Below are 41,529 nucleotides of genomic sequence, written 5' to 3' on the forward strand. Positions count from 1 at the left end.
CGTAAACTCAGCGATAAACGCTTTTATCGTCCAGTTTTTCGCAGGCACTTGACTAATCAGGAGGTTGTCACTAAACTGCTCGGCTATTCTCAAGAGCTAAAAGAACACTACGAACTTTATCAACTATTCCTGTTTCATTTTCAAGAAAAGCAAGCTGACCAGCTCTTTGGGCTGATTGAGGAGACGATTTCAAGCGTTAATCCTGTCTTTCAGACGGTTTTTAAGACTTTCTTGAAGAATAGAGACAAGATTGTCAATGCTTTGGAATTGCCCTACTCTAACGCCAAGATTGAAGCAACCAACAACATCATCAAGGTTATTAAGCGCAACGCCTTTGGTTTCAGAAACTTTGAAAAGACAAAACTCGCATTTTCATTGCCATAAACATAAAACGAGAGAAGACAAGAACTGTCCTCTCTCGGTGTTAAATTGGTCAACCCACTACAGTTGACAAAGAGCCGGTTTATTGATGTGTTTTAGTCAATTAGTGCTTTAGCGACCGCAATCTCGGCACTAAAATCACGGTTAAGGCAGTAGCGATGGCGACTTCGACCAATGAGTTGGTTGCCAGTACAGCCGCTAAGAAGCTCTGCACATTGCCTCCGAAGCGGTCAGGGAAGAGGAAGAAGATACCACCCAGCACAAAGAGGGTGTTGGTCATGCTGCCAACAGCGCCAGCCATGCCCAAGCCGATAGTGTTGTGAAGGGCTTTGTAAATCAGATAGGGAGTGACACCGATAAGAACCCGTGGAACAATCGCAATCAGAAGAGAGTAAAAGTTTCCATCATCAACAAACGGTGAGAAAATGTAACTGGCGGGCGTAACCAAGATGGTGTTGCGCACCACGCTCATGATGCCCATAAAGGTTCCGAGCCCTGCGCCGACTTTGGGACCATAGTAGATGCTGGCGATAATGACAGGGATATGGGTCAGTGTCGGTTTTAGAGGGAGGGCGGGAATGGCTGCAAAGATGGACTGGCTGACAATTTCGATGACCAGCATGACAGCCATAAAAATAGCAATAGCAGCGATTTGTTTAGTTTCTTGACGTCTGTTCATGTAAAATCTCCTCAATCGTGTGAATAATATCTGATAGGTCAGCTAGGGCACCGCGCCCCACATCACCGCAAGCTAAAAGGGCAGAGCGAGGTGGAATTTCCCTGTATCCTTGTTGGGTCAGGACGGCCATGTTCTGTTGCGTGATGGGGTTGTCGTACATTTTTGTGTTCATGGCTGGCGCAAAGAGCTTTGGTGTTTCGGCTGGCAAGGCAAGCGCAGTGGCTGTCACCATATTGCTCGCCAGACCGTGTGCCAAATGCGCGATGGTATTAGCAGAAGCGGGAGCGAGGATAAATAAGTCAGCTTCCTTGGCTAAGTCGATATGGTTGATTCGGTCTGCTAATTTTTCAGTCATCACATCTACATGCACAGGTTGTTTAGAGAGAACTTGTAAGGTCAAGGGCGTGATAAATTGAGTGGCAGCCTCTGTCATTAAGACGTGGATCTCGTAGCCTAGCTTGGTTAATTGGCTGGTTAAATCCGCTGCCTTATAGGCAGAAATGGAGGCTGATATGGCTAATAAGAGTCGTTTAGGCATGAGTGGTCACCTTTTCTAAAATCAGCTGAGCGATTTGTTCTTTTGTCTCTGCTTCAAACACCTCGTCAGCTGTCAGCAAATAGCCGCGATGCTTGTCTTGGTTAATCTCCATTAAATCATTAGCCAGAATAAAATCAGCACGATTTTTCATCAGACTAGATTTCGCTACCGCGAAAAGCTCGTCACGACTAACATCAACCAAGAGCTTGAACCCCACTAACTTAATGTTCGGATTCCAATCTTTAATGTGACCGATAATCTTAGGCGTTTTTTTCAGAAGAAGAACTTGATAATCACTATGAGATGAGATTTTCGTCTCATTATTTTTTTTGGTCAATAGCTGGCGCAGATCTGACGTTTTTTCGACCTCTTCCAAGTCAGTCATATAGACAGGGGTGTAATCAGAGACGGCCATGCTATGAATGCAGACATCATGTGATTGAACCAGAGGCTTGAGCACGGTGATTAGGCTTGCCACGTCAGAGATGATTGTCACAGATAATTTGGGGTGAGCATCAGGCTTAACGGCTTGTTTGGTTGTCACAAGTGTTACCTCATGACCAGCTGCTAAGCAGGTTTCTGCCATGATTTTTCCAAGCCAACCACTGGCATGATTGGTAATCCCTCTCACCTGATCAATCGGCTCTGTCGTGCCGCCGGATGTGATTAAACATTTCATATCTGTATTATAGCATAAGTCTTTTACTAGGCAAAATGTTTTGTAAAAAGCTTGCAAAAATCGGCTTTATACGATAAAATAAACTGGTTAAGCATAAAATTAACTGGTTTTTAATCGGTGTATCATCAAGGAGGCTATATGGCTAAGCATAAATGGCTAAAACTAACTGGGCTTGTCCTAGCAAGCCATCTTGTTTTATCGGCCTGCCAAACCAAGCAGGAAGCTAAAACAACATCTTCAACAACCTAGACCAGCTCTTCAACAAAACAAAAAGAGAGCAAAAAAGATAAACAAGACAAATCATCCGATAAGAAAAACACCAAAAAAGAAAAAGATATCCCGGGTGTAACAGTGCCGACCAGTGCCGGCTTTATCCTGACAGATCAATCAAAAATTCTTTCGCATACGAGAGACGGTATTGTCGTTGACCATAATGGGCATTCTCATTTTATCTTTTATGCTGATTTGCAAGGCACTAAATTTGCCCACCTGATTCCAGCAGGTACGGTTGTGACAGCAGCCCCAACTCAGCAAAAACCGCTAGGAGATAAGCAGCAGACTACAGCAGATCATCATTATGAGTTTAATCCAGCTGATATCGTCGCAGAAGATGCTCTGGGCTACACTGTTCGCCATGGAGACCATTACCACTATGTTTTGAAATCCAGCTTGTCAAATCAACAGCAGGCTGCAGCGACGACTCATGTTCAGACTACCCCGCTAGCACCGTCTACTGGAGGAAGAGCTGACCAGGCAAATCCATCCCAACAAGGTGGTATTGCAGGGATTGACTTTCCAACCAGTGATGGGTTCTTGTTTGATGGAACTGGCGTTCACGGCTGGACAGAGGCAGGGTTGTTGGTTAATCATGATAGACACCTGCATGTTTTATTGACATCAGATTTGGCTAGATCAAAATGGGCCTACCTTTTGAGGAACTCATCGACAGCCCCATCAATGCCATCTGTATTAGATAAGCCAACTCAACCAAGTTCCCCTATACCATCTGAGCAGCCAACAGTACCGAGTGGGTCTCCTCAAGAACCGAATGAGCATCATCAGGATGAGGTTGCGGTAAAACGTGCCTATTTGGCTCAAGCAACAGGGCTAAGTGAAAATCAGATTGTTCTGCTAAATACGCCAGATGGTCCAGGCTTCATGTATCCTCACGATGACCATATTCACTTCGTTTTACTGCGTGATTTAGACATCACTAAGCCTTATGATGACGGGCACAACGACCATGATCAGCCGGCAGATTCGGAAAAATCGGTTAAACAAGATAAGCCAACTGAGCAAGAAAAACCAGCTGTCGCTCCTAAACCAAGTCGTCCAGAGAAACCGGCTGTTCCACCAAAACCAAGCCGTCCAAAATCATCGCCTGCTCCAACGCCTATTCCTGAAGAGCAAGAAACACCTGTGTCAACAACCGAAGCACCAACTAAAGAAGGTGTGGCTGGTATTGATTATCCAACTAGCGACGGTTTCCTCTTTGATGGCACTGGTATAGAAGGCTGGACTGATGCGGGCTTGATGGTTGACCATAAGGGGCATACTCATATTTTACCAAAAGACGCTATTGCTCGTTCAAAATGGGTACACTTATTGCCTAAGGAAACCCCTAAAGTGCAAGCGGAGTCTCCTGTTTTGTCTGAGAAGCAAGCAAAGCAAAGAGCAGAGTTAGCCCAACAACTGGGTCTACCTGTGGAGAGTATTCGTCCTGTGACCGCTGATGGCAAAGTTGTTGGTTTTGAATACCCTCATGAAGACCATACTCATATTGTCCATGTGACAGAAGAAGCGCCAACTAAAGCCCCTCTGACTGACGAGGAAAAGCGGGAATTAACGGCTTATATCCGTAAGGCTTATGGATTGCTCCAAGGGACGCCTGTTCATTTCCATGATTCCTTTGTTGTCTTTGCCATTCCTCATCCTCATCAAGACTACGATGCGAAGCGTGATTACTATACTGACGTGCTAGACCCACTTTATGATGCAGGTCACGTTCACCCCTACTCTGTACCACTGGATTTGTTAACCATTCCAGCTAAAACGGATAATTTGGAACTTGATTTTGAAAATGAGTTACAAGCTGCGGCTGAACGTTTGGGCGTACCAGTCATCCAAGTGAACATCAAGGATAAAAAATATTTTGTTCTACCAGGGAAAGATCACTACCACTACCTCAATATCTTAACGCCAATGGCTGGTTATGAGGCTTACATGGCCAATAAATTACCTGAAATTAAGGCAAGCTTTTCAGCAGGCGAGTTTTCAGCAGCACCGGTGACGGACGAGATTGCCCGTGTGCTGGAAGATGCCAAGTCCAAGTTTGGTGAAACAAGTGCAGACTATCGACGTATTGCACGAGCCTTGGATGACTCAAGGTTGACCTAGCAGTGCCAACAACATCTACACAAGCTTATATGGCAGCCTTACAGGATTTTGATAGCCGTTATATCAAGGGAGACAAACCAAAAGAAGCAGCACCAGTGGTTGAAGATGAGCTGACCGCACGTTATGAACAGCTGGTTGAGCAGTACAAGACATTAGGTTCAAGAACCTTACGTAGTTTTGGCTTACGTCAAGAGGAAGAAGTTGAAAAACTAAAAGCCCTAGTTGTCGCAAAAGACAAGGCAGGTTTAGAGCGTGTCGCAAATCACTTGTCAGCTATTGCACGCGTTGATAAGGCGCCTAGTGACCAAGGTCCGCGACTAGCTTATATGGACTTTCTCTTGAGACATATGGACGATGAAAAGGTTTCGCCACAATTGCGTCAACGCCTTCAGGAGAAAGTAAAAGAACTCTATGGTGTTCCGCGCGTGTTTGAATCTCATCTGGGAGAAACCTCTGCCTTGAAAGAAGAATTGAAAGCGGCTCTGTCGACAGAGAAAGCCCCAGTTCACACAGCTGATGCGGATGTTCCGAGTGGCTCAGTGTTCAACCGTAAAGACATGGCGTCATATGTCAATAATCTGCGTGATTTTCTCATTCGAACAAAAGTTATGACGGACGAGGAATTGTCAGAAGACTTTACTGAGGCCTTGCCGTTATTCCTTGAACAGCCTGCTAAACATCTTGAAGACGGCACTAACAAACCGGCTGATTCAACGGAAGCCTCACCATCATCGCCAACCCCAGACTTTCCAGCTGAGCCATCTGAGGAGAAACCATCTGACGTCGTTGATAATGATGTCGATGACGAGGAAGACGAAGAGGACATCTTTGATGGTGCTTCTGCTGAGGAGTTAGAAAAACTGTTAGCAGAACTAACTCGCCTGAAAGCAGAACGTGACGCCTTTGAAGAAAGTAATCCATCTAATTCAGATGAAATACCTGCTACAAAAACTACGCCAACCTCCCCATCAACTACTCAGCCTGAAGAACATAAAGCTGAGGAGACATCAACCCCAGACTCTCCAGCTGAGGCGTCTGAGGAAACCACAGCTGACGCCGTTGACAACGATGTCGATGATGAAGACGACAGCGAATGGGACGAGGACGAATTAGATGAATTTCTAGCTGGTTGGGAAGCCCTAAAGAAACAGCGTGAATCGATTCATTTTGAACCTTAGCCTAATAACAAAAAGATAAATGCAAGGTCATCATCGCTTAGAGACAAACATCAGGTTGGTGTTTGTCTTTTTCGCCATTAAAAGCACCTTGTAACGTAAAATTGCTATCATCGGAATAAGAGGTAGTTTTTGTCTATTTCTATCTCTCTGTTCAATCTTTAACGAATTCTTTGAAAATAGCAGACTCTGTTCAATCTTTAACGAATTCTTTGAAAATAGCAGAGCCCAAAAATATGGTATAATGGAAATGATGCAAGGAGGTGGGCAGATGATTGAGACGCAAGAAAAGACTGAGCAAGCTATTTTGGTTGGCGTAGAGTTACAGACCAGTGAGCATTTTGCCATGTCTATGGAAGAGCTGGCCAGCCTAGCCAAAACAGCAGGTGCGGAGGTGGTGGCGAGCTACACCCAGAAACTGGAGCGCTACAACAGCAAGACATTTGTCGGCTCTGGTAAGTTAGAAGAACTAAAAGCAGTCATCGAGTCCGAGGAGATTGACAGTGTTATTGTTAATAACCGCCTAACCCCTCGTCAGAATACGAATCTGGAGATGGAACTGGGGGTTAAGGTCATCGATCGTATGCAGCTGATTTTAGATATTTTTGCCATGCGGGCACGGAGCCACGAGGGCAAGTTGCAGGTGCATCTAGCCCAGCTCAAGTACATGCTGCCACACTTGGTTGGTCAAGGGATCATGCTTAGCCGTCAAGCAGGTGGCATCGGTAGTCGTGGTCCTGGGGAGAGCCAGCTGGAACTCAATCGTCGTTCCATTCGTCATCAGATTTCAGATATTGAGCGTCAGCTCAAGCAAGTTACCAAGAACCGTTCCACGGTACGGGACAAGCGTATCGCTTCTCAGGCTCTCAAAATTGGGCTTATTGGCTATACCAATGCTGGCAAGTCTACCATCATGAACGTTCTAACGGACAAGAGCCAGTATGAAGCCGATGAGCTTTTTGCAACGCTGGATGCGACGACCAAGAAAATTTACCTCCAAGACCGCTTTGAGGCGACCTTGACCGATACGGTTGGTTTTATCCAAGATCTGCCGACGGAGTTGGTTGCGGCGTTCAAGTCGACTTTGGAGGAGAGCCGACAGGTGGACTTGCTATTGCATGTCATTGATGCCAGCGACCCCAATCACGCCGAGCAGGAGCAGGTGGTTTTGGACATCTTGGCTGATCTGGATATGGCAGATATCCCTCGGCTAGCAGTTTATAACAAGATTGACAAGGTCACTGAGTTTACCCCCAGTCTTTTTCCTTACGTGACCGTGTCATCTCAGTCGGAGACCGCAGCCAGTGACCTGCGCCAGCTGATGATCGAGGCGATCACTGACCAGATTTTTGAGCCTTTTGCAGTGCAGGTTAAGCCAGAAGACAGCTACAAACTCTATGAACTGAGTAAGGTTGCCCTACTAGACAGCTACGACTGGGACAGTGACCAGCCCGTGACGGGCTACATCAGTCCTCAAAACAGATGGCGATTGGAGGCTTTTTATGACCAATGAGATTGACCTAGCCTTGACCTACGGTGGCTACACCAGTTTGGACAGGGTCTACCTGACCCGCCAGTTGCAGGGGCTGAGCAGAGTTGAGCAACTCAAAATCATCACCCCACCGCCTAGTGTGGTCAACGCTTATTTTGCCGAGCATTATCAGAAAACCTCGCCCAAAGCTGCCTGCGATTACCTGTTGGAGCTGAGTACGGCGCTCGACCTCTTTGAATCTTACCCCAGCTTTGCGGCAGAGGATAAGCCCTTTGTCCGTCTCAACCTGTCTGGACGTGCCTTTGGTTTTGCCTTTGTTAATGCCCAAGGGTTAGCGACTGTTTTTGCAGAGGACGAGGGGGAGGTGGTAGACCTGACCCTACTAGAGCTGGCAGAGCTCTTTCCCCATTTGGTGGTTTACCGAGAGGGTGATAGGGTCTATCTCGATACCTTGTTATGGGAGGAAGAAGGGGCAGAGCCCTTCACCTGCGACGGCGCATTCCTGACGACGGGTCACCGACTAACAGATGGTACCATCAAGCTGTCCAGTTACAACAGGCAAGAATTGCTGGACGTCGCCAGCCAGTTGTCAGGAAAACAGGTCTTTGGCTATACCCAAAGGCAATCCCTTATCTATGTGTTAGAAAGTTAAGTATGGAAATTCAATTTTTAGGGACGGGTGCCGGTCAGCCGTCCAAGGGACGCAATGTGTCCAGTCTTGTCCTCAAACTTCTTGATGAAATCAATGAGGTCTGGATGTTTGACTGTGGGGAAGGCACCCAGCAGCAGATTTTAGAGACGACCATTCGTCCTCGTAAAATAAAAAAGATCTTTATCACCCATCTGCATGGGGATCACGTCTTGGGCTTGCCAGGTTTCCTATCCAGCCGTGCCTTTCAGGCCAGCGAGGAGCAGACGGATATTGACCTCTATGGGCCTGTGGGGATTAAGCAGCTGGTCCTGACTAGTCTGCGCGTGACAGGTACTCGTCTGCCTTATCGGATTCATTTTCATGAGTTTGACGAGAACACCTTGGGCTTGATTTTGGAGACAGACAAGTTTACTGTCCATGCGGAAGCTCTTGACCATACAGTGTTCTGTGTCGGTTATCGCGTGACCCAGAAGGACTTAGAAGGGACCTTGGATGCGGAAGGTCTCTTGGCGGCTGGTGTGCCCTTTGGACCGCTCTTTGGTCAGGTCAAAAATGGTCAGGATATCCTTCTGTCTGATGGCAGGCAAATCATCGCTAAAAACTATATTTCTGAGCCTAGAAAGGGCAAGGTAGTGACCATCTTAGGGGATACACGCTTGACGGACGCTAGCATTCATCTAGGGTTGGGAGCGGATGTCCTCGTCCATGAGTCCACCTACGGCAAGGGAGACGAGGCTATCGCCAAAAAACATGGACACTCGACCAATATGCAGGCGGCCAGTGTTGCCAAGCAAGCCTTTGCCAAACGGCTCTTGCTCAACCATGTATCCGCTCGCTTTTTGGCTCGCGATGTTCGGCAGTTGGAAAAAGACGCTCAGTCGCTCTTTCCAGATACCCATGTGGTGCGTGATTTAGAGGAGGTAGAGGTTTTATGACAGGACGTGTGATTGTCATGACAGGGGCTAGCGGTGGCTTGGCTCAGGCGTTGGTGGCTCAGCTGCCAGCTGCTGACCAACTGGTTCTCCTGGGACGTAGTCGGGAGCGGCTCATGACCCTCTATGGGGAACGCCCCAAAACCCTCTGTCTGGGACTAGATGTTCGTGACAGCTCGGCTATTGTCCAAACCATCGACAGCATTTATGCTCAGTTTGGGCGCGTGGACATCCTCATCAACAACGCTGGTTTCGGTGAGTTTCAGGCTTTTGACGCTTACGAGGTGGCGCAGATCAAGGAGATGTTTGAGGTCAATACCTTGGCGACTATTCATTTTTCGCGGCTGATTGCTGGGAAAATGGCAGAGCAGTGTTCAGGGCATGTCGTCAATATTGCCAGCATGGCTGGGCTAATTGCGACAGCTAAGACCAGTATTTATTCGGCCACCAAGTTTGCGGTCATCGGCTACTCGAACGCCCTGCGACTAGAAGTGGCAGATAAGGGCGTTTATGTGACCACAGTCAACCCAGGACCGATTGCCACCAAGTTTTTTGAGACCGCAGACCCATCGGGCGACTACCTCAAGAGCGTTGACCGCTTCACGCTGTCTGCGGATGCAGTGGCTAGTCGTATCGTAGCCATACTGGGTAAAAACAAGCGCGAACTCAACCTGCCTTGGCTTTTAGCTCTGGCTCATAAATGGTATACCCTCTTCCCCACCCTGTTTGACTGGTTAACACGAAAAGTGTTTAACTATAAATAAGCCATTTTCACCTATACCAGTGGAACTGATTGGATAAGACATGACAATTCGCGAAAATCATTAAAAACCTGCCTTGGCAGTTTTTTATAATAGTTACTGATGCTGTCGTGTTCGTTTTTATCTGGTAAACAGTAGTTTTTATGTCATTAGCGTGACAATGCATACGAGCCTTTCCCTAGGTCAGGCAGTTTGTTTTTCGCTTGTTTTTTGATAAAATAAAGGAATAACGATCCAGAAAGTGACTGATATGATTTCTTCTAAATACACTTGGCAACTTGATGAACGATTGCCTGATGAGGGCTTTTTGAAGCTGGCAAAAAAAGAAGGTTTGGACAAGCTGGCAGCGACCATCTTGTTTAACCGTGGGGTGCAGACTTGGGAAGAACTAGTGGCTTTTTTGCAGGCAGATTTGAGCCAGTTACATGATTCTTATCTCCTAAACGATATGGATAAGGCGGTCCAGCGTATCCGCTCTGCCATTGAACAAAATGAAAGAATCCTCGTTTACGGGGACTACGATGCGGACGGGATGACGGCGGCGTCTATCGTCAAGGAGACCCTGGAGATGTTGGGGGCCGAGGTGGTGACCTACCTGCCCAACCGCTTCACGGACGGCTACGGGCCCAACCTGTCGGTCTACAAGTACTTTATCGAGCAGCAGGGCGTGTCTCTGATTGTGACGGTGGACAATGGGGTGGCGGGCCATGAGGCCATTGCCTATGCGCAAGGGGATGGTGTTGATGTGGTGGTGACGGATCACCACAGTTTACCAGCAGAGCTGCCAGAGGCTTACGCCCTTGTCCATCCTGAGCACCCTGGCGCTGATTATCCCTTTAAGTATTTAGCAGGTTGTGGGGTGGCCTTTAAATTAGCGACAGCCCTGCTTGAGACGGTTCCTGTAGAGATGCTCGATTTGGTAGCTATTGGAACCATTGCTGATATGGTTAGCTTGACGGATGAAAACCGCATCATGGTCAGGGCTGGTTTGCAGGTGCTCAAGGAAACTGAGCGACTGGGCTTACAGGAGTTGCTCAGGTTGGCTGATGTTGATTGGGCAAGTCTGACTGAGGAGACCGTTGGTTTTACCATTGCTCCCCAGCTCAACGCCTTGGGGCGGCTGGACGACCCCAACCCTGCCATTGAACTCTTGACAGGCTTTGATGATGAGGAAGTCCAGCAGCTTGCCCTTATGGTTAAGGCCAAAAATGAGGAACGAAAAAACCTAGTCGCTCGGATTTATGATGAGGCTAGACAGATGGTTGATCCAACGAGCCCTGTTCAGGTGCTGGCCAAAGAGGGCTGGCACCCTGGCGTTTTGGGCATTGTGGCTGGGCGCTTGCTGGAAACGCTGGGGCAGCCTGTCATCGTCCTCGGCATCACGGACGGTCAATCCAAGGGGTCGGCACGCAGTCCAGAAGCCTTTGACCTCTTTACGGCCCTCAGTCCTCATCCAGAGCTTTTTGTGGCTTTTGGGGGCCATAGCGGAGCGGCTGGCATGACCCTCCTAGTGGAGCAGTTACCAGCACTCAAGGCGGTCTTGTCTGAGGCTCTGGCAGAGCAGGTCATTGACCTTAATCAGAAACCACCCCTACCTGTGGCTGGTCAGCTCACCCTGTCTGAGCTATCGCTTGACACCATCAAAAGCCTAAGTAAACTAGCGCCTTTTGGTATGGATAACCGCAAGCCTGTCTTTCTCCTCAAGGATGTTAAGGTGACCCAGGCTAGAACCATGGGACAGGGGGGTGCCCATCTCAAGCTCAAGGTGCAGGAGGGTGAGACGGCCTACGATGTCGTTGCTTTTAACCAAGGGCAGCTGGCTCAGGAGTTTCAACAAGCTAGGGGCTTGGATCTCTTGGTTACCCTATCCGTCAACCGTTGGAACGGAGCCACTACTCTCCAGCTCATGCTGGAAGATGCTCGTGTTGACGGGGTTCAGCTTTTTGACCTGCGGGCTAAAACAGCTCTCCTGCCAACTGGTGTGCCTCTGTTGACGGCTGAGACAAGTAGCCCAGTCGTGGTGGTGGCTGATTTGCCAAACACCTTGGCAGACTTACAAGGGCTCTTTGAAGGGAAAACCTTTGAAGCCATTTATTTCAAAAACACCATCAACACCCCTTATTACCTGTCTGGTTATGGGACACGAGACCAGTATGCCAAGCTCTACAAGACCATCTACCAGTATCCAGAGTTTGATGTCCGCTACAAGCTCAAGGAGCTCAGCCATTTCCTCAAAATTGACCAGATTCTTTTGGTCAAGATGATTCAAATCTTCGAGGAACTTGGCTTTGTCAGCATCTCTGACGGTGTGATGACGGTCAATAAGGAGGCTGACAAACGACCGATTGCCGACAGCCAAATCTATCAGGAGTTGGTGGCAAACGTCAAGTATCAGGAGTTGATGGCACTAGGGACACCTGAGGAGATTTACCAAACCTTGACGAGGAAAGAGGACTAAATGGAAAAGATCGCTGTTTTATCAGACATTCATGGTAATAGCACAGCCTTGGCTGCTGTCCTGGCAGACGCCAAAGCTCAAGGGGCGACGGAGTACTGGCTTTTGGGTGATATCTTTTTGCCAGGACCAGCAGGAGATGAACTGTTAGAGTTCTTACAAGATGTGCCTGTGACGGTGTCCATTCGTGGCAACTGGGACGATGTGGTTCTAGCCTTGAAGGAGAGGAAAGCCACTGGGATTGTTGATGCTAAACAAGCAGAACATCTGGCGCTGTACAGACAAGGCCAGTACCTGCTTGAAACCCTATCGCCAGCAGGGCTCGATTACCTCAGCCAACAAAGGGCAACGGCGCATGTGACCAAGTCAGGTCTAAACATTCAACTCTCGCATAATTTTCCAGATAAGAATCATGGTGGAGGACTGTATTGGCAATCGCCTCAGGAAGAGTTTGATAGGCTTTGTGCAGATCATGCAGTGGCTGTTGCCATCTACGGGCATGTGCATGTCCAGACCATGCGCTATGCGACCAGCGGTCAGCTCATCCTAAATCCAGGCTCCATAGGACAGCCTTTCTGGACTTGGGAAGCCTTGCGACAAGACCAGCGTTCCCAGTATGCACTCCTGACCTTTGATGGACAAGGTTTGGCTGGTGTGGATTTCCGTAAGGTGGCCTATGATGTCAAAAGAGAGTATGCCATCGCCAAGGAGCGAGGTCTGCCCTACTTAGAACTTTACCAAGAACTGCTCGAGACAGGTGTCCTGCACACCCATGACAATGAGCTCCTAGCTCAGTACAACGACCGCTACGGTTATGAAGAGGAGGTTCGTGCTTATTTTAGCCGACAAGATGATTGACGAGGAACGTATTATCCAAGCGACAGCAGAGCATGTGAGAAGACTGATGGAGACAGAAGGTAGCGGCCATGATTGGTGGCACATTGATCGTGTTAGAAGAACGGCAGTGACCATCGCGCATGAAGAAGGCGCTGACCTCTTTATCTGTCAGATGGCAGCGCTCCTTCATGATGTCGCAGATCATAAGTTTAATGCCAGTCTGGCGACTGGCTTGGCAAAAGTTTCGGACTGGCTGGAGCGTCAGCAGGTTGATGAGCGTGACCAGCGGCATCTTTTAGCCATCATTGAGACACCAGTCAGAGACAAGGAAAACAAGTCCCTAGCCTAGAAGGGCGGGTAGTGCAGGATGCAGACCGCCTTGATGCGGGGCTATCGGTATCGCTAGAACGATGGCGTATTCTGGACATACGGGTCGGCTGATTTATCAGCCAGACGGCGATAAGGAGACGGCTATCCAGCATTTTGCTGATAAATTACTACACTTAAAGGCTCTGATGACCACGGCTTACGGTCGGAAAATGGCAGAGCAACGCAACACCTTTATGCTGACCTATCTGGAGCAGTTTCACGCTGAGTGGTCAGGTTTGCGTTAGAAAGGAAGGAGGAAAACACCTATGCGCCTATGGCACCAAGCCATCATTTCAAAACTTCCTCGCCAGCAACTCTTGGGACAGCACCGCGAGTGTGCGGCCTTGCGAGGGCGAGGCTGGGGTAAACCTCATGCCACGGTCAACTATGTTTTTGACCACAATCCCTATAAGCTCTACCAGTACCATGTGCTTATCATGGATGAGATGGTCGCTCGTGGCTACCAGCCTGACAGGGCTTGGTATGACCCTGCCTATCGCGGAAAAACCGCTACGCCCCACGCTCAAGTAGACCCCACCGAGCAGACCAGCCCTATCTATAACGAACACGATGAGGCCTATCTCTTTGACTGTCTGGATAACCTGCGTGAAAAGGGCATTGAATTGGAGTAAGTTAGTTTATTTCCCAAAAAGTGAAAAGAATGTGTTATAATTGTTTGTAAAACCATTTTTTAGAAAGTCAGAAGATGAAATTAGAGAACTATATCGCTAGCATTGAAAACTACCCTAAAGAGGGGATTACTTTCCGAGACATTAGCCCTTTGATGGCTGATGGCAATGCCTACAGTTACGCTATTCGCGAGATTGTTCAGTATGCGGTGAGCAAAAATATTGACATGATTGTTGGCCCTGAAGCGCGTGGCTTTATCGTGGGCTGCCCTGTAGCTTTTGAGTTGGGCATCGGTTTTGCGCCTGTCCGCAAGCCTGGTAAATTACCGCGTGAGGTCATCTCAGCTGATTATGAGAAAGAGTATGGTCTTGACACACTGACCATGCATGCTGATGCCATCAAGCCAGGTCAGCGCGTGTTGATCGTTGATGACCTTTTGGCGACAGGTGGTACGGTGAAAGCGACCATTGAAATGATTGAAAAACTAGGTGGTGTGGTTGCTGGCTGTGCCTTTCTGATTGAGCTAGACGGACTTGGTGGTCGTGAAGCCATCGGCAATTACGACACGAAAATTTTGATGAATTTTCCGGGATAAGCTCGGTTACGGGTATAGCTAAAAACTATAGCCCGTTCTAAAAAATAGATATTTGAAAGATTGAGCTCCCCACCGTATACTAGAAGTAGTATCTTCTAAAGAAAGTGAGGGGCTTATGCCAATTACACTCGATAAAAAGTTACCAGCAGTTGATATTCTTCGGGCGGAGAATATCTTTGTCATGGACGACAACCGTGCTGTTAGTCAGGATATTCGTCCTTTGAAAGTCTTGATTGTAAACCTGATGCCAACCAAAGAGGCTACAGAAACGCAATTATTAAGGCTTCTATCTAACACACCTTTACAGCTAGAGATTGACTTTCTCTATATGGCTAGTCATGAGTCGAAAAACACTGGTTTTGACCACTTGTCAACCTTTTATAAAACCTTTACAGATATTAAAAATAAGTTTTATGATGGCATGATTATCACTGGGGCTCCTGTGGAGACCTTGCCGTTTGAGGAGGTTGACTATTGGGAAGAATTATGCCAAATTTTTGAATGGCAAAAGTCGCATGTTTATTCAACCCTGCATCTGTGTTGGGGGGCTCAGGCAGCGCTCTATTACCGTTATGGTGTTGAAAAATCGCAAATGGCTGAGAAGTTGACGGGCGTTTTCTCGCAGGTAGTGTCTGATAAGCGTTGCCCGCTTCTGCGTGGATTTGATGACGAGTTTTTTGCGCCCCACTCACGCTACACCGAAGTTGATGAGGTGCAGGTTCTCAAACAGACCCCTCTACAGATTCTTGCTAAAGGGGTTGATGTCGGCTTATCTATCCTAGCGAGTTCGGACCTGAGAGAGGTTTATAGCTTTGGGCACTTGGAGTATGATCGTGAGACCCTAGATAAGGAATACCGCCGAGATATCTTATCTGGTAAAAGCTCTGCTATGCCTAAAAACTACTACCAGAATGATGATGCTAGCCAGCCGCCAATCATGCGTTGGAACCTGCCTGCGGCGACTTTTTTCAGTAATTGGATTAACTATGGGGTCTATCAGGAGACGCCTTATCATTTGGAGCAGTTGCAAGAAGAGTTCTTGGAGTCTGCGCAACTTTAGGAGGGCGAGATGACAGCTGTCACTTATTATCAGTCAGGGCATGTGGTGCTACCCAGTCAGTTGCTGTTTAACTACCACCACTTGTTTAACAACAGTGAAGACTTTCTTGTTTGGCAATTTTGCTACTTGCAAAACACGACCAATTTACAAGATTTATTACCTAGCCAGATTGCTCAGGCCATTGGTAAGACAGTTGCAGATGTTAATCGGTCCTTTGAGCGTTTGACTGAGGCAGGTCTTTTAGTCATTAAAATCATTGATATTGCTGGGGAGATTGAGACTATTTTTGACACCAGCCCAGCTTTTGAAAAATTAGATACCCTATTACATCAAGGAAAGCCACAGGGTTCTGAATCCGTGGACACCTTGCCTTTGTTTGATGGGTCAGAGTTGAAGTTACTTGTGGACGACTTTCAACGAGAACTGGGGCGTTTGCTCAGTCCTTTTGAACTGGAAGAGTTGGACAAGTTGCTTAAGGAAGTTCAAACCGATCCAGCTTTGATTAGAGAAGCACTAAAAGAAGCGGTGTTTAATGGTAAGACCAATTGGAATTATATCCAAGCCATTTTACGTAATTGGCGCAAAGAAGGTATCTTGACCGTTAGGCAAATTGAGGAGCGCCGCCGTGAGCGTGATCGTCACAAGGTGGAAGAAGTGGCGATTGATGAGGATTTCCGTTTGGCATCTAACCTCTGGGTGGATTAGTTCGTCACAGACTGATTGGCATGTTATGCTTTAATAGTCTTGATTAGAGAACAGTTTAGAAAGATAGCTATGACGATATTACTTTCAAAACGTTTGCAGCAAGTTGCTAGCTTTGTGCCGCAAGGTGCAAGGCTTTTAGATGTTGGCAGCGACCATGCTTACCTGCCTGTCGCCTTGATTGTTGCAGGGCAGATTGAGACAGCAGTCGCAGGTGAAGTGGTTGCAGGTCCATATCAGTCTGCTGTAGATACGGTTGGCTCAGCTGGACTGGAGGATAGGATAATCGTCCGTCTAGCGGATGGTTTGGCTGCTATGAAACCCAGCGATAGGATTGACACCATCACGATTTGTGGGATGGGAGGGCGCTTGATTGCGGAGATTTTAGACAAGGGCAGGGCTGAGCTGTCGACTGTCCGCCGCTTGGTGCTCCAGCCCAATAATCGTGAAGATGATCTCCGCCGTTGGTTGACAGCGCATGGCTATGCTATCGTCGCAGAAGACATCTTAGAAGAAAATGGCAAACGCTATGAAATCATCGTAGCAGAGGCAGGTCAGCAAGAGTTGTCTGAGTTGGATATTCGGTTTGGTCCTTTTTTACGGCAGGACCAATCTCCTATTTTCCTGCAGAAGTGGCAGCAAGAGTGTGCCAAACTGGAAGAAGCTCTTGCAGGTATTCCCATCCAACATGAGGAGACCCGCTCTGCTATTTCCCAAAAAATCCAAGCGATCAAGGAGGTACTGCATGAAAGCTAGTGAGGTGATTGCTCGCTACCAAATCTTTTGTCCGCCTAGTCTGTCTATGGAGGGCGATGTTTCAGGTCTTCAGATAGGAACTCTGGACAAGGATATCCAGCGGGTCATGGTGGCTTTGGATATTCGAGAGGCGACGGTGCTTGAAGCGATTGAAAAGAAGATTGACTTGATTATCGTCAAGCATGCGCCGATTTTTAAGCCCTTAAAACACTTAGTGGCAGATGATTTGCAGACTCAAATTTATTTGAAGTTAATCAAGCATGACATAGCGGTTTATGTCAGCCACACCGATATTGATGTCGTAGATGGTGGGCTCAATGACTGGTTTTGTGAGATGCTGGGCATTCAAGTGACAGATGTTCTGCATGAGACAGCTGACGGTCAGGGGATTGGTCGTGTAGGTGTTATTGAACCTGTGACCTTAGAGGAGTTGGCGCTCAAGGTCAGATCCGTCTTTTCATTAGATAGTGTTCGGCTAGTGACCTATGCACACGATAAGCAGCGTTACATCGAGCGAGTAGCGATTTGTGGCGGTAGTGGCGGCAGCTTTTACAAGGAGGCTCTTGCCAAGGAGGCTGATGTCTATATTACAGGAGACATCTATTACCATACAGCTCAGGAGATGCTGACAGAAGGGCTCTTGGCCATTGATCCAGGGCACCATATCGAGGTTCTCTTTGTCCAGAAAGTCACAGCGCTACTGGAGAGCTGGAAAGCAGATTTGGATTGGTCGGTTGATGTCTATCCATCAACAGTCTCTACCAATCCATTTAGACATTTGTAAGCTGAGGCTAGGACGAAGGTTCTAGTCTTTTTAGCAATGTTCGGTAGATGCCCAAGATGTGGTAAGCTCTTCCGATTGACACAGCTTGGATGATCCGACTAGGTCTTTCTGAGATGGGCAACGAACTCTTTTTATTTATCGAGTTCGAACGCACTCCCTTGTGGTATAATAAAATAGAAATCGCATGAAAAAGGAGAAAATGATGAAAGTTGCCGTTATTGGTGCAGGGATTGTCGGATCAACAGCCGCCTATTACTTGTCAAAAGAAGATGGGATAGAAGTGACCGTTTTTGATGAGGGGGTCGGTCAGGCGACCAAGGCTGCAGCAGGGATTATCTGCCCTTGGTTTGCCAGAAAACGTAATAAAAATTGGTACAAAATGGCGCGTTTAGGGGCTGATTTTTACCAGAACTTGGTAGCTGATGTAACGGCCGATGGCTATGACAGCCGTTTTTACGAGCAGGTGGGGGTTGTGGTCATCAAGTCTCGTCAGGATTTTTTGGAGGAGACTTTAGCTTTAGCCTTGACAAGACGAGAAGAGTCGCCTTTGATGGGGGATGTTAGACTCATCAGTCAGGAAGAGTTGGATCGTCATTATGAGGGGATTGCTGGCTTTGACCAGTACCTCTGGGCATCTGGTGCTGCTCGTGTAGAGGGGTCGGAGCTGACCAAGACCTTACTGGCAGCTAGTGGTGTGTCTGTCGTGACGAAAAAAGTTGGCTTTACTGTCTTGTCTGATGGTCGCTACGAGGTGGATGGGCAGGTCTTTGACCGCTTGATCTTGGCTTGTGGGGCTTGGTTGCCTTTTATTTTGGAGGAACACGGTTATACGGTGGCTGTTCGTCCGCAGAAGGGGCAAATCATTGATTATCAGTTTCGTGAGTTGGACACAGGGAGCTATCCTGTCATCATGCCACACGGTGAGGGAGACATTATTCCGTTTCGTGAGGGCGAGTTATCTGTCGGGGCCTCGCATGAGGATAAGATGGGGTATGATTTGACCTTAGACCCTGAGGTGCTTGCGGGACTGGAAGCCAAAGCTCTGCCATTTTTTCAAAAAATTGCTGGCGCAGACAGCAAGAGCTACCGTGTCGGTATCAGGGCCTACACGCCCAATTATGCGCCCTTTTATGGGCAAGTGCCGGGGCTTTCAGGCGTGTATGCCGCTAGTGGGCTGGGGTCGTCTGGCTTGACGACAGGTCCTTTGATTGGACGTGAGCTGGTGCATTTGCTGATGGGAGAGACAGGGCAGCTCGACCCTAGTGACCATCCGATTGGGACGGTGGTGGTAAGAGCTGACAAATCTTAAAAAGTGTGGTATAGTAAAGAAGATTACATGACAAGGAGCTTACCGATGAAAGGTATTATTCTGGCAGGTGGGTCAGGGACTCGCCTCTATCCGTTGACAAGAGCCGCTTCCAAGCAGCTTATGCCGATTTATGATAAGCCGATGATTTACTACCCATTGTCAACCTTGATGTTGGCTGGGATTAAAGAAATTTTGATTATTTCGACACCTCAGGATTTGCCTCGCTTTGAGGATATGTTGGGAGATGGGTCTGAGCTGGGAATTTCCCTGTCTTATGCGGTGCAACCAAGTCCAGATGGTCTGGCTCAAGCCTTTATCATTGGTGAAGAGTTTATCGGAGATGATAGTGTTTGCTTGATTTTAGGAGACAATATTTACCACGGTAATGGTCTGACCAAGATGTTGCAACGTGCGGCTTCTAAAGACAAGGGTGCGACCGTCTTTGGTTACCAAGTCAAAGATCCTGAGCGCTTTGGCGTCGTCGAATTTGATGACAATATGAACGCCATTTCTATCGAAGAAAAGCCTGAACAGCCAAAATCAAACTTTGCGGTGACTGGGCTTTACTTCTACGATAATGATGTCGTGGAAATCGCTAAGAACATTAAGCCAAGTCCTCGTGGTGAACTTGAAATTACAGATGTCAATAAAGCTTACCTTGACCGTGGCGATTTGTCTGTCGAGCTGATGGGGCGTGGTTTTGCTTGGTTGGATACAGGAACGCATGAGAGTTTGCTAGAGGCATCTCAGTACATCGAGACGGTGCAACGCCTGCAAAATGTCCAAGTAGCAAACCTCGAAGAAATTGCCTACCGCATGGGCTACATCACAGATGATCAAGTCAGTGAATTAGCGCAGCCATTGAAGAAAAATGAATACGGGCAGTATTTGCTCCGTTTGATTGGAGAGGCTTAATGACGGAACAATTTTTTGATAAAGAATTAGCCTGCCGCAAGATTGAAGCTATTCCAGGTCTCTTGGAATTCGATATTCCAGTACGCGGGGACAATCGTGGTTGGTTCAAAGAAAATTTCCAGAAGGAAAAAATGGTGCCCCTGGGCTTTCCAGAGAGCTTTTTTGCAGAAGGTAAGTTGCAGAACAATGTCAGCTTTTCCCGTAAGCATGTCTTGCGTGGCCTTCACGCTGAGCCTTGGGACAAGTACATCTCGGTAGCAGACGGCGGTAAGGTTCTGGGGACTTGGGTTGACCTTCGTGAAGGGGAGACTTTCGGTAATACCTACCAGACCATCATTGACGCCAGCAAGGGGATTTTTGTGCCTCGGGGTGTTGCCAATGGTTTTCAAGTTTTGTCAGACTTCGTTGCCTATAGCTATTTGGTCAATGACTACTGGGCCTTGGAGCTCAAGCCTAAGTATGCCTTTGTCAATTATGCAGATCCAAGTCTTGGCATTGAGTGGGAGAATCTCGCAGAAGCCGAAGTCTCAGAAGCTGATAAAAACCATCCGCTACTCAAAGACGTCAAACCTTTGAGAGCTGAGGATTTGTAAGATGTATCAAGAATTTTTAATGATTGCCAGAGAATTAAATCAGATTGGTATCGTTCCACTTCTGATGGGGTCGGTTGGACTAGAGCAAGTGACTGGTCGGGATTGGCAATCCAGAGACTTAGATATTCATGTGCCGAGTGATCTGCGTGGCTGGGAAGCTCCTGATGAGGGACGGATTTATCGCTTTGATGAGCTGAATGCCATCATGGAAAGGCTAGGTTATCAGTTGGTTGACCGCCACGAGCATGAGTTTCAAAAAACTGGAAAATCTGTTGAATTTGGTGGGCTACATTCGCTGCCGAACTTTGCTGGTGTAGACCTAGAAGAAGTAGAAGATGAGGGCGTTCATTATTATTTGCCAAACGTGGAACAGTACCTCAAGATTTATCTGGCATCCTCAAAAGATAGCTACCGTGCTGAGAACAACAATCAAAAAGATTTTGCAAAAATTGCCTATCTGAAATCGATAGTAAATCGTTAGAGTAAGTCATTCTAATAAAAATTGGAGAAAACATGTCAACATTTAAACACATCATCGTCACAGGTGGAGCTGGTTTTATTGGCTCAAACTTTGTGCATTACGTTTACAACAATCATCCAGATGTCCATGTGACGGTCTTGGATAAATTGACCTACGCGGGTAACCGTGCGAACTTGGAAGCCATCTTAGGTGACCGAGTGGAGTTAGTGGTCGGTGACATCGCAGATGCCGAATTGGTGGACAAGTTGGCTGCAAAGGCGGATGCTATTATCCACTATGCAGCTGAAAGTCATAACGATAACTCCCTCAATGACCCATCGCCGTTTATCCACACCAACTTCATCGGGACGTATACCTTGTTGGAAGCGGCTCGTAAATACGATATTCGTTTCCACCACGTATCAACTGATGAAGTTTATGGTGATTTGCCATTGCGTGAGGACCTGCCAGGTCATGGCGAAGGTCCAGGTGAGAAATTCACAGCGGATACCAAGTATAACCCTAGCTCGCCTTACTCCTCTACCAAGGCAGCGTCTGACTTGATTGTCAAGGCTTGGGTACGTTCATTTGGCGTGAAGGCGACCATTTCCAACTGTTCAAACAACTATGGCCCTTACCAGCACATTGAGAAATTTATCCCACGCCAGATTACCAATATCTTGTCTGGTATCAAGCCAAAACTCTACGGTGAAGGGAAAAATGTCCGTGACTGGATTCACACCAACGATCACTCATCAGGTGTCTGGATCATTTTGACTAAGGGACAAATCGGTGAAACCTATCTGATTGGTGCCGATGGTGAGAAGAACAACAAGGAAGTGTTGGAGCTGATTTTGGAGAAAATGGGTCAACCGGCTGATGCCTATGACCATGTGACCGACCGTGCAGGGCACGACCTTCGCTATGCGATTGACGCTAGCAAGCTCCGTGATGAACTGGGTTGGACACCAGAATTTACCAACTTTGAAGCGGGTATCGAAGAAACCATCAAGTGGTATACCGATAACCAAGACTGGTGGCAGGCAGAAAAAGCAGCTGTTGAAGCCAACTATGCTAAGACTCAAGAAGTGATTAAGTAAGTAAAGACGGGAAACCGTCTTTTTACATGCAGGAAAATGTTAAAACAATGGAAATCATGGTATAATAGAACTGAATTAATGTCTAAGGATGGAGAATATGGAACAAATAATCATCGACGGCGGTCAAACTCGTTTACAGGGAGAAGTGACGATTGAGGGAGCAAAAAATGCAGTTTTACCGCTGTTAGCTGCAACGATTTTGGCCAAAGATGGTCAAACTACCCTGCGTCATGTCCCTATTTTGTCAGATGTGTTTGTTATGAATGACGTGGTTAGAGGCTTAGGTATCACGGTAGACTTTAACCAAGAGCAAAATGAAATCACAGTAGATGCGACAAACTTTATTGACCATACCGCTCCGTATGAGTATGTTAGTCGGATGAGAGCCTCTATCGTTGTTCTTGGACCAATCTTAGCACGTTGTGGCGAAGCCGTTGTATCAATGCCAGGGGGCTGTTCTATCGGCAGTCGTCCTATTGATTTGCACTTGAAAGGCTTAGAAGCGATGGGAGCTGAGATTACTCAGTTTGGTGGAGACATTACCGCTAAGGCGGCCAAACTCAAGGGAGCCAATATCTACCTTGATTTCCCGAGTGTTGGAGCCACTCAGAACCTAATGATGGCGGCAACCTTGGCTGAGGGCAAGACAGTCATTGAGAATGCAGCGCGCGAGCCTGAAATTGTCAATTTAGCTGTCTTACTCAATAAGATGGGGGCAGATGTTAGAGGAGCTGGTACGGAAACGCTGACCATCATAGGAGTGAAACATCTCCACGGAGCAGAGCATGATGTGGTTCAAGATCGCATTGAGGCTGGTACATTTATGGTAGCAGCAGCGATGACAAGCGGTGATGTCTTGGTAAAAGACGCTATCTGGGAGCATAATCGACCCTTGATTTCTAAGTTACTGGAAATGGGTGTTGAAGTGACAGAAGAAGCAGGGGGCATACGAGTTCGGTCAGCTGTGCAAAACTTGAAACCTGTCAGTGTTAAAACCTTGCCACATCCAGGTTTTCCAACCGATATGCAAGCCCAGTTCACAGCACTGATGGCTGTTGTCAAAGGAGAGTCATCAATGATTGAGACTGTCTTTGAAAACCGCTTCCAGCATCTCGAAGAGATGCGCCGTATGGGACTTCACACAGAGATTTTGCGAGATACCGCCCTTATCCATGGTGGAGGTAATTTGCAAGGTGCTAAGGTCATGTCAACCGATTTACGAGCCAGTGCCGCTCTCATTTTAACAGGTCTAGTTGCAAAAGGGCAAACAACGGTGACTAAATTAGAACACTTAGACCGTGGCTATTATCAATTTCATGAAAAACTAGCAAGTCTTGGAGCCTCTATCCGTCGTGAAGGAGGTGCTTAGTGGAAACTGGCTGGAAATATGTTGTCAAGCGTCTAGGGATGATGCTGTTTGTTGCCCTTCTTTGCTTGCTTTTTCTGTCACTTGGCTTGATGATTGGCTATGGTGCTCTCGGTGATGGTGACAATGCCACAGCAATTTTATCCCTTGAAAAATGGCGAGAGCTCATTGGTAAGTTTACTGGACAATAAGGAGTTGTCATATCATCACCAAAAAAATTAAAATCATCGTTGACCTCCGTACTAGTTCTAATCGTTGTCACCATTCTTGGCTTATCCAGTGGTCAGCTTGATTCATTCAAGCAGTTACTTGGAGATAACTCATCGGGATTAGTGACAAAGACTTGGTCTGCTGCCGTTGACCCACTAGAAGAGGATCCAAGCAAAGCGTTGGCAGAGTCAGTCTTGACTGACCGGGTGCTTGAGCAGTTAGGAAATGATATTGCTTGGAATGGCGTTGGCGCATTTGTCATCAATGGTAACAAGACCAATCTCAATGCGGCTGTTGCTAGCTTGCCTTATGTCAATAATGAGACAAAGACTATTCAAGGTCGCACAGTTCCTTGGCGAGCAAATGCTCTGTTGAACAAGTCGACGCGTCAGTATCGGGATCGGAGTAGTACAGGTCAGGGAGGAAATGACTACCGGCCACCAGCTTGGCATCAACGCCATGACTTACCTGGGGAGTATGACCATGCCGTGGATAGAGGACACCTCATCGGTTATGCTTTAGCAGGAGGTTTGGCAGGGTTTGATGCCTCAACGAGCAATCCCCAAAACATTGCAACGCAGACAGCTTGGAGCAACCAAGCCAATGATTATGGATCAACTGGACAGAATTACTATGAAGCTATTATCCGAAAAGCTCTGGATAATAATAAAACAGTGCGTTATCGGGTGACACTTATTTATGATGGTGAGAATCTACTTTCAAGTGGTACCCATCTGGAAGCCAAGTCTTCTGATGGACAAGTGGAGTTTAACGTTTTTGTTCCCAACGTTCAGGAAGGATTGACCTTTAACTATCATAACGGTCAGGTCTATCTAGATAAAGTTTAATAACAGTCCTAGACTAGAACGCTCACAAAGCACACGAGAAAGAAGACAATAGACAAATAAGGCGATGTCAACAAAAAATTATAAGCAATTTTATGAGCAAATCGCTGCTCCATGGCAACATAACCCAAACATTCTTGAGCTGAGCAATCGGTTATTGACCTACTCTATCTATTTGCTCTATCCTGCGGTATTGCTTTATCGCTTTTTTGGAGTTGGTTTTGGGGCAATAGCAGAGCTAATCATCTGGCCAGCTGTTGGATTTTTACTTGTTTCTGGGCTTCGGCGATTGTTCAATCAGCCCAGACCCTACGAAACTTGGAACATTCAGCCCTTGATAAAAAAAGACACTAGTGGTCAATCTTTTCCCAGTCGACATGTCTTTTCAGCTACAGTGATTGGGACGGTATTTTTGTCCGTTCAGCTTGGATTGGGGGTTTTTGTTCTGTCTTTGGCTGCCTGTCTGGCAATGGTCCGAGTGGTCGGTGGGGTTCATTATCCCAGAGATGTCATCGCAGGTTTTTTACTGGGGATTTTGCTAGGCCTACCTGTTTTTTTCTGGTAAAACATGATAAAATAGACATTAAGCTAGGTGTTGCTCAGCTATTTTTTAAGGAAAAAGAAAACACATGAGTATTTTAGAAGTAAAGAATTTAAGCCACGGTTTTGGTGACCGAGCGATTTTTGAGAACGTGTCCTTCCGCCTGCTCAAGGGTGAGCATATCGGCCTTGTCGGGGCAAATGGCGAGGGGAAGTCGACCTTCATGTCCATCGTGACGGGCAAGCTCCAGCCAGACGAGGGCAAGGTTGAGTGGTCCCGTTATGTGACGGCGGGTTATTTGGATCAGCATGCGGTCTTGAAAGCAGGAATGACGGTTCGTGATGTCCTAAGGACAGCCTTTGATGAACTCTTTAAGACCGAAGCCCGCATCAATGAAATTTATATGGCAATGGCAGATGAAGGTGCGGATATGGATGCCTTGATGGAGGAAGTCGGTGAGCTACAAGACCGTCTGGAGAGCCGTGATTTTTATACCTTGGATGCCAAGATTGACGAGGTGGCACGAGCCCTTGGGGTCATGGACTACAGCATGGATAAGGATGTGACCGAGCTGTCTGGTGGCCAGCGTACTAAGGTGTTATTGGCTAAATTGCTGCTTGAAAAACCAGACATTCTGCTCTTGGACGAGCCGACCAACTATCTGGATGCTGAGCATATTGACTGGCTCAAGCGCTACCTGCAAAACTACGAGAATGCCTTTGTCCTCATTTCCCACGATATTCCTTTCTTGAATGATGTCATTAACATCGTCTACCACGTGGAAAACCAGCTCTTGACCCGCTACTCTGGTAACTATTACCAGTTCCAAGAGGTGCACGCCATGAAGCGTGCCCAGCTGGAGGCGGCTTACGAGCGCCAGCAAAAGGAAATTGCTGACTTACAGGACTTTGTCAATCGCAATAAAGCGCGTGTTGCCACCCGCAACATGGCCATGTCCCGCCAGAAAAAGCTGGACAAGATGGATCTCATCGAGCTACAAGCAGAAAAGCCAAAGCCGAGCTTTGACTTTAAGATGGCTCGTACACCTAGCCGCTTTATCTTCCAGACCAAGGACTTGGAAATCGGCTACGATCGTGCCCTGACCAAGGCACCGCTCAATCTGACCTTTGAGCGCAACCAGAAGATTGCCATCATCGGTGCCAACGGTATCGGGAAATCGACCCTGTTGAAGAGTTTGCTGGGCATTATTCCTCCGATTGCTGGCGAGGTGGAGCGAGGCGAGTATCTGGAGTTGGGCTACTTTGAGCAGGAAGTGGCTGGTGGCAATCGTCAGACCCCGCTAGAAGCGGTCTGGGATGCCTTTCCAGCGCTTAACCAAGCCGAAGTCCGTGCTGCCCTTGCCCGCTGTGGCTTGACCAGCAAGCACATCGAGAGCCAGATTCAGGTCTTGTCAGGTGGTGAGCAAGCCAAGGTGCGTTTTTGTCTGCTCATGAACCGTGAAAACAATGTTCTGGTGCTGGACGAGCCGACCAACCACCTGGATGTGGATGCCAAGGACGAGCTCAAACGCGCCTTGCAAGCTTATAAAGGCTCCATTCTCATGGTCTGCCACGAGCCTGATTTCTACGAAGGTTGGGTCGATGCCGTTTGGGATTTTAATGAGATGAGTTAAGTGATGCCAAACGAGATTTACGGTGCTATTTTAGATAGTGGTGAACGGGCTTATACCTTAATGAGTGAGGTCTTTGCTCCTCTGAGTCTAAAGCTTGAAGACTATAACTGGCTGGTATCACATTATTGGATTTATCATATAGATGAAATTCCCTGGGATAAGGATTATACATAGTTGACCGGTGAACAATTGAGACAGGTCTTTGAAAAGTATCCAGCACATCAATGGATTTGGGCTGTTCTATCAGGTAGTGAAGAATTGTGGCAGCTGCCTCTAACTTGCCTTCATCCCTTAGCTCGCCATGAGATAGTTGCTTGGGACTCTACCCTGACCTTGGTTAAAAGTGTTCAGAAAGAAGTGGTTGACAGTTTTCGAGAAGCCTTCCCCCTGAGTGACGATTTGAAAGATTGCATAACATCTTATGAGCTGTGAGGAGGAGAAAACAGTAATGAGTGTTGAGGATAATTTAGTGTTATTAAAAGTGACTAAAGCGCATCAGGGAGAAGGTTTATTTCCTACTTTTTCAATCGGAACACCCGTCCACCACATGACCCCTTGTGGGAAGTATCCTAACTGGTTTTCTTGTGACATAGCGGGGCACAAAACCTATATTCCCAATCATTTCGTGGTTGCTAATCGTTTGATCGTTGATTACAATCCCACGGAGTTAGTTGTCGCAGTAGGTGATCAGGTGGCAATGCTAGAATGCCATGACCAGTGGGCTCTTGTTGACCATGATGGACAAATAGGATGGTTACCAGTGGAGATATTGCAAAAGAATGACTAGACATAAAGAATCCCTCGCTAAACTTTAGCGAGGGATGATGCTTATAAGCTGCTGTCTCTAATGGTTAATTTTGTTGCTAACTTAATCAGAGTTGGAATGGCGTGGCTGGGTTTTACAAGGGCTTGGTGAATCATATCCACAGCAGTTTTCCCCATTTCTTCAGTGTAGACGGTAACGCTGGATAAGGCTGGATAGACCTGCCTAGTAATTGGCGTGTCGTTAAATGAGATGAGGGAGACGCGTTCTGGAACGGCAATCTGGTGCTCTTGGAGCGCCCTTAGGGCACCGAGTGCCATGGTGTCATTCGCGATGAAAAAGGCTGTTGGGAGTTGATCGCCTAATTCTTCGATAGCTGCTGACATCAATTGATAACCAGATGGTGCTGAAAATTCGCCAACATAGACATATTTTGGTTGGTAGATGCCAAGCTCAGTCATGTAATTTTTGAAGGTACGAAAACGCTGATCGACTAGAGTTAACTCCCCGTCAGTGGTTTGTTCCTCACCAGCTAGCATACCAATGCTGCTCAGCTTTTTGTCTAAAAAGTAATCCAAAACACGCACTACCGCATGATCAAAATCAGTGGTCACACAGGAATAACCTACCTCGAGCGTATCGCTGTCCACAAAAATTAGATTGGGGCAACGGCTTTCGAGGTCCTTAATTTGCTTAGGGCTAAATTTTCCAAGAGCAATAATGGCAGCAATGTCTTTGTCCAAAGCGTAAATATCATTGTTAAAAAAGCGTAAAATATCATAGCCTAGCTCTTCAGCCCGTCGTTCAACGCCTAAACGAATGGCGTAGTAGTAGAGGTCATTGAGTTCCTCTTGTTCACTGTACCATTGCAAAATGGCGATGGTCTTTGATGAGGTCAAAGGTGAAGAGGCTGGTCGAAGGTGTTTGGTGTAGTTCAGCTCGTTGGCAACAGCCAAAATCTTTTCACGTTTTTCATCGCTGACAGATAGGTTGGGGTCTTGATTAAGAACGCGTGAAACAGTAGCTGTTGACACCTGTGCTTTTTCTGCAATGTCTTTGATAGTTGTCATGTTCATTCTCCTTGGCAAACTTTTAGTCATATTATAGCATAAAAATAAGCAATCTTTAGTAAAATTATATCACAAAAACATTTTTAGTAAATGTTTAGTAAAAACTTGTTTTTAATTGATTGCTATGCTATAATAACAGTGACAGAATAAACAAAAGGAGTCTCACGATGAACACTATAGAACTAAATCAACAATTCACAGATATCTTTTTCACAGAAGCAGATGCAACCTTTTTTTCACCAGGACGGATTAACCTGATTGGTGAGCATACGGATTACAATGGTGGACATGTTTTTCCTGCGGCTATTACGCTGGGAACTTACGGGGCAGCTCGCAAGCGAGATGATCGAAAAATCCGTCTTTATTCCGCTAATTTTGAACATCTTGGGATTATTGAGATTGATTTGGACAACCTGACGTTCAACAAGGCAGACAACTGGACCAATTATGTCAAGGGAGTTATTAAATTTTTGCAAGAAGCAGGGCATGCGATTGAGACAGGCTTTGAAGCCTTTGTCTATGGTACCATTCCAAACGGTGCAGGACTGTCCTCATCGGCATCGCTGGAGCTCTTGATTGGCATCATTGCTGAAGAGCTCTATGGTCTCAAGCTGGATCGTCTGGACTTGGTCAAAATCGGCAAGAAAACCGAAAATGAGTTTATCGGAGTGAATTCTGGTATCATGGATCAGTTTGCCATCGGGATGGGAGCGGATAATCGCGCCATTTACTTGGATACCAATACCTTGGATTATGAGCTGGTGCCACTGGACTTGGGTGACCACGTCATCGTTATCATGAATACCAACAAACGCCGTGAATTAGCGGATTCCAAGTACAACGAACGCCGTGCGGAATGTGAAAGAGCTGTCGAAGAGTTCAATGCTGTCTTGAACATCCAGACCCTTGGTGAGTTGAGTAGTACGGAGTTTGACCAATATGCCTACCTCATCAAAGATGCCAACCGCATCAAACGGGCTCGCCATGCGGTGTCTGAAAATGAGCGCACGCTTCGTGCTTTAGAGGCTCTCCAAGCGGGCAAACTAGAAGAATTTGGTCGTCTGGTCAACGCGTCCCATGTCTCCTTGGAGCATGATTATGAGGTCACGGGGCTAGAGTTGGATACGCTAGCTCATACCGCTTGGGAGCAAGAGGGCGTGCTTGGGGCTCGCATGACAGGAGCTGGCTTTGGCGGCTGTGGCATTGCCATTGTGAAAAAAGATAAGGTAGATGCCTTTACGGAAAATGTAGGTCGGACCTACACCGAGATTGTTGGTTATACCCCATCATTCTACATGGCAGAAATCGCTGGCGGCAGCCGTGTCCTATCAAGGAAGTGAGAGTAGGACAGAAATCGTGATGTTACCACCGATTTCCCCTCGTGTCTTCTTTTTATGACTCGGGCTGAAACAGTCTCTCAGACTGTTTCACTCCTACCTCCGCATAGCTCAAACAGCCTGGGAATAGGCTGTTTGAGGTTGGAAATTTAGCGAGTGAAACTTACCACAGACGCAAGGGTTATCAAAGCCTTAAGGCGAAGATAACCCAGTCAACTACTGCGTCTTGTTTATCTGATAAAAATTGGTTACCAACTGATTTTGAAATAAAGGAAAAATATGATGGCAAAACTAATCAATACCTTTGTAGAGCAGGTCATTGAGAGCTCTCATTCTGTCTACACAAAGATGGACAGCATTTATCTGGTCAATCGGGTTCTCGCGCTTGTCGGAGAAGAAGAAGCTGATCGTGAAACAGCTGCCGCAGAGTTGATTGCGCTCAAGGAAGAGTTGGTAGATGTGGCGGTTGAAAATGGCCGTTGCGGCTCGCTTTTTGAAGAGCGAGACTGCCTTGGTGCGGAGCTGATGAATGTCATCACACCACCGCCAAGTGTGGTTAATGAACGCTTTTGGACAACATATGCGGAGCAGCCAGAGCAGGCCATTGCAGAATTCTACGACCTGTCCCAGAAAAATGACTATATCAAGCTGGATGCCATTTCTAAAAACATCGCCTTTGAGACGCCGACGGCCTATGGGAACTTGCAAATCACCATCAACCTATCCAAGCCCGAGAAAGACCCTAAAGCGATTGCGGCGGCGAAACTCCTCAAGCAGTCTAGCTACCCATTGGATCAGCTGGCTATGGAAAATGAGGGTTATCAGGGTCGCCTTGACCACCCGGCTCGTGCCAATCACCGGATTATCCGCGTGGATCTGGGGGAGGAGCGGTGGGGATTTCAGTATTCGCCCTATGCTTATTTCAACGAGCACTGCATCTTTCTAAACACCGAGCATGTGCCTATGGTCATCAGTCGCACCACCTTTGAGCAGCTCTTGGAGTTGGTAGAAATTTTTCCAGGCTACTTTGCAGGCTCCAATGCCGACCTGCCCATCGTAGGCGGTTCTATCCTGACCCACAACCACTATCAGGGTGGTCGTCATACCTTTCCTATGGAAATGGCAGAGCTGGATCATCAGTTTGCCTTTTCAGGATATGAAGACATCACAGCTGGTATTGTCAAATGGCCGATGTCGGTGATTCGTCTGACAGGAGCGGACAAGGAGCGGTTAGTGGATTTGGCGGATAAGATTCGACTGGCTTGGTCAGGTTATTCTGATCCAGACTTAGATATTATTGCTAAAACAGGCGATGAACCACATCACACGGTGACACCGATTGCGAGACGGCGTGGGCAACTGTTTGAGCTAGACCTTGTCCTGCGTGACAATCATACCTCAGATGACCACCCAGACGGGGTCTACCACCCCCATAAGGATGTCCAGCACATCAAAAAAGAAAATATCGGTCTCATTGAGGTCATGGGCTTGGCGATTTTACCTCCACGATTGAAAGAAGAACTAGCAGAAGTTGAGAAGTACCTGCTTGGTCAGGACAATCAGCTAGCAGACTATCATAAAGATTGGGCAGACCGTATCAAGGCGACACAGCCAGATCTGACTAAAGATACGGTCACCACCATCGTCCAAGGAGCTGTTGGACAAGTCTTTGCTCGTGTACTGGAAGACGCTGGCGTCTACAAGCGAGATAAGGAGGGACAATCAGGTTTTTTGCGGTTTGTGGAGAGTGTTGGAGTAACTGGATAATAAATTAAGTTAAACAGTACAATAGGGCATCTCCTGTGATTGACTTAAAATCACAAGGGATGTCCTATTTTGACGTTGACTAAATATTTTTAATCATTTTGGCCAGAGATCCTTAAGTGTCTCCATCAGTGGTGTTAGTCGCTTCTTTTCTGAAATGAGGTGGGTCATATAAAAGGGGAGACTAGCACGTTCATCGGTAATCAAAAGCATTTTGCGATTGTTATTCTTAATCGAATGTCCAGAGAGATTGGTCGAGAAGTATGCCAGAACTTGGATATTCATGAGAGCGATCAGGACAAGACCTACCATGTCTTTATCCGAGAGACCGCCCAGTTTTCATCTACAATAAAGAGAACTCTGACCTCAACCGCTACATGCGAGGACGTGAACTAATCCGCCAACTCACTCACGACAGCAAGTATATCCCTAGACGCAGACGACCGAATATGACCAGTCTTAAAGAGAAAATAGCAGAGCTTAATCTTCTTATTGAATTAGACCTTAACAACCAATCTTACCAGGAAGTCAAAGACGAACTCATCAAAGAAATTGCCCAGCTGGATTTGACCATCACGGATTTACAGGATAAGGTCGCTCATCTCAACAAGGTAGCAGAGGTTCTGCTTAATCTCAACAACTCCGACTCAGAAAACAGACGGCTAGCCAGGTATGATTATGCTAAGATGAATCTGACCGCAGCTATAACACTTGAGCAGCTAGAGCTAGAAGTAAGAATGTTTCAAAAAAATCTTGGAGAAGCCATTGATTTTTACGAATATAAAGTTAGAAGATTAGAGAAATTTTCCAACATACTTGATAAAACAAAGTATCAAAATATCACCAATTTAGAACATGAAACTAAATCAATCTAGTTATTTAACGTTTAAGAAGAACTTAAAAGTCAAAATCAATTAAGTAGCATCTAATTCCTTTAAATAATTCTCTATTTTCATAAGCATTAAGGGATTGTTATAAATCTTGCATAACTCTCGTGCTTCTATATAATAATTTTTGACTTGTTCTTTGTCTAGAAATTGAGCTCCAGCATTTCCGACAAGAATGAGTAGGGGAGCTAGTTGGTAGCTTGTTTGCCGCTCTTTACAGATCTCGATCGTTTCAAGAGCTTCTTGGACGGCTTCGTTATATTTTTCCTTTGACACTAAATAGTGAGCGTAGTTGTAGCGAACTCTGATGTAACCAAATAAAAACTCTTGATGATCTAGATTTTTTGTCTGATACAACTCCATTAAATGAGAGTAGTTTGCTTTATATTCTTGTTCACGGCCAACGAGGGAGTAGAAATTAGATAGTGTGTTCAGTGCCTTTAAGTAAATTAAAGTAGTTGAGGATACTTTTGATAATATATTTTCCAAGTGGGAGATGGCCTCAAACTGAAGGTTATATTGGTAGAAGTCAATGATAGCTTTAATCCATTCAAGGTAAGTTCGGTCTTCTAGTGTTAGAAAGGTGCTTCGGCCAACCTCTATTTTATAAAGATATTCTAAATCGTCATAATTCCTATCGTCTAGTAGACTGGAAGATAGGTGTTTGAAGTTGGACAGGTTAGACTTGATTTCAATTTGTTCATTGAAAAAGTAATCTAATGGGACTTCAAGTCGCTGAGAAAGTTTAAACAAAAGGTCAGCGGATGGAATGAAGTGTCCCCTCTCAATCTTACTGATCTGGCTCTGTTCGCAAATCCCTTCTGCCAGGGTTTGTTGGGAGAGTCCTAGTTCTTTTCTTTTTAATCTGAATTTTTCAGCGAGTATACTCATAAAAACAATATTTCCTTCTATTTTTCTGAATCCAGTATATAACATTTAGTTAAAAATGGCAAATTCCCATGAAATAACATTACTGTTTATAATAATAAAAAAAAGTAAAAAAACGCATAAAAACAATTGACTAAATAAAATGTATCTGTTAAGATAAAGACAAGGAAACAGAAAGGGGTTTCACAAATGAAGAAAAATCGTGGAATTCACGTGGAATTCAAAAATTAGCTATATTAGTATTATTAGGGTTTTTTACGTTTAGTAATACAATTCCTTACCAACAGTTTATTCAGAAGAATAAACGATTGGAGATTCGAGTAGAATCGCAAAAGAAGTCTGATGGTCTTGATGTTGGGAAGGCTGATTAGTTGATTAGTTGATTAAATGATAAAGATACTATTAACTTTATAGTATTTCTGTTTTATCTAATTTTTAATTAGAAAGAAGGGATTCCAATGTACTAGGATGTGATTTGTAGAAACTTTTAAACACAGTCGTTGCTATTGTTAGATTTTAAGTGAAAGAAATGGGGACTTTACGATGAAAAAAAGTATTAAAAAAATGGTTACAACATCTTTACTTACACTGACTTTGGCGGGTGCAGGTAGTTCTATCGTTTCAGCTGCAACAGTTTGGTATAATGGTACTGCAGTTTATTGGGATTATGGTCGTACCGCTGGTCTTTGGAGCTATTCACACGTTCAATCTGGTGTTTACGAACATTCAGCAACTGCGAATGGAGCATTCTCAGGATGGAAACGACCTGGGGTTGAAGCACGTGCATCTAAATACATCGGAACTGATACTGCCGAATGCTATTGGAATTGTCGGTAAGTGCATATGATTTACAAAAACATGTTATTAGGTAAGATGAAATACTTAATCCTGTTTTTGGTTGCTATTCAGAGTACTTTATTTACTCTGATGGCAATTTTTTTTACAGGTTTACAGTATCAAAATTCATGGAGGAGCTATAATCATAATTCAGGGACGTTAACTGTTTATCTTCAAAGACTAACAGAAGAGCAATCGCAAAATGTATTTAATTATTTTTTAGAGCAAAGAGATTTGTCTATTTGGACAAAACGTTTTGAAAGTAGTGATACAGGCGAAGGGGTAAATAGGATTTATATAGATGTCCTTGGTAGTCCGACTGGTTTTTCAGATTTTATCAATAGTGGTGGTAAAACAGTTGTATCACAACAACAATTTGGAGAGTTATTATCTCATAAGGATAATTATATGACTATTGGACTTGATAAAGGCTCCAATAATATGCTTTACGAATTACCAGATTTACTATTTACTACACCAGTAGTCATTGATCGATTAGATTATATCTTCCAAAATACAAATACAATCAGTGGAATCTATTATATTAATGGTCTTCATGAAGCTACAGCACGGGATACTTTCTTGATAAATCTTTCAACAATTACAGGCATCTCTGTTGAGGATTTAACGAAAGAAAGGTTTGGAAGTAATACCGACGAAGGAATTTGGGCAATAGTACTAGCCATTAGTATCTTGGTAAATGCACTTATTTTACTTATCCTATTCTTGCTTTGTGTTCTTCAATCCTTTAAACACTTTGGAACGTTGATTCTATTAGGTTGGGATAGAAAAGAATTGTGGTCAGCTTTTTTCAAGCCTTCTTTACTATTTTCTATTTATATTATTCCTCTTGTATCTTTAGGTATTTGGTTTGTGTCAGGCTGGTTTACTTTTGGACTATCGTCCTTAATTCCAGTTTTTGAAGGATCAAGTCTTTCAGTTTTATTACTTCTGTTGACACTAGTTATTCCAAGTATTATTGTTTATTCGGTTTCTCCATTAGCTGCAATCCATAAACGCTTGCCAATGAAACCACTAATGGCAATTAGTTTGTTATTTTATGCTTTGGTGGCTGGTCTATTAATTACAGTTAGTCATTCTTTAGATGCACCAATGAATCAGTTTATTGATAATATAAAAGTATCTAGAGAATGGAAAAATGTGGAAGACATGTATGTTATCTCAGGTTTTGTTGAGGGAGATGATATAGGAACTTACGCAGGAACAACGAACTCTTTCGAGAGTAGTATGTATCAGTTTTATCAACGAATTTCAGATATCCCAGGTGTTTACATTGCGCAAGGTGAATATCTTGGTCAGGAGTATCTTGATACAATCTATGGTACCTACCAACATGTCCCAAGAAAACCATTTTGGTACTTAAACTACTCATATAACTATCTACAGGACCTAGGTATTAAGTTAAGTGATGAAGAGCTACTAGAAGTAAGCAATGGCACTCGCTTATATCTTTTACCTGACACACTCAGTATAGAAGAGATTGAAGTGATGAAGGCTCATTTGCAAGAAAGTGTAAAAGTAAAACCAGGGGATTTACAAACTAGATTCACAGAAAACCCCAAGTTTATGTTTAGAGTCTACCATCCATCTGAGTCAATATTTACTTGGTCAACTTCTATTTCTCAGGGTGTTACTAGTAAAGAGCCAGTTATTTTTGTATCGGCACCAGAAAATTTATATTTTATGGAGTCAGCAAACCTAGCTGTAAGTGGTTATGATGGTATTTTGAAGGTCCGTGATCAGGAAACAATGAATCATGTGACATCCATTTTAGAAACAGATTTTCCTGATTTAGCAGACAATAAGTTGACGTTTACAACGGTCAAGGATTTTATTAATGGACTGCAAAAAGATTTGAGTTATACTTTCTATCTTTTCGGTACTATAATAGCTATTATCATCGTTACAATGATGGCTATTTTCTGGAGTTTTGTCTTGGTTTATCGGCTATTATTTGAAGAGAAATTGTATGTTCAATACTTTATGGGATTCTCACCATGGAAGAGATATATTGGTGTCCTTTCTCTTGTTGTTGGTTTTTCTATAGTAGAATTATTAGCTTCTATCTTACTCGGATCTAAGTTGGGAATAGTAATGACACTAGCTACATTTGCTTTTCAATTGATGCTTCTTTACTTCAGTCTGTTTCGTAAAGAAGGAGAGAGTATTTTAAAATCATTCAAGGGGTGATCTAATGTCTATGATTTCAGTACAAAATGTATCTAAAAAGTTTGGCTCAAGAGAAATTTTTAGAGGCTTGAGTTTTGATGTTGAAGAAAATGAGTTTGTGGCTTTGGTAGGGCCTTCTGGTTCTGGGAAATCAACTATACTCAATATGATTGGGCTCTTGGATAATGTTGATAGTGGCAAAATTTTAATCAACGGGAAAGTTTTGCCTAAAGTGAATTCGCAATCGGCGGTTCATTATCGAAAGAATGTCATCAATTATCTATTTCAATCCAATGCCCTCATTTCTACATCTAGCGTGAAAGATAATTTGATGCTTGCCATGACTTTTACGGATTTCTCTAAGCAAGAGAAGGAGCAAAGAATTAAGGAAACTCTACAATTCGTTGGTTTAGAAAATCGATTAAATAGCAAAATCAATGAATTGTCTGGTGGTGAACAGCAGAGAATTGCGATTGTGAGGGCTATTTTAAAGCCAGGCGATATTGTCCTAGCTGATGAACCTACTGGCTCGTTGGATCCTGAAATGTCACAAAAAGCATTTGATTTGATTCGAACTTTGAGAGATCAATTTGGCAAAACAATTTTGATTGTTACGCATAATATGGAGCAAGCAATGCAGTGTGATCGAGTTATTTCACTGGAGTCAGTTTTGTGAGTTAATTCAGTTATCATTACCAATTGAGATAGATTTTTTAACCTATGGAACATTGAAAGGGGGCAAACATGAAAACATTTGAATACTATGTTATACGACGACCAAGTTTGCATAGTCATTTAGAATTATAAACTCATGTATTGGTTGAAAATTATATCGATGACGTCCTCTGTCTGCATATAATTACTAACAATGAATTAAGTGTAGAACACTTTATAAATTCTGTCTAGTTTAGTGTAACCGATTCAAGTTAATCAAAGACATTGCCCAGCTGGATTTGACCATCACGGATTTACAGGATAAGGTCGCTCATCTCAACAAAGTAGCAGAAGTCCTTCTCAACCTCAACAATTCCGACCCAGAAAACAGACGGCTAGCCAGATATGACTATGGCAAGATGAATCTGACACCAGCCATTAAACTGGAGCAGCTGGAGAAAGGGATTGAAGAAAATCAAAATTCTCTAATAAAATGGATAGACGACTACGAATATAAGGTTAGGAGATTAGAGGAATTGGTAAACATAGTTGATAAGCAAAGACATCAAAATCAAACAAATTATGAAAACAAAAATATATCACTTTAGAAGGGATGTTCTGCAAAAAAAAACAATAAAATAAGCACAAAAATCCTTGACAAACCAATTTAAATATGGTATTGTAAAATCAAGTAAGAAAGAGCTTACAAAAAAATAATAATTAACTATAATTTCAATTACTTTTAATCTTAATAGAATCAAATACTAATACGAATATTCCCGTTAATATTATCTAAATTGTTAGTGAAAAATTAAGTTGAAAGGGAAAATATTTGTTTGTATAGTGGATTCTAGATAAATTAATAGATATTAAAGTAAGAACTCTGTCTGTAGAAAGGAACGTGCAGTTAGAAAGGAGGAAAAAATAGGATACTATAATTCAGACTGAGATTTCTAATTAAAATATTTAGTTGCATTTCGCTCATTTTCATAATATTTCATTTTAGAGGAGTAATACTATGTTAAAAATTAGAAAAGTAGTTGCATCATCCCTTGCTGTTTTGGCATTTAGTTTGGCTCTTCCTGTTTTGGCGGTTTCTCATTATGGTGGCGATTGGAACTATGGAGGCCACCATAATCCGAATAATTGGGGAGCATTCTCGAACTATTATCACGAAGAAAAGTATCATTACTCTTACGTTGGTAGTCTGGAACGAGATAATGAAAAATCAGGTGAAGCAGCAGCACATAGCACCTCATATGCGTTTATCAATACTAATCTCGGTGAAAAAGTTAAGTTTGCGGCATGGTGGTAAAGAGTAACCTGAGATGAATTCTTTTATTGCAAGCGTCAGTAAGCTTGTTAGTATCTTGTTAGTATATAGAGGACAGGATTATTTCTGTCCTCTATTTTAGAATAGGGAACATGCTATGAAAAAACTATTTATACTCATATCCAACCTGCTTGCTAGTTTGTTCTTTGTTTGGGTATTTACCATTTGGACTGATACATATGTCTCCCATTATTACCCTAACATTGCTGTACTTGATTCTTCCTCTGAGACAACTTTTCAGCAAGTTGCGGAACACTTGGAAAAACTAGCAGAAGAAACGGATAGCTTTATTGCGATTCAACACCAAGATCCTAACTCAGAAGGTACTACAGTTTTTTCTTATACGACCTTTGGGGACGGAAAGTTGCCTGATGGGCTTCAGGAGAGAAAGTTTGAAGACGCTCAAAGTAGCAGTGTTGAAACGAATTACTTTATATTTGATGGACACCTAGATATTCACTTGCTAAGGGAGGAGCTAAGTCAACTTGGCTTGACTAACATGCACCTGAGAATTCCATCTAAACTGTCTACGTTAATGGCTATCTTTAGTAACGGATTTCAGTTAATCAGTCTATTGATTTTCATCTTAACCTTTGGAGCACTGACTTTAATTAGCCAAATTAGCCAATTACGGTCGTCGGGCATTCGCCTCATTTCAGGAGAGAAACGGTGGTCCATTTTCCTTAGACCAGTTGGTGAGGATTTGAAAGGGATAGCTGTTGGTTTCAGTTTAGCTGGCGTGCTCACTGTTGTTTTGCAAAAAATTCTGTCGCTTCCAAAGGAATCTCTAATGACCATAGGAGCAGGCTTGCTCAGTTATAATCTCATCTTGATGTTAATCTCTCTATTTTTCGCCCAACTCTTCGCAGTTGGGATAAAAAAGGTACACCTGATGCAGATTATAAAAGGGCAAGTGCCTGTCAGAGGAATCATTAGTTTGATTTTAATCGGTCAACTATTAGCGGTTATTATTGTGACGCTGGGAATAGGGAGTAGCTTAAAGTATTCCCAAGCCTGGCAACAGCATCGGATTGGACAAGAGGTTTGGAGTCAGGAAAGGCAGCTGACTATCCTAGCGACTAGTCGTGAAGGGATAACGATAGGTTTAGATGAAAAGGCTCAAAGGCAGCGTAGAACGTGGTACCAATTGATGGTTCAGGCTGTTTCAGAACAAAAGGCTTTCTTATCTAGACACCAGTTAATTGACCGTACTTTGCAAAATGGCATGGCTTCCTCCAAAAATTTGACAACCTCTACAGAATGGCACGATTACAGCCCGAATGGCAATGTCCTTATCGTCACACCGCAATACTTGGAGCGTCAAAACATTCCTGTAGATACAACTATTGAGCAAAAGATGAATCACCTTGATGTAGGGGAGTTTGTCTTGTTGTTGCCTGAACACCTCCGTTCAGAGGAAGAACATTATAAATCTGTTTTTGAAGACGACTTAACCAGTCGCATGTCTAGTCAAGATGAACGACAGCAAATGACTGCTACGGTAGGTTATTTGGAATCAGGTCAGGATCGTTTTGTGTATAATACGACCCCTATTTCTTACCAGCAGTTTTTGAAAGATCCAATCATCATTGTTATAACACCCCAATCAACTGGTCCACAGTCCATTTGGTTTTGGGTAGACGCAGTACAGAACTATGTTCTCTTTAATCAATTGTCTGATGCCCAGGAGCTTATCCAGAGACAAGGTATTGAAAATTGGGTCTCAGAAATGCCATCGGGATATAACAACTACATCACATTATCGAATAATATCCAGAGGGAACGTTGGGTAATGTTGGCGGGAGCGGTGCTTGGGATTGCAACTTCGATTTTGCTGTTTAACACTATGAATAGGCTCTACTTTGAAGAATTTAGACGTGCCATCTTTATCAAACGGATTGCAGGTCTTAGATTCTTAGAAATCCATCGTACTTACCTCTTGGCTCAACTGGGTGTGTTTTTACTGGGATTTGTGGCGAGTGTATTCCTTCAGGTAGAGGTAGTGGTTGCTTTTTTAGTCTTATTGCTCTTTATTGGTGTATCTCTTTTACAACTACATGTCCAAATGCAGAAAGAAAACAAGATGTCCATGCTTGTTTTGAAGGGAGGTTAATATGATTGAACTTAAACGGGTAAGTAAGTCTTTTGGAGAAAGAGAGTTGTTTTCGAATCTTTCAATGACATTTGAGGCTGGGAAAGTCTATGCCTTGATCGGTTCAAGCGGTAGTGGGAAAACAACCTTAATGAACATGATGGGGAAATTAGAACCTTATGATGGGACGATTTTTTACCGAGGTAAAGACTTGGCCAGTTATAAGTCGAGTGATTTTTTCCGTCACGAATTGGGTTACCTCTTCCAGAACTTTGGCTTGATTGAAAATCAAACCATAGAAGAAAACCTTAAACTAGGTCTCGTTGGTCAAAAGTTGAGTCGGTCGGAGCAACGATTGAAACAGAAGCAGGCCTTAGAACAGGTCGGTCTGTCTTACCTTGACCTCGATAAACGTATTTTTGAGTTATCTGGCGGAGAGTCGCAGCGGGTTGCTTTGGCAAAAGTTATCTTAAAGAATCCACCCTTTATTTTGGCAGATGAACCGACGGCTTCCATAGATCCGGCAACCTCTCAGTTGATTATGGAGATATTGTTGTCTCTTAGAGATGATAATCGGCTAATCATTATCGCGACCCACAATCCGACAATCTGGGAAATGGCTGATGAAGTGGTCACTATGGATAGTCTGAAATAAAAATCCCCTGTTTCAATAGCATTTTAAGTTACCGAAATATTATCTTGACTTGATACTTGAAGTTAATTTAGGATTGAAGTTTATTAATTCTGGCTCTTTGTCAACTGTAGTGGGTTGACCCACTTAACACCGAGAGAGGACAGTTCTTGTCTTCTCTCGTTTTATGTTTATGGCAATGAAAATGCGAGTTTTGTCTTTTCAAAGTTTCTGAAA

General features: G+C 44.6%; 42 protein-coding genes and 4 pseudogenes. 40 read left to right on the forward strand and 6 right to left on the reverse strand.

Features of this window, described 5'->3' with window-relative positions; translation table 11 throughout:
* Positions 1–428 (forward strand): annotated as a pseudogene (locus ACERC5_RS06150) (transposase); the annotation flags it as partial.
* Between the two features lie 56 nt (positions 429–484).
* Here ACERC5_RS06150 and ACERC5_RS06155 read toward each other — a convergent pair.
* From ACERC5_RS06155 to ACERC5_RS06165, 3 genes are read right to left on the reverse strand one after another with little or no spacing between them, the layout of a single operon-like run.
* Positions 485–1,060 (reverse strand): ECF transporter S component, encoded by a 576-nt coding sequence (locus ACERC5_RS06155; protein ID WP_373660430.1) that lies wholly within the window; start codon positions 1,058–1,060, stop codon positions 485–487.
* Entirely contained in the window at positions 1,038–1,598 is a 561-nt protein-coding gene (gene coaC / locus ACERC5_RS06160; RefSeq protein WP_373660431.1) for a phosphopantothenoylcysteine decarboxylase, read from the reverse strand. The genes ACERC5_RS06155 and coaC overlap by 23 nt, the downstream gene beginning before the upstream one ends.
* Positions 1,591–2,277 (reverse strand): phosphopantothenate--cysteine ligase, encoded by a 687-nt coding sequence (locus ACERC5_RS06165; RefSeq protein ID WP_373660432.1) that lies wholly within the window; start codon positions 2,275–2,277, stop codon positions 1,591–1,593. Before ACERC5_RS06165 ends, coaC begins: the two co-directional genes overlap by 8 nt.
* 351 nt (positions 2,278–2,628) lie before the next feature.
* On the opposite strand from ACERC5_RS06165, the gene ACERC5_RS06170 reads away from it, so the two are divergent.
* The 28 genes and pseudogenes from ACERC5_RS06170 to ACERC5_RS06305 all read left to right on the forward strand — a co-directional run bounded on the left by ACERC5_RS06170 (position 2,629) and on the right by ACERC5_RS06305 (position 27,633).
* On the forward strand, positions 2,629–4,674 hold the full coding sequence (locus ACERC5_RS06170) for a pneumococcal-type histidine triad protein (RefSeq protein ID WP_373660433.1): 2,046 nt from the start codon (positions 2,629–2,631) through the stop codon (positions 4,672–4,674).
* Positions 4,675–4,703: 29 nt separating this feature from the next.
* Complete coding sequence (locus ACERC5_RS06175) at positions 4,704–5,852, forward strand: hypothetical protein (RefSeq protein WP_373660434.1); 1,149 nt, start codon at positions 4,704–4,706, stop codon at positions 5,850–5,852.
* 268 nt (positions 5,853–6,120) lie between these two features.
* Positions 6,121–7,362, forward strand: a complete 1,242-nt coding sequence (gene hflX / locus ACERC5_RS06180; RefSeq protein ID WP_373659027.1) for a GTPase HflX — start codon at positions 6,121–6,123, stop codon at positions 7,360–7,362.
* Positions 7,352–7,993: a cystathionine beta-lyase gene (locus ACERC5_RS06185; protein WP_373659028.1), complete on the forward strand. Its 642-nt coding sequence runs from the start codon at positions 7,352–7,354 to the stop codon at positions 7,991–7,993. The genes hflX and ACERC5_RS06185 overlap by 11 nt, the downstream gene beginning before the upstream one ends.
* Before the next feature lie 2 nt (positions 7,994–7,995).
* Positions 7,996–8,928, forward strand: coding sequence for a ribonuclease Z (rnz, locus tag ACERC5_RS06190; protein ID WP_373659029.1), 933 nt, complete (start codon positions 7,996–7,998; stop codon positions 8,926–8,928).
* Positions 8,925–9,689: an SDR family NAD(P)-dependent oxidoreductase gene (locus tag ACERC5_RS06195; RefSeq protein WP_373659030.1), complete on the forward strand. Its 765-nt coding sequence runs from the start codon at positions 8,925–8,927 to the stop codon at positions 9,687–9,689. Before rnz ends, ACERC5_RS06195 begins: the two co-directional genes overlap by 4 nt.
* 247 nt (positions 9,690–9,936) lie before the next feature.
* A complete protein-coding gene (recJ, locus tag ACERC5_RS06200) occupies positions 9,937–12,144 on the forward strand; it encodes a single-stranded-DNA-specific exonuclease RecJ (RefSeq protein ID WP_373659031.1) in 2,208 nt (735 codons plus the stop codon).
* A complete protein-coding gene (locus tag ACERC5_RS06205; RefSeq protein WP_373659032.1) occupies positions 12,145–12,999 on the forward strand; it encodes a metallophosphoesterase in 855 nt (284 codons plus the stop codon).
* A pseudogene (locus ACERC5_RS06210) lies at positions 12,992–13,592 on the forward strand (HD domain-containing protein). The gene ACERC5_RS06205 and the pseudogene ACERC5_RS06210 overlap by 8 nt, the downstream one beginning before the upstream one ends.
* A gap of 21 nt (positions 13,593–13,613) precedes the next feature.
* Positions 13,614–13,979, forward strand: coding sequence for a TIGR02328 family protein (locus tag ACERC5_RS06215; protein ID WP_373660435.1), 366 nt, complete (start codon positions 13,614–13,616; stop codon positions 13,977–13,979).
* A 74-nt stretch (positions 13,980–14,053) separates the two neighbouring features.
* Positions 14,054–14,572, forward strand: a complete 519-nt coding sequence (locus tag ACERC5_RS06220) for an adenine phosphoribosyltransferase (protein ID WP_018367321.1) — start codon at positions 14,054–14,056, stop codon at positions 14,570–14,572.
* Between the two features lie 115 nt (positions 14,573–14,687).
* A complete protein-coding gene (gene metA, locus ACERC5_RS06225) occupies positions 14,688–15,632 on the forward strand; it encodes a homoserine O-succinyltransferase (RefSeq protein ID WP_018367320.1) in 945 nt (314 codons plus the stop codon).
* Between the two features lie 9 nt (positions 15,633–15,641).
* Entirely contained in the window at positions 15,642–16,337 is a 696-nt protein-coding gene (locus tag ACERC5_RS06230) for a DnaD domain-containing protein (RefSeq protein ID WP_373659035.1), read from the forward strand.
* Between the two features lie 69 nt (positions 16,338–16,406).
* Positions 16,407–17,090: a tRNA (adenine(22)-N(1))-methyltransferase TrmK gene (locus ACERC5_RS06235; protein ID WP_373659036.1), complete on the forward strand. Its 684-nt coding sequence runs from the start codon at positions 16,407–16,409 to the stop codon at positions 17,088–17,090.
* Entirely contained in the window at positions 17,080–17,874 is a 795-nt protein-coding gene (locus tag ACERC5_RS06240; RefSeq protein ID WP_373660436.1) for a Nif3-like dinuclear metal center hexameric protein, read from the forward strand. The genes ACERC5_RS06235 and ACERC5_RS06240 overlap by 11 nt, the downstream gene beginning before the upstream one ends.
* A gap of 202 nt (positions 17,875–18,076) precedes the next feature.
* Positions 18,077–19,183, forward strand: coding sequence for an NAD(P)/FAD-dependent oxidoreductase (locus tag ACERC5_RS06245; RefSeq protein WP_373659038.1), 1,107 nt, complete (start codon positions 18,077–18,079; stop codon positions 19,181–19,183).
* Positions 19,184–19,228: 45 nt separating this feature from the next.
* Positions 19,229–20,098: a glucose-1-phosphate thymidylyltransferase RfbA gene (rfbA, locus tag ACERC5_RS06250; protein ID WP_373659039.1), complete on the forward strand. Its 870-nt coding sequence runs from the start codon at positions 19,229–19,231 to the stop codon at positions 20,096–20,098.
* A complete protein-coding gene (locus tag ACERC5_RS06255) occupies positions 20,098–20,691 on the forward strand; it encodes a dTDP-4-dehydrorhamnose 3,5-epimerase family protein (RefSeq protein WP_373659041.1) in 594 nt (197 codons plus the stop codon). Before rfbA ends, ACERC5_RS06255 begins: the two co-directional genes overlap by 1 nt.
* 1 nt (position 20,692) lies before the next feature.
* Positions 20,693–21,172, forward strand: coding sequence for a phosphoribosylanthranilate isomerase (locus ACERC5_RS06260; RefSeq protein WP_373659042.1), 480 nt, complete (start codon positions 20,693–20,695; stop codon positions 21,170–21,172).
* 32 nt (positions 21,173–21,204) lie between these two features.
* Complete coding sequence (gene rfbB / locus ACERC5_RS06265; protein ID WP_373659043.1) at positions 21,205–22,251, forward strand: dTDP-glucose 4,6-dehydratase; 1,047 nt, start codon at positions 21,205–21,207, stop codon at positions 22,249–22,251.
* 97 nt (positions 22,252–22,348) lie between these two features.
* The gene (gene murA, locus ACERC5_RS06270; protein ID WP_373660437.1) at positions 22,349–23,620 is read left to right on the forward strand and encodes a UDP-N-acetylglucosamine 1-carboxyvinyltransferase; all 1,272 of its coding nucleotides are present in this window, start codon (positions 22,349–22,351) and stop codon (positions 23,618–23,620) included.
* Complete coding sequence (locus ACERC5_RS06275; RefSeq protein WP_373659045.1) at positions 23,620–23,808, forward strand: DNA-directed RNA polymerase subunit beta; 189 nt, start codon at positions 23,620–23,622, stop codon at positions 23,806–23,808. Before murA ends, ACERC5_RS06275 begins: the two co-directional genes overlap by 1 nt.
* A 39-nt stretch (positions 23,809–23,847) precedes the next feature.
* Positions 23,848–24,675 carry a DNA/RNA non-specific endonuclease gene (locus tag ACERC5_RS06280; RefSeq protein WP_373660438.1) on the forward strand — a complete coding sequence of 276 codons (828 nt, stop codon included), beginning with the start codon at positions 23,848–23,850 and terminating at the stop codon, positions 24,673–24,675.
* 64 nt (positions 24,676–24,739) lie between these two features.
* Positions 24,740–25,237 carry a phosphatase PAP2 family protein gene (locus ACERC5_RS06285; RefSeq protein WP_373660439.1) on the forward strand — a complete coding sequence of 166 codons (498 nt, stop codon included), beginning with the start codon at positions 24,740–24,742 and terminating at the stop codon, positions 25,235–25,237.
* Between the two features lie 64 nt (positions 25,238–25,301).
* Positions 25,302–26,846, forward strand: coding sequence for an ABC-F family ATP-binding cassette domain-containing protein (locus ACERC5_RS06290; protein ID WP_373660440.1), 1,545 nt, complete (start codon positions 25,302–25,304; stop codon positions 26,844–26,846).
* Positions 26,847–26,849: 3 nt separating this feature from the next.
* Positions 26,850–27,020: a hypothetical protein gene (locus ACERC5_RS06295; RefSeq protein WP_373659049.1), complete on the forward strand. Its 171-nt coding sequence runs from the start codon at positions 26,850–26,852 to the stop codon at positions 27,018–27,020.
* Positions 27,021–27,278: a hypothetical protein gene (locus tag ACERC5_RS06300; protein WP_373659050.1), complete on the forward strand. Its 258-nt coding sequence runs from the start codon at positions 27,021–27,023 to the stop codon at positions 27,276–27,278. It begins immediately after the preceding gene.
* Between the two features lie 16 nt (positions 27,279–27,294).
* Positions 27,295–27,633: a hypothetical protein gene (locus ACERC5_RS06305; protein ID WP_373660441.1), complete on the forward strand. Its 339-nt coding sequence runs from the start codon at positions 27,295–27,297 to the stop codon at positions 27,631–27,633.
* Positions 27,634–27,674: 41 nt separating this feature from the next.
* Here the strand turns inward: ACERC5_RS06305 and ACERC5_RS06310 are convergent, their stop codons facing one another.
* Positions 27,675–28,679 carry a LacI family DNA-binding transcriptional regulator gene (locus tag ACERC5_RS06310; RefSeq protein WP_373659052.1) on the reverse strand — a complete coding sequence of 335 codons (1,005 nt, stop codon included), beginning with the start codon at positions 28,677–28,679 and terminating at the stop codon, positions 27,675–27,677.
* Between the two features lie 167 nt (positions 28,680–28,846).
* On the opposite strand from ACERC5_RS06310, the gene ACERC5_RS06315 reads away from it, so the two are divergent.
* Together ACERC5_RS06315 and galT are read left to right on the forward strand one after the other, a co-directional pair.
* A complete protein-coding gene (locus tag ACERC5_RS06315) occupies positions 28,847–30,019 on the forward strand; it encodes a galactokinase (protein ID WP_373659053.1) in 1,173 nt (390 codons plus the stop codon).
* A gap of 279 nt (positions 30,020–30,298) precedes the next feature.
* Positions 30,299–31,783 carry a UDP-glucose--hexose-1-phosphate uridylyltransferase gene (gene galT / locus ACERC5_RS06320; protein ID WP_373659054.1) on the forward strand — a complete coding sequence of 495 codons (1,485 nt, stop codon included), beginning with the start codon at positions 30,299–30,301 and terminating at the stop codon, positions 31,781–31,783.
* Positions 31,784–31,876: 93 nt separating this feature from the next.
* On the opposite strand, the gene ACERC5_RS06325 is transcribed toward galT, so the two are convergent.
* A complete protein-coding gene (locus tag ACERC5_RS06325) occupies positions 31,877–32,092 on the reverse strand; it encodes a hypothetical protein (RefSeq protein WP_373659065.1) in 216 nt (71 codons plus the stop codon).
* Here ACERC5_RS06325 and ACERC5_RS06330 point away from each other — a divergent pair.
* Positions 32,048–32,655, forward strand: a pseudogene (locus ACERC5_RS06330) (helical hairpin domain-containing protein); the annotation flags it as partial. The gene ACERC5_RS06325 and the pseudogene ACERC5_RS06330 sit on opposite strands and share 45 nt — an antisense overlap.
* 39 nt (positions 32,656–32,694) lie before the next feature.
* On the opposite strand, the gene ACERC5_RS06335 reads toward ACERC5_RS06330, so the two are convergent.
* The gene (locus tag ACERC5_RS06335) at positions 32,695–33,558 is read right to left on the reverse strand and encodes a helix-turn-helix domain-containing protein (RefSeq protein WP_373659055.1); all 864 of its coding nucleotides are present in this window, start codon (positions 33,556–33,558) and stop codon (positions 32,695–32,697) included.
* A 215-nt stretch (positions 33,559–33,773) separates the two neighbouring features.
* Between ACERC5_RS06335 and ACERC5_RS06340 the strand changes: the two genes are divergently transcribed.
* The 8 genes and pseudogenes from ACERC5_RS06340 (at position 33,774) to ACERC5_RS06375 (ending at position 41,316) form a co-directional block, all read left to right on the forward strand.
* The gene (locus ACERC5_RS06340; protein WP_373659064.1) at positions 33,774–33,926 is read left to right on the forward strand and encodes a PhrA family quorum-sensing system peptide; all 153 of its coding nucleotides are present in this window, start codon (positions 33,774–33,776) and stop codon (positions 33,924–33,926) included.
* A gap of 172 nt (positions 33,927–34,098) precedes the next feature.
* Complete coding sequence (locus ACERC5_RS06345) at positions 34,099–34,392, forward strand: hypothetical protein (RefSeq protein WP_373659056.1); 294 nt, start codon at positions 34,099–34,101, stop codon at positions 34,390–34,392.
* A 21-nt stretch (positions 34,393–34,413) separates the two neighbouring features.
* Positions 34,414–36,603, forward strand: a complete 2,190-nt coding sequence (locus ACERC5_RS06350) for an ABC transporter permease (protein ID WP_373660442.1) — start codon at positions 34,414–34,416, stop codon at positions 36,601–36,603.
* Positions 36,604–36,607: 4 nt separating this feature from the next.
* On the forward strand, positions 36,608–37,258 hold the full coding sequence (locus ACERC5_RS06355; RefSeq protein ID WP_373659058.1) for an ABC transporter ATP-binding protein: 651 nt from the start codon (positions 36,608–36,610) through the stop codon (positions 37,256–37,258).
* 247 nt (positions 37,259–37,505) lie between these two features.
* Positions 37,506–37,844: pseudogene (locus ACERC5_RS06360) on the forward strand (helical hairpin domain-containing protein); the annotation flags it as partial.
* A 410-nt stretch (positions 37,845–38,254) separates the two neighbouring features.
* Entirely contained in the window at positions 38,255–38,551 is a 297-nt protein-coding gene (locus tag ACERC5_RS06365; protein WP_373660443.1) for a lactococcin 972 family bacteriocin, read from the forward strand.
* A gap of 115 nt (positions 38,552–38,666) precedes the next feature.
* Entirely contained in the window at positions 38,667–40,682 is a 2,016-nt protein-coding gene (locus ACERC5_RS06370) for a DUF1430 domain-containing protein (RefSeq protein WP_373660444.1), read from the forward strand.
* 1 nt (position 40,683) lies between these two features.
* Positions 40,684–41,316: an ABC transporter ATP-binding protein gene (locus ACERC5_RS06375; protein WP_043026237.1), complete on the forward strand. Its 633-nt coding sequence runs from the start codon at positions 40,684–40,686 to the stop codon at positions 41,314–41,316.
* Positions 41,317–41,529 lie beyond the last annotated feature (213 nt).

It is taken from the genome of Streptococcus sp. E24BD (assembly GCF_041807825.1).
Lineage (GTDB): Bacteria > Bacillota > Bacilli > Lactobacillales > Streptococcaceae > Streptococcus > Streptococcus entericus.

Coding starts and splice junctions, on each gene's coding strand:
- ACERC5_RS06155 (WP_373660430.1), bottom strand. CDS start 1,060: ATGAACAGACGTCAAGAAACTAAACAAATCGCTGCTATTGCTATTTTT.
- coaC (WP_373660431.1), bottom strand. CDS start 1,598: ATGCCTAAACGACTCTTATTAGCCATATCAGCCTCCATTTCTGCCTAT.
- ACERC5_RS06165 (WP_373660432.1), bottom strand. CDS start 2,277: ATGAAATGTTTAATCACATCCGGCGGCACGACAGAGCCGATTGATCAG.
- ACERC5_RS06175 (WP_373660434.1), top strand. CDS start 4,704: ATGGCAGCCTTACAGGATTTTGATAGCCGTTATATCAAGGGAGACAAA.
- hflX (WP_373659027.1), top strand. CDS start 6,121: ATGATTGAGACGCAAGAAAAGACTGAGCAAGCTATTTTGGTTGGCGTA.
- ACERC5_RS06185 (WP_373659028.1), top strand. CDS start 7,352: ATGACCAATGAGATTGACCTAGCCTTGACCTACGGTGGCTACACCAGT.
- rnz (WP_373659029.1), top strand. CDS start 7,996: ATGGAAATTCAATTTTTAGGGACGGGTGCCGGTCAGCCGTCCAAGGGA.
- ACERC5_RS06195 (WP_373659030.1), top strand. CDS start 8,925: ATGACAGGACGTGTGATTGTCATGACAGGGGCTAGCGGTGGCTTGGCT.
- recJ (WP_373659031.1), top strand. CDS start 9,937: ATGATTTCTTCTAAATACACTTGGCAACTTGATGAACGATTGCCTGAT.
- ACERC5_RS06205 (WP_373659032.1), top strand. CDS start 12,145: ATGGAAAAGATCGCTGTTTTATCAGACATTCATGGTAATAGCACAGCC.
- ACERC5_RS06215 (WP_373660435.1), top strand. CDS start 13,614: ATGCGCCTATGGCACCAAGCCATCATTTCAAAACTTCCTCGCCAGCAA.
- ACERC5_RS06220 (WP_018367321.1), top strand. CDS start 14,054: ATGAAATTAGAGAACTATATCGCTAGCATTGAAAACTACCCTAAAGAG.
- metA (WP_018367320.1), top strand. CDS start 14,688: ATGCCAATTACACTCGATAAAAAGTTACCAGCAGTTGATATTCTTCGG.
- ACERC5_RS06230 (WP_373659035.1), top strand. CDS start 15,642: ATGACAGCTGTCACTTATTATCAGTCAGGGCATGTGGTGCTACCCAGT.
- ACERC5_RS06235 (WP_373659036.1), top strand. CDS start 16,407: ATGACGATATTACTTTCAAAACGTTTGCAGCAAGTTGCTAGCTTTGTG.
- ACERC5_RS06240 (WP_373660436.1), top strand. CDS start 17,080: ATGAAAGCTAGTGAGGTGATTGCTCGCTACCAAATCTTTTGTCCGCCT.
- ACERC5_RS06245 (WP_373659038.1), top strand. CDS start 18,077: ATGAAAGTTGCCGTTATTGGTGCAGGGATTGTCGGATCAACAGCCGCC.
- rfbA (WP_373659039.1), top strand. CDS start 19,229: ATGAAAGGTATTATTCTGGCAGGTGGGTCAGGGACTCGCCTCTATCCG.
- ACERC5_RS06255 (WP_373659041.1), top strand. CDS start 20,098: ATGACGGAACAATTTTTTGATAAAGAATTAGCCTGCCGCAAGATTGAA.
- ACERC5_RS06260 (WP_373659042.1), top strand. CDS start 20,693: ATGTATCAAGAATTTTTAATGATTGCCAGAGAATTAAATCAGATTGGT.
- rfbB (WP_373659043.1), top strand. CDS start 21,205: ATGTCAACATTTAAACACATCATCGTCACAGGTGGAGCTGGTTTTATT.
- murA (WP_373660437.1), top strand. CDS start 22,349: ATGGAACAAATAATCATCGACGGCGGTCAAACTCGTTTACAGGGAGAA.
- ACERC5_RS06285 (WP_373660439.1), top strand. CDS start 24,740: ATGTCAACAAAAAATTATAAGCAATTTTATGAGCAAATCGCTGCTCCA.
- ACERC5_RS06290 (WP_373660440.1), top strand. CDS start 25,302: ATGAGTATTTTAGAAGTAAAGAATTTAAGCCACGGTTTTGGTGACCGA.
- ACERC5_RS06295 (WP_373659049.1), top strand. CDS start 26,850: ATGCCAAACGAGATTTACGGTGCTATTTTAGATAGTGGTGAACGGGCT.
- ACERC5_RS06305 (WP_373660441.1), top strand. CDS start 27,295: ATGAGTGTTGAGGATAATTTAGTGTTATTAAAAGTGACTAAAGCGCAT.
- ACERC5_RS06310 (WP_373659052.1), bottom strand. CDS start 28,679: ATGACAACTATCAAAGACATTGCAGAAAAAGCACAGGTGTCAACAGCT.
- ACERC5_RS06315 (WP_373659053.1), top strand. CDS start 28,847: ATGAACACTATAGAACTAAATCAACAATTCACAGATATCTTTTTCACA.
- galT (WP_373659054.1), top strand. CDS start 30,299: ATGGCAAAACTAATCAATACCTTTGTAGAGCAGGTCATTGAGAGCTCT.
- ACERC5_RS06325 (WP_373659065.1), bottom strand. CDS start 32,092: ATGGTAGGTCTTGTCCTGATCGCTCTCATGAATATCCAAGTTCTGGCA.
- ACERC5_RS06335 (WP_373659055.1), bottom strand. CDS start 33,558: ATGAGTATACTCGCTGAAAAATTCAGATTAAAAAGAAAAGAACTAGGA.
- ACERC5_RS06345 (WP_373659056.1), top strand. CDS start 34,099: ATGAAAAAAAGTATTAAAAAAATGGTTACAACATCTTTACTTACACTG.
- ACERC5_RS06350 (WP_373660442.1), top strand. CDS start 34,414: ATGTTATTAGGTAAGATGAAATACTTAATCCTGTTTTTGGTTGCTATT.
- ACERC5_RS06355 (WP_373659058.1), top strand. CDS start 36,608: ATGTCTATGATTTCAGTACAAAATGTATCTAAAAAGTTTGGCTCAAGA.
- ACERC5_RS06365 (WP_373660443.1), top strand. CDS start 38,255: ATGTTAAAAATTAGAAAAGTAGTTGCATCATCCCTTGCTGTTTTGGCA.
- ACERC5_RS06370 (WP_373660444.1), top strand. CDS start 38,667: ATGAAAAAACTATTTATACTCATATCCAACCTGCTTGCTAGTTTGTTC.
- ACERC5_RS06375 (WP_043026237.1), top strand. CDS start 40,684: ATGATTGAACTTAAACGGGTAAGTAAGTCTTTTGGAGAAAGAGAGTTG.